The 57,671-nt window shown below is 39.3% G+C and carries 40 protein-coding genes, 2 tRNA genes and 1 pseudogene (2 of these 43 running past the window's edge); 24 read left to right on the top strand and 19 right to left on the bottom strand.

Annotated elements, in window-relative coordinates:
* From H9N25_RS20900 to nagB, 3 genes are all read right to left on the bottom strand, one after another.
* On the bottom strand, positions 1 to 392 hold the 5' portion of the coding sequence (locus H9N25_RS20900) for a LacI family DNA-binding transcriptional regulator (RefSeq protein WP_167296027.1). 628 nt of this gene lie to the left of the window's left edge; only the first 392 of its 1,020 coding nucleotides appear in the window; it begins with the start codon at positions 390 to 392; the stop codon falls past the left edge of the window.
* A gap of 36 nt (positions 393 to 428) precedes the next feature.
* A complete protein-coding gene (locus H9N25_RS20905; RefSeq protein ID WP_190327110.1) occupies positions 429 to 1,589 on the bottom strand; it encodes an acyltransferase family protein in 1,161 nt (386 codons plus the stop codon).
* Between the two features lie 203 nt (positions 1,590 to 1,792).
* On the bottom strand, positions 1,793 to 3,718 hold the full coding sequence (nagB, locus tag H9N25_RS20910) for a glucosamine-6-phosphate deaminase (RefSeq protein ID WP_190327111.1): 1,926 nt from the start codon (positions 3,716 to 3,718) through the stop codon (positions 1,793 to 1,795).
* A 152-nt stretch (positions 3,719 to 3,870) separates the two neighbouring features.
* Here nagB and H9N25_RS20915 point away from each other — a divergent pair, with 152 nt between their 5' ends.
* The 3 genes from H9N25_RS20915 (at position 3,871) to H9N25_RS20925 (ending at position 9,581) form a co-directional block, all read left to right on the top strand.
* Positions 3,871 to 5,067 (top strand): anhydro-N-acetylmuramic acid kinase, encoded by a 1,197-nt coding sequence (locus H9N25_RS20915; RefSeq protein ID WP_190327112.1) that lies wholly within the window; start codon positions 3,871 to 3,873, stop codon positions 5,065 to 5,067.
* Between the two features lie 113 nt (positions 5,068 to 5,180).
* Complete coding sequence (locus tag H9N25_RS20920) at positions 5,181 to 8,270, top strand: SusC/RagA family TonB-linked outer membrane protein (RefSeq protein ID WP_190327113.1); 3,090 nt, start codon at positions 5,181 to 5,183, stop codon at positions 8,268 to 8,270.
* A 15-nt stretch (positions 8,271 to 8,285) separates the two neighbouring features.
* Positions 8,286 to 9,581: a RagB/SusD family nutrient uptake outer membrane protein gene (locus H9N25_RS20925; RefSeq protein ID WP_190327114.1), complete on the top strand. Its 1,296-nt coding sequence runs from the start codon at positions 8,286 to 8,288 to the stop codon at positions 9,579 to 9,581.
* 144 nt (positions 9,582 to 9,725) lie between these two features.
* On the opposite strand, the gene H9N25_RS20930 is transcribed toward H9N25_RS20925, so the two are convergent.
* The gene (locus H9N25_RS20930) at positions 9,726 to 10,472 is read right to left on the bottom strand and encodes a DeoR/GlpR family DNA-binding transcription regulator (protein ID WP_167296033.1); all 747 of its coding nucleotides are present in this window, start codon (positions 10,470 to 10,472) and stop codon (positions 9,726 to 9,728) included.
* A gap of 240 nt (positions 10,473 to 10,712) precedes the next feature.
* On the opposite strand from H9N25_RS20930, the gene H9N25_RS24740 reads away from it, so the two are divergent.
* The 6 genes from H9N25_RS24740 to H9N25_RS20955 all read left to right on the top strand — a co-directional run bounded on the left by H9N25_RS24740 (position 10,713) and on the right by H9N25_RS20955 (position 21,904).
* Positions 10,713 to 12,107, top strand: a complete 1,395-nt coding sequence (locus H9N25_RS24740) for a carboxypeptidase-like regulatory domain-containing protein (RefSeq protein ID WP_223833460.1) — start codon at positions 10,713 to 10,715, stop codon at positions 12,105 to 12,107.
* Positions 12,107 to 13,807, top strand: a complete 1,701-nt coding sequence (locus H9N25_RS24745; protein ID WP_223833461.1) for a SusC/RagA family TonB-linked outer membrane protein — start codon at positions 12,107 to 12,109, stop codon at positions 13,805 to 13,807. Before H9N25_RS24740 ends, H9N25_RS24745 begins: the two co-directional genes overlap by 1 nt.
* A gap of 16 nt (positions 13,808 to 13,823) precedes the next feature.
* Positions 13,824 to 15,467: a SusD/RagB family nutrient-binding outer membrane lipoprotein gene (locus H9N25_RS20940; RefSeq protein WP_190327115.1), complete on the top strand. Its 1,644-nt coding sequence runs from the start codon at positions 13,824 to 13,826 to the stop codon at positions 15,465 to 15,467.
* 5 nt (positions 15,468 to 15,472) lie between these two features.
* Positions 15,473 to 16,267, top strand: coding sequence for a DUF4397 domain-containing protein (locus tag H9N25_RS20945; protein WP_190327116.1), 795 nt, complete (start codon positions 15,473 to 15,475; stop codon positions 16,265 to 16,267).
* Between the two features lie 313 nt (positions 16,268 to 16,580).
* A complete protein-coding gene (locus H9N25_RS20950) occupies positions 16,581 to 20,048 on the top strand; it encodes a SusC/RagA family TonB-linked outer membrane protein (RefSeq protein ID WP_190327117.1) in 3,468 nt (1,155 codons plus the stop codon).
* 11 nt (positions 20,049 to 20,059) lie between these two features.
* Entirely contained in the window at positions 20,060 to 21,904 is a 1,845-nt protein-coding gene (locus tag H9N25_RS20955) for a RagB/SusD family nutrient uptake outer membrane protein (RefSeq protein ID WP_190327118.1), read from the top strand.
* 67 nt (positions 21,905 to 21,971) lie between these two features.
* Here H9N25_RS20955 and H9N25_RS20960 read toward each other — a convergent pair whose 3' ends face one another.
* Entirely contained in the window at positions 21,972 to 23,804 is a 1,833-nt protein-coding gene (locus tag H9N25_RS20960; protein ID WP_190327119.1) for an outer membrane protein assembly factor BamB family protein, read from the bottom strand.
* A 377-nt stretch (positions 23,805 to 24,181) separates the two neighbouring features.
* Between H9N25_RS20960 and H9N25_RS20965 the strand changes: the two genes are divergently transcribed.
* The 4 genes from H9N25_RS20965 to H9N25_RS20980 all read left to right on the top strand — a co-directional run bounded on the left by H9N25_RS20965 (position 24,182) and on the right by H9N25_RS20980 (position 29,556).
* Positions 24,182 to 25,102 (top strand): TonB-dependent receptor plug domain-containing protein, encoded by a 921-nt coding sequence (locus tag H9N25_RS20965; RefSeq protein ID WP_190327120.1) that lies wholly within the window; start codon positions 24,182 to 24,184, stop codon positions 25,100 to 25,102.
* 203 nt (positions 25,103 to 25,305) lie between these two features.
* Positions 25,306 to 27,225 (top strand): SusC/RagA family TonB-linked outer membrane protein, encoded by a 1,920-nt coding sequence (locus H9N25_RS20970; RefSeq protein ID WP_190327121.1) that lies wholly within the window; start codon positions 25,306 to 25,308, stop codon positions 27,223 to 27,225.
* 10 nt (positions 27,226 to 27,235) lie between these two features.
* Complete coding sequence (locus tag H9N25_RS20975; protein WP_167296040.1) at positions 27,236 to 28,831, top strand: SusD/RagB family nutrient-binding outer membrane lipoprotein; 1,596 nt, start codon at positions 27,236 to 27,238, stop codon at positions 28,829 to 28,831.
* Positions 28,832 to 28,887: 56 nt separating this feature from the next.
* Positions 28,888 to 29,556 carry an N-acetylmuramoyl-L-alanine amidase gene (locus tag H9N25_RS20980; RefSeq protein WP_208398978.1) on the top strand — a complete coding sequence of 223 codons (669 nt, stop codon included), beginning with the start codon at positions 28,888 to 28,890 and terminating at the stop codon, positions 29,554 to 29,556.
* 18 nt (positions 29,557 to 29,574) lie between these two features.
* Here H9N25_RS20980 and H9N25_RS20985 read toward each other — a convergent pair whose 3' ends face one another.
* Positions 29,575 to 30,177, bottom strand: coding sequence for a porin family protein (locus H9N25_RS20985; RefSeq protein ID WP_167296041.1), 603 nt, complete (start codon positions 30,175 to 30,177; stop codon positions 29,575 to 29,577).
* A gap of 260 nt (positions 30,178 to 30,437) precedes the next feature.
* On the opposite strand from H9N25_RS20985, the gene H9N25_RS20990 reads away from it, so the two are divergent.
* The 5 genes from H9N25_RS20990 to H9N25_RS21010 all read left to right on the top strand — a co-directional run bounded on the left by H9N25_RS20990 (position 30,438) and on the right by H9N25_RS21010 (position 39,250).
* The gene (locus H9N25_RS20990; RefSeq protein ID WP_010599278.1) at positions 30,438 to 30,653 is read left to right on the top strand and encodes a hypothetical protein; all 216 of its coding nucleotides are present in this window, start codon (positions 30,438 to 30,440) and stop codon (positions 30,651 to 30,653) included.
* A gap of 178 nt (positions 30,654 to 30,831) precedes the next feature.
* Positions 30,832 to 32,523 carry a S41 family peptidase gene (locus tag H9N25_RS20995; protein ID WP_167296042.1) on the top strand — a complete coding sequence of 564 codons (1,692 nt, stop codon included), beginning with the start codon at positions 30,832 to 30,834 and terminating at the stop codon, positions 32,521 to 32,523.
* A 28-nt stretch (positions 32,524 to 32,551) separates the two neighbouring features.
* The gene (locus H9N25_RS21000; RefSeq protein ID WP_190327122.1) at positions 32,552 to 33,877 is read left to right on the top strand and encodes an alpha-L-fucosidase; all 1,326 of its coding nucleotides are present in this window, start codon (positions 32,552 to 32,554) and stop codon (positions 33,875 to 33,877) included.
* Positions 33,878 to 34,195: 318 nt separating this feature from the next.
* Entirely contained in the window at positions 34,196 to 36,463 is a 2,268-nt protein-coding gene (locus H9N25_RS21005; protein ID WP_190327123.1) for a GH92 family glycosyl hydrolase, read from the top strand.
* Between the two features lie 180 nt (positions 36,464 to 36,643).
* Positions 36,644 to 39,250: a glycoside hydrolase family 2 protein gene (locus tag H9N25_RS21010; protein ID WP_190327124.1), complete on the top strand. Its 2,607-nt coding sequence runs from the start codon at positions 36,644 to 36,646 to the stop codon at positions 39,248 to 39,250.
* 672 nt (positions 39,251 to 39,922) lie between these two features.
* Here the strand turns inward: H9N25_RS21010 and H9N25_RS21015 are convergent.
* From H9N25_RS21015 to H9N25_RS21030, 4 genes and pseudogenes are all read right to left on the bottom strand, one after another.
* Complete coding sequence (locus H9N25_RS21015; RefSeq protein WP_025141835.1) at positions 39,923 to 40,249, bottom strand: 2Fe-2S iron-sulfur cluster-binding protein; 327 nt, start codon at positions 40,247 to 40,249, stop codon at positions 39,923 to 39,925.
* A gap of 43 nt (positions 40,250 to 40,292) precedes the next feature.
* Positions 40,293 to 41,302: pseudogene (locus tag H9N25_RS25350) on the bottom strand (NAD(P)/FAD-dependent oxidoreductase).
* Between the two features lie 185 nt (positions 41,303 to 41,487).
* Positions 41,488 to 42,108, bottom strand: a complete 621-nt coding sequence (locus H9N25_RS21025; RefSeq protein WP_190327125.1) for a hypothetical protein — start codon at positions 42,106 to 42,108, stop codon at positions 41,488 to 41,490.
* 12 nt (positions 42,109 to 42,120) lie between these two features.
* Positions 42,121 to 44,247 carry a prolyl oligopeptidase family serine peptidase gene (locus tag H9N25_RS21030; RefSeq protein ID WP_190327126.1) on the bottom strand — a complete coding sequence of 709 codons (2,127 nt, stop codon included), beginning with the start codon at positions 44,245 to 44,247 and terminating at the stop codon, positions 42,121 to 42,123.
* 145 nt (positions 44,248 to 44,392) lie between these two features.
* On the opposite strand from H9N25_RS21030, the gene H9N25_RS21035 reads away from it, so the two are divergent.
* From H9N25_RS21035 to H9N25_RS25545, 4 genes are all read left to right on the top strand, one after another.
* Complete coding sequence (locus tag H9N25_RS21035) at positions 44,393 to 45,142, top strand: UDP-2,3-diacylglucosamine diphosphatase (protein ID WP_190327127.1); 750 nt, start codon at positions 44,393 to 44,395, stop codon at positions 45,140 to 45,142.
* A 1,065-nt stretch (positions 45,143 to 46,207) separates the two neighbouring features.
* A complete protein-coding gene (prfA, locus tag H9N25_RS21040) occupies positions 46,208 to 47,281 on the top strand; it encodes a peptide chain release factor 1 (protein WP_086548609.1) in 1,074 nt (357 codons plus the stop codon).
* A gap of 103 nt (positions 47,282 to 47,384) precedes the next feature.
* Positions 47,385 to 47,458 (top strand) — tRNA-Asp (locus H9N25_RS21045).
* A gap of 173 nt (positions 47,459 to 47,631) precedes the next feature.
* Positions 47,632 to 47,802: a hypothetical protein gene (locus H9N25_RS25545; protein ID WP_190327128.1), complete on the top strand. Its 171-nt coding sequence runs from the start codon at positions 47,632 to 47,634 to the stop codon at positions 47,800 to 47,802.
* A gap of 292 nt (positions 47,803 to 48,094) precedes the next feature.
* On the opposite strand, the gene H9N25_RS21055 is transcribed toward H9N25_RS25545, so the two are convergent.
* Positions 48,095 to 48,580: a GNAT family N-acetyltransferase gene (locus tag H9N25_RS21055; RefSeq protein WP_190327129.1), complete on the bottom strand. Its 486-nt coding sequence runs from the start codon at positions 48,578 to 48,580 to the stop codon at positions 48,095 to 48,097.
* Between the two features lie 1,672 nt (positions 48,581 to 50,252).
* Between H9N25_RS21055 and H9N25_RS21060 the strand changes: the two genes are divergently transcribed.
* Positions 50,253 to 50,326: transfer RNA gene (locus tag H9N25_RS21060), tRNA-Asp, on the top strand.
* Between the two features lie 74 nt (positions 50,327 to 50,400).
* On the opposite strand, the gene H9N25_RS21065 is transcribed toward H9N25_RS21060, so the two are convergent.
* The 6 genes from H9N25_RS21065 to H9N25_RS21090 form a co-directional block, all read right to left on the bottom strand.
* Complete coding sequence (locus tag H9N25_RS21065) at positions 50,401 to 50,949, bottom strand: DinB family protein (RefSeq protein ID WP_190327130.1); 549 nt, start codon at positions 50,947 to 50,949, stop codon at positions 50,401 to 50,403.
* 43 nt (positions 50,950 to 50,992) lie between these two features.
* Positions 50,993 to 51,427: a GNAT family N-acetyltransferase gene (locus H9N25_RS21070; RefSeq protein WP_190327131.1), complete on the bottom strand. Its 435-nt coding sequence runs from the start codon at positions 51,425 to 51,427 to the stop codon at positions 50,993 to 50,995.
* 25 nt (positions 51,428 to 51,452) lie between these two features.
* Positions 51,453 to 52,856 carry a dihydrolipoyl dehydrogenase gene (gene lpdA / locus H9N25_RS21075; protein WP_190327132.1) on the bottom strand — a complete coding sequence of 468 codons (1,404 nt, stop codon included), beginning with the start codon at positions 52,854 to 52,856 and terminating at the stop codon, positions 51,453 to 51,455.
* Between the two features lie 60 nt (positions 52,857 to 52,916).
* Positions 52,917 to 53,513 (bottom strand): TetR/AcrR family transcriptional regulator, encoded by a 597-nt coding sequence (locus H9N25_RS21080; RefSeq protein ID WP_190327133.1) that lies wholly within the window; start codon positions 53,511 to 53,513, stop codon positions 52,917 to 52,919.
* 110 nt (positions 53,514 to 53,623) lie between these two features.
* Positions 53,624 to 54,148 carry an alkaline phosphatase family protein gene (locus H9N25_RS21085; protein ID WP_190327134.1) on the bottom strand — a complete coding sequence of 175 codons (525 nt, stop codon included), beginning with the start codon at positions 54,146 to 54,148 and terminating at the stop codon, positions 53,624 to 53,626.
* Positions 54,149 to 54,271: 123 nt separating this feature from the next.
* Positions 54,272 to 55,039 (bottom strand): glycoside hydrolase family 11 protein, encoded by a 768-nt coding sequence (locus tag H9N25_RS21090; protein WP_190327135.1) that lies wholly within the window; start codon positions 55,037 to 55,039, stop codon positions 54,272 to 54,274.
* A gap of 305 nt (positions 55,040 to 55,344) precedes the next feature.
* Here H9N25_RS21090 and H9N25_RS21095 point away from each other — a divergent pair, with 305 nt between their 5' ends.
* Positions 55,345 to 55,758, top strand: coding sequence for a hypothetical protein (locus H9N25_RS21095; protein WP_190327136.1), 414 nt, complete (start codon positions 55,345 to 55,347; stop codon positions 55,756 to 55,758).
* Positions 55,759 to 55,894: 136 nt separating this feature from the next.
* On the opposite strand, the gene H9N25_RS21100 is transcribed toward H9N25_RS21095, so the two are convergent.
* Together H9N25_RS21100 and H9N25_RS21105 are read right to left on the bottom strand one after the other, a co-directional pair.
* Positions 55,895 to 57,037 carry a hypothetical protein gene (locus H9N25_RS21100; RefSeq protein ID WP_190327137.1) on the bottom strand — a complete coding sequence of 381 codons (1,143 nt, stop codon included), beginning with the start codon at positions 57,035 to 57,037 and terminating at the stop codon, positions 55,895 to 55,897.
* Positions 57,038 to 57,057: 20 nt separating this feature from the next.
* A protein-coding gene (locus tag H9N25_RS21105; RefSeq protein ID WP_190327138.1) for a TssN family type VI secretion system protein crosses the window boundary here: on the bottom strand, positions 57,058 to 57,671 show its 3' portion. The gene runs 280 nt beyond the window's last position; 614 of the gene's 894 nt are visible here — the last part of the coding sequence; the start codon falls outside the window, past its right edge — the gene reads right to left on this strand; it ends in the stop codon at positions 57,058 to 57,060.

Genomic DNA, 57,671 nt, shown 5'->3' on the forward strand with positions numbered 1-57,671 from the left:
TCTGTTTCTAACGACATTGAAGCCATAATGCCATCTACCTGTGCTTCTAGTAAGGTTCTTACGCCATTTATTTCATTTTCAACAGATTCGTTGGATTGGTAGATAATAACACGGTAGCCGCTATCCTTCAGGCCATCTTCTATACAATGGATAATAGATGCAAAGAAATGTGCCTGTACACTTGGTACAATTACACCAATGATATGGGTTTTACCAGATTTTAATGCAGATGCGAGTTTATTTGGGCTATAATTTAATTTTTTAGCCATTTCTACAACGGCCTTTCTGGTGGCATCGCTTATTGCGGGGAAGCCACTAAGTGCCCTCGAAACAGTTGATACTGTAATGTTTAGCGCCTTCGCTATATCGTATATGGTGGTTTTCTTTTTCAATTAGGGATGGAATCGTTCAATTATAGCATAAATTTATTAAACCTTAATAATAATGTTCTTTTTATACATAAAATATAATAACACATAAAAACCGAGCACATAGGTTATTGCCCAAACCAGTGAGGCATTTATAGGGCTAAAAAACGGAGTATAACAAGTTTCGTAAAACCGAACCAATAATCCAGTTTTAGTACCATCAGGTTTAGTAATCTGGATCAGGTTTAATACTCGGGGCATTAAGCCCGCTAAAAAAAAGACTGTAATGGCGTTTACACCATAAACAACAAAAGGAGTGGTAAATTTTTTGTAACGCTGAACATCGATAATCCAGTAACAAAGTGCTAATCCGATTGAAGCTAGGCCGCCAGCATACAATACATAAGAGCTTGTCCATAGTGCTTTGTTAATGGGAAATTGTAAATCCCAAAGTAAACCTAAAATAACTGCCGTAATCCCAGTCGTAAATAGCCAGGCTACCTTGGTTGGATTGTCTACATCTTTCCTGCGCATCCAAACGCCAACCAGAATACCAAATAAACAGGTACCTATTGCAGGTAATGTACTCAAAATGCCCTCTGGGTCCCAGGTTTTTGAGGAAGCCCAGGTATGTGCCTCTGTTAAAATTCCACGATCAATCCAGGCCGCTAAATTGGTTTCTTTTTCCAGGTTGGGATAACCAACGCCCGGAACAGGGATAAAGGTCATTAATGCCCAATAAACGGCAAGTATTACAATTAATGTTTTAAATATAGTTTTGTTGGAAACCTTGATAAAGATGATGCTGCTAATAATGAAAACAATACCTATCCTTTGCAAAACGCCCAACAATCTTACGGTTTGAAAGGCCTCCCATATGGACCTGTTATCCATTATCGCGCTGATAATTTTCCCGAAAATGGCCAAGAAGAAACCAAGTAAATAAAGTATAATGCCACGCTTAACGGCTTTTATAATTGTTTTTTGATGTGTAGACGGATCTGCTTTACTAGTGCTCATGGCAAAGGCAATAGATACACCAACAATCCATAAAAAGAAGGGGAAAATTAAGTCTGTCGGTGTACATCCATTCCATTCTGCATGCTCTAAAGGGGCATATATGTGCCCCCAGCTGCCTGGATTATTCACTAAAATCATCGCAGCTACAGTTAATCCTCTAAAAAAATCAAGAGAAAGTAATCGTTGTTTAGGCTCGGTCATGGTTAGCTTGTTTGGGTTCAGCAAACTAATTTAGAATATTGTTTTTAGAATGAGAAATAAATAAGGCGTTGGGGGGAGCAGGTGTTGTGAGAAGCTTCCCAAGTCTTGCCACGCCCCAGGCTTTTGAGGCTTCGGAGGTTAGTTAAGAGGACAAAAAAAATCCTGCTTTGAGTGAACAAAGCAGGATTGGTTTATTTTAAAAACTAATCTTCAAATTTCCAGCGAACAAAGGCCTCCATCGCTTCGTATTCTGCAAGCCCGAGCTCATCATAAGCTCTTGCAGTATCACGGTTACGGTCTTCAGCACGTTGCCAGAACTCTCTTGAATCGTCGCCAGGGAAAACAGCTTTGTCTTTTTGACTTTGGTGTTTAAAGATCGCATTTCTCTTGCGCTCCAGTTCTTGTGGTGAAATTGGAACTGCCATTTCTATTTCATAAGTTTCAAACTCATGCCATGCACCACGGTACATCCATAACCAGCAGTCTTGTGCCCAAGCTTCAGTTTTACGTAAGCGTTTTAGTGCTTCTAAAATAATTTTGAAACAAACGATATGTGTTCCGTGAGGATCTTCAAAATCGCCGGCAGCATAAACCTGTTGAGGTTTAACTTCTTGCAGTAGCGCCATTGTGAGCTCGATATCAGCATCGGTTACCGGGTTTTTCTGAACCTTACCGCTTTCGTAGAAAGGAAGTGCCTGGAAATGGATATGGTCATCTTCTAGGCCACAATATCTTGCGCCCGCAATAGCTTCGCCTTTTCTGATGAGTCCTTTAACCGTTTGGATTTCTGGTGTATCGATCTGGTTTGGTTTTTTCTGCTCTATAAAGGCTCTCATCTTATTATAAAGATCCTTTAAGTGCGTATTGTCCATGCCCATTTTCTCTGTGAAGTCTACATTAAACTCTACAAAACGAAGTGCGTCGTCATCCCATACCGCAGTATTACCTGAGGTTTGGTAAGCCACATGTACATCATGTCCCTGATCAACCAGGCGTAGAAAAGTACCACCCATCGAGATCACGTCATCATCTGGGTGAGGAGAGAAAATAATAATTCTCTTCTTAGCCGGTTCAGCTCTTTCCGGACGTTGAGAATCATCAGCGTTCGGTTTGCCACCTGGCCAGCCCGTTATGGTGTGTTGTAATTTATTAAAGATATGGATGTTGATGTTGTAAACTGGTCCTTTTTCAGTGGCCAGTTGTGCCATACCGTTATTGTTGTAATCGTCTTCGGTTAATTTTAAGATCGGTTTTTTTAATGTGTTGGCCAACCAGATCACTGCCTTGCGGATCAAAGCATCCGTCCAAACGCAATCTTTAACTAACCACGGCGTATCAAAACGGGTCAGCTCTGAAGCAGCAGGTACGTCAAGGATAAACTCTACGTGGTCGGATAGTTGAAGGTATGTTGCCGGAACCTCGCCTGAAATTTCGCCTTCAACAGCTTTTTTGATGATTGAAGCTTTTTTACGGCTCCAAGCCATCAATATAATTTCTCTTGCTTTGAAAATTGTACCGATACCCATAGTAATGGCCTTTGTTGGTACAAAAGTTTTTCCGCCGAAATCGCGTGCAGCATCACGGCGTGTCAAATCATCTAAGGTAACTAAACGGGTACCAGAATTTGGTGCTGAACCCGGCTCGTTAAACCCGATGTGACCTGTACGGCCGATACCTAAAATCTGGATGTCAAGACCACCAAGATCGCCGATTTTCTTTTCGTAATCCAGGCAGAAAGCCGGAATGTCTTCTAGTGCAAGCGTACCATCAGGGATGTGAACATTTTTTTTATCAATGTCGATATGATTGAAAAGGTTTTCGTTCATAAACGTAACATAACTCTGTGTCGCAGTTGGCGCCATTGGATAATATTCATCCAGGTTAAAAGTAATTACGTTCTTAAAACTCAAGCCCTCTTCTTTGTGCAGTCTAACCAATTCGGCATAAACTGCAATTGGAGTAACACCTGTTGCTAAGCCCAGTACTGCAGGTGCGTTGTTTGCTTGTTTTGATTTAATGAGCTCGGCAATGCGGTGTGCTACATTAATTGAAGCAATTTTTGGATTTTCGAACACGCTTACTGGTAATTTCTCGAAACGTGTCTCCTCCAGTAGATTTAATCTAGCCATTTTTTTTATATGGATTTTAATGTACGGAGCAGTAAATATAGAGAGTTATGCCCAATTTCTAACAAAGGTTATTTACATTTATTGCAAGTATTTATATAAAATTCGATTAGAGGAGCAGACAAACGTTTGATCTTTTTAAGATAAAAACCAATATGAACACACAGATTGAAAAGTTGTATTCGAAAGCAGGGAAATCAGAACGTTTTATTATCGGCTTAATGAGTGGAACTTCTATGGATGGGCTTGACATTGCGTTATGCTCGGTTAAGGGAAGTGGAGCAGGTACCAACATTCGGGTGCTGAAATTTAAAACAGGCGATTATACCGATGATTTTAGGACTAAAATTAAAGCGATTTTTTCGAAAAAAGAAGTCGACTTACAGCTGGTTTGCCTGATGAACGAGCATATTGCAAATATCCATGCGCAGCTCATAAACGAAGCGCTAAAAGAGTGGGGCATCCGAAATGAAGACGTTGACTTTATTGCGAGCCATGGACAAACGATTTTTCACGCACCAAAATCTTTGCATCAACTGGCCGATTATCCTAATGGTACACTACAGATTGGTGATGGTGACCATATTGCCATTAAAACAGGAATTATTACACTTTCTGATTTTAGGCAGAAACATTTGGCTGCAGGGGGCGAAGGCGCACCTTTAGCGGTTTATGGCGATTACCTGATATTTTCGGAAGCCGGAGAAGACCGCGTAATGCTGAACATTGGAGGTATAGCAAATTTCACTTACCTGCCAGGGAGTACGGATGCAAGTGAAATTTTTTCGACGGATGTTGGTCCTGGTAATACCTTGATGGACCAGTATATGCAAAAACATTTTAATCACTTTTATGATAAAAATGCCACTGTTGCTTTGGCTGGTAAATTTAATCCCCGTCTATTATCTGCATTGTTAAATTGCAGTTTTTTCGATTTAGATTTCCCTAAAACCACTGGGCCGGAATTATTTAACCTGGAATATTTAATAGAGGCCCAAGCGAAATCTTCAACAACAGCGCTTTGCAAAGAAGATGTAATGGCCACCTTATGTCATTTTTCTGCAGAAACCATTGCAAATGCGATAAAACGTTGTTTTGGCGATGAGGCTAAAGCGCAAATTTTTATGAGCGGTGGCGGGATGCACAATCCGCTGCTTGTTCAGCTTCTTAAAAGTAAGCTGCCTTTTTGCAAATTCCTAACCACAGCCGATTTAAATATTAATCCCGACGCTAAGGAAGCGGTTTTGTTTGCTGTTTTGGCCAACGAAACGCTCTGTGGTAAACCAATAGACTTTGGCAATAGGCAAGGTGTGCCTTCGGTTTGCATGGGTAAAATTAGTTTACCAACATAATAAAATGCACTTGTTTTACAGATTGTAAACCTGTTTGTATCTGTTAAAAATTTGGTTTGTGTGGTATTTTGTTTAATTTGTTTTAAACTAATCTTCTAACAAAACCAAATTTTATGGAAAAAAGTTACCTAAAATGGTCACCAGGATTCTTCGTAATTTTGTTGATCCCATTTCTGCTGCTCTTATCTACAGGGATGGCACAGGCACAAAACAAACGGTATACCATAAGTGGTAAGGTTACCGATGCCTCAAATAACAGCCCTGTCCCCGGCGCTGTAGTAAAAATTATCAATACAAATCTTGTAACAAGCACGAGTTCGGGCGGAACGTACAGCTTTTCGGTTGATTTAGCGCCTGGTAAATACCAGATCCAGATTTCTTTTATCGGCTTTAAATCAAATATCGAAACTGTAATACTTGGTGAGAATACCACGGTTCAGGCAAATAGTGCTTTGAGTGGCGATGCAGTGGGGCTTGATGAGGTAATTGTTACAGGTACTTCTCAAGGAACTACCCGTAAACAGCTCGGTAGTTATGTGAGTACGGTAAAGGGTGATGATTTAAATAAAGCACCCAGCGGAAATGCACTGGCTTCATTGCAGGGTAAAACGCCTGGCGCGCAGATCAGCCAGAATTCTGGAGATCCGGCGGGCGGAATTTCTGTTCGTTTAAGAGGTGTGAGCTCGGTTAACTCATCATCAGAACCACTTTATATTATTGACGGAGTGATTGTAAATAATGCAACCACACGGGTTACCAATACCTCATCTAATTATGATAATGCGAACAATAGTATTCAGGTGGGAAATATCGGACAAAATAGAATGGTTGACATTAGTCCATCTGATATTGATCATATTGAGGTTTTAAATGGTGCAGCTGCTGCGGCAATTTACGGATCGAGAGCCAATGCAGGGGTAATTCAGATTTTCACCAAGAGGGGTAAAACTGGAGCGCCGCAAGTAAGTTTCAACACCAGTTTAATCATTAGTGAGCTGCGCAAGCAAATTGATGTCAATCAATCGCCAACAAAATTTGGGGGGCCAACTGATGGGCCGAATGCGCAAACCCAAGACGTATTATCCCCTGCGCTAATTACAACAACTCCGGTAACCAGGTATAATTACCAGGATTATATTTTCAGGACAGGTATCGGTACAGATAATTCAGTTTCAGTTTCTGGAGGTAATGACAACACTAAATTCTATACCTCAGCTGGTTATTTCTCAAATCAGGGAATCATAAAAAACACTGATTTCACCAGAATGAACTTCAGGGCGAATCTTGATCAAACCATTAATAAATGGGCAAAAATGACGGCAGGATTTAATTATATACATAGTGATGCGAACGAAAAGCCAGATGGAAACTCTTTTTTCTCGCCAATGAATTCGGTAACCATTATTGGTAATTTTCATGATTTGTTCACTAGAGATGCATTGGGTAATTTAAAAGCCATAGGAGAGCGCGGTCGTGTTAATCCGGTATCGGTAATTGAAGATATCAAGCAGCGCCAGTTTACCAATCGTATCATTGCAAATGCTGGATTAAAACTTACTCCTGTTAAAAATTTAACTATTGATTATACCATGGGGGTTGATAACTCAATCCAAAATGGGACAACATTTATTCCGCCCTTTGCATATAATGTAAGTACAAGTTTTTATGGTGGTGGACCAACTCTGGATCCATCATTAAATGGTTATGCCAGTGCGGCAAATGCTACTACCACATTATTTAATAATGAACTGAATTTTACTTATGAGGCCAAGATCACAGATTTGTTGAGTTCAACAACCCAACTTGGTGGGTCTTATCAATACCAAAAAGACCTGTATAGCTTGCTAAACGGGCGCGGTTTAGCCCCATTTGTTCAGGTCGTAAACGGAGCAAGTACTGCTTTAACTAATGTTGATAGTCGTTCAGAATTCTCGATCAGTGGTGCTTATTTACAACAAAATTTTAAATATAAGGACCATTTGTTTGTAACTGGCGCCATAAGAGTAGATCAATCTACAGTATTTGGGGAAGACAATAGAACACAGTTTTATCCTAAAGCTAATGTAAGTTACGTACTGTCATCTGCCGATTATTGGAAAGATTTTGGTGTATCATCATGGTGGAATGCTTTCAAATTAAGAGCGGCATACGGCCAGTCTGGAAATTTAACAGGGATTGGAGCATATGATCGTTTTAATGTGTACTCGCCAAGTGCGCTAAACAGCAAAACGTCTTTAACATCGTTAACAACATTGGCTAATACAAGTGTAAAACCAGAGCGCCAAAAAGAGCTTGAAATCGGTACAGACATGTCTTTTTTTAATAATCGTTTAGGTTTAACTTTTAGTTACTACGATAAGAATGTAACTGATTTATTATTGCCAGTTGTGACTGCGCCCACAACTGGTTTCTCTAGCCTGTTAGACAATATTAGCGGGACGCTAAAAAATAGGGGTATTGAATTAATGCTTACAGGGGTGCCAGTTAAAACCGAAGATTTTACCTGGACATCGACGCTAATTTACAATAGAAATAGAAATAAAATAGTAGGTTCAGGTGCACGGAGATTAATTCAGACCAATGCTGGCGCACCTGTTGCCATTATTGACGGTTATCCTGTAGGCGTTTTTTATGGAACATATTTTGAGCGGACAGCAGATGGAAATATTGCTACAAACGCTGCGGGTATTCCTTTAACTGCAGGTCAGACGGCCAATAATGTTTTGCGTAAAGTAATTGGCGATCCTAACCCAGATTACACGGGGTCTTTTGTCAACGATTTTACGTACAAAAAATTAAGCTTACACATTCAATTGGATGCTGTTCAAGGAGGTGATGTTTGGAACGCAGATTGGAGAACACGCCAGGGTGTGGGAAATGGTAAAGTTGCCGAAGCAGAGCAGATGGGGCAATTGCCTAGAGGTTACGTGGCCGGGGCATACGGTGTAGAAGAATGGCGTATTGATGATGGATCTTTTGTTAAATTAAGAGAGATTTCTTTGAGTTATAATATTGGTCAGGTTAAATTCATTAAAAGTTTGAGCGTTAATCTTAGTGGAAGAAACCTCATTTCGTGGGATAATTACAAAGGCTATGATCCTGAATTGAATTCTGGTGGTCAATCAACAATCTTGAGAAATATCGATTTCGGTTCAGTACCAATTCCACGCACCTTCTCTTTGGGTTTACAGGCAAGATTCTAATTTAAAACTGTTGTTATGAAAAATTTAAAATCAAGATATATAGGATATGCATTTCTGCTTACCATAGTGGCTTTCTCAAGCGCTTGTAAAAAGGAATACTTAAATCCTAATGCAGCTACGGCTGGCGATGTATTAACCTCTGCAAAAGGTTTGACAGGTGTTACGGTAGGCTTACAAAAAAACTATTCTACAACGCGGGCTGGAATTCTGTACGCGACTATTACTTTAAATGGCCTAACTACAAATGAGTTGATATCCATTAATACAGGTAATACCAGTGAAGAAAGATTAGTTGCTGGAGGTGTACAGGTAGATGGTACCAATTCGATATTGCTAAATGTTTGGGCTGGTGCCAATAAAATTATTTATGATGCTGATAACGTGATCAATAATGCTGTCAATCTTCCAGATAAAAACTATGCAGCGGGTTTAATAGCTTATGCGAGTGTTTTTAAGGCTCTGGCTGTGGGTAGTTTATCGGAATATTGGGAAAAGGTTCCAGCTGGTACAGGGCAAAACGTTACCTTCATTAGTCGTGCTGATGGCTATAACAAAGCAATTACAACCATTGATAATGCCTTGGCGGTAATAGCAGCAAACCCGATCAGCACTTCGTTTTTGAGCAATATTCCTACAGGGGTAGATATTCCTAGTACTTTAAATGCCTTAAAAGCACGTTACGCTTTATTTGTTGGGAACTATAGTCTTGCTTTAAGCAGTGCCAATGCCGTTGATTTAACTAAAAGATCGTCGTTCACTTACGATGCACAAAATTTAAATCCAATTTTTGAAGTCGCTACCTCTACCAACAATGTAATTCAACCTAAGAATATAAATTTAGGGCAAACGGGCGCTAATATTCCGGATGGCGGTGATGGCAGGATTCCATTTTATACGGCAATTAATACAACTGTACGCATTAATGGTTTTGGTGCAGGTACTTTTACCCAGTTTCCCATTTATCTGCCAGGCGAGATGACGTTGATTAAAGCAGAGGCATATGCCCGTCAGGCTACTCCTGATTTAACTTCAGCACTTACTGAGCTGAACAAGGTTGTGACTAAAACCGCTGCAGCTGATCCTTTTGGAGTTGGGGCAGCACTACCTGCATTAACTGGTCCTTATACGCAACAACAGCTTTTAGATCTGATTTACAAACACCGTTGTATTGAGCTCTTCATGTCTGGGCTAAAACTTGAGGATATGAGAAGATTTAATCAGCCTTTAGCTGATCGTAAGCGTAATTTTTTCCCTTATCCTTTCGCAGAAAGAGATAACAATACAAATACCCCTGCAGATCCAACTTTCTAGCAAAATGAAAGAGGTTGTGTCATAAAGACAATTTCAGCTCAGATGCTGTCATGTTGAGCCTGTCGAAACACCTTAAACAGTATTTAAACAGGCCCTTCGACAGGCTCAGGGTGACAAATCTGTATTTATGGTACAGCCTCTTTTTTATAAAATATTTAGTTCTTTCGCGCGGTAACCGGCTAAAGATTCATGTTCTACTTCTAACTCCGTTATCAAATAACTAATGCTTTCTATTGGGCAAACCCTCAATCTTAAAGCAATATCCAATTTCTCGGAGATACAAAGCACGGCCGTTTTTTTGGCACAGGCCAGCATGGCCTTTTTAAGTTGGTTAATTTCCCAATAAGTATCCGTTAAGCCTTCATCTGGGTGGATGGCGCTTGTTCCCATCAGGCATAAATCGGCCTTAATTTCCGATAACTGTGTAATTACTTGCCCGCCATAGGTAACTTGCGAATTTTTTGAAAACAAGCCTCCGATCAAAATCACTTCGATATTGTTGTATTTGGCCAGTTCTACTGCCACCAAGGGACTAATGGTGAAAAATGTAGCAGATAGGCCCTGTGGAAGTCGTTTCACAAATTCTAAAATCGTTGTTCCTCCTCCGGTTAAAACTACCATGCCATCTTTTATCAACTGAACGGCTTTTTTGCCAATCGCGATCTTGCTATCTCTGGCATAAACCGTACTATCGTCAAAAGAACTGTGATAAGATTTCGATAAAGCACCTCCATGAACCTTATAAAGCAAATTTTCATCAACAAGCTCTTGCAAATCCCGTCTGATGGTATCTTCCGAAACATTAAGCAGTTGAACCAGATCAGAAGTTAATACGCGGTTATGTAAATTAATCTGGCGCATGATGAAGTCGTGGCGTTCTTTTTTCAGCATAAATCATTTGATTTTCTACGAATGTATAAAAAGATTTTAAAATTATATTCTTTGCGTTTTTATGCGTGTTTGTGCGATAAAGTTTTGTTTGTTAGCATAATAAATCTTTCCTATTTGTTTTTTTTATCAAAAACATTCATCATATTTACTTAACTAACATCAAATATGCGGCAATTTGCGTGTTTGATAAACCGGAATACAAACAACAACTTCTAATAACCACTTTCTTACTAACAAATTATGAAGAAAAAACTATTCTTTAGTTTTATCGGTATGATTATGCTGTGTGCGCAAGTTTTCGCGCAACAGGTAACGATTACCGGTAAGGTCAGCTCCGCTGACGGCCCCATTCCCGGCGCTTCTATTCGGGTAAAAGGGAGTACCGTGGTGTCACAATCCAATGGTAATGGAAATTACTCGATAAAGGCATTAAAAACCGACGTATTAACATTCTCTTATGTTGGATATAAAAGTGTTGAAAGAACTGTAGATGCAAATTCAGTTATTAATGTTTCATTGATTGCAGATGCGAGTAATTTGGAGGAGGTAACCATTACTACTGCTTATGGCGTGGGTAGAAATCCTAAAAGTATTGGGTATTCTTTGTCTCAGGTTCTTGGTGACGAGGTTACTCAAACCGGGAGAGAAAATTTTGTAAACGGGTTAGCGGGCAGGGTTCCAGGCTTAATGGTCAACCCTACAAGTGGTGATCCTGGAGCTTCATCTCAAATTGTATTGAGAGGTATTGTTTCGATGAGTGGTGATAACCAACCATTAATGGTTTTAGATGGCGTACCTATTGATAATTCTGTTGTAAACCAAATTAACACCACAATAGCTGGGCAAAATCAAAAACAAGATTATACTAATAGAGCGTCAGATATTAACCCTGCTGATATAGAAAGTTATGTGATACTGAAAGGCCCTGAGGCCACGGCATTATATGGAAACTTAGGGGCCAATGGTGCAATTTTAATTACAACAAAAAAAGCAAAAGCTGGCAAAGCTACTGTTTCATATAACGGATCGTTAAGGGTTGAAACCGTAAATAATGCACCAGAAATTCAAACTGTATATAGTCAAGGTGCTACAAACGGCATTTATGACGGTAATTCTATTTCCTATTTCGGGCCTAAATATCCAGAAGGACTCCCGATTTATAATAACATTGATGCTTTCTTCAAAACAGGTATTGCCCAAAAAAACAATTTGGTTTTCGAAGGCGGGAAAGAATCATTTACCTATCGGTGGTCAACAGAGTATACGAATAATAAAGGAACAATACCCACCTCTAAATACGAAAGATTTGTAACTTCATTGGCGAGTACGGCGTCATTGTCAAATGCTATAAAATTAATTACTCGGTTTAGCTATACAAATGCATACAATAAAAAAACGAACAAAGGTATAAATGGTTATTTGATGGGGCTGTTGGGTTATCCATCACGTTACGATGTTACAAACTGGATTGATCCGCTTGGAAATAGGGTACTTACCACGGGTTCAATATTTACTGAAAACGACAACCCTTTTTGGGATGTAAACAAAAATTTAGCCGATGATAAAACCAATACTATATATATAAACTCTCAAATCGAAATTAAGCCCAACAAATGGTTAACCGTTAGGGGATAGTGGGTGCAAATGTATCGAATACAGATGGCAATTTAGTTTACCATGCGCAGTCGTTTTCTGGCTCAGGGTCTTCAACAGCTATTAGAGGAGGGGTAATAAATACATATACTGCCTTAAATAAAACCTTTGATGGATCGTTAACCGCAACTGCACGACATAACTTTGGGAAGTTTAATAATACTTATGTTATTGGCGCTAATATTTCTGATGTAAATCAGGAAACAAATTCTATGCGCGGTCAAAACATGTTCGATCCAGATTTTTATAGCATCAACAATACCTTGCCCTCAACACAATCGGCTAAATTATCAATACTTCGTCGTCGTAATGCAGGTATTTTTGCGCAAGCAATTATGGGATTTCAGCAATTAATCTTTTTAACATTATCTGGTAGGGTTGATGCGGCATCACGTATGTTACCAAATAATCCATATTTTGCTTATCCTTCGGCTAGTTTGGCTTTCAATTTTTCTGAGCTTAATGGAGTAAAAAACTTAAGCTGGTTAAGTAACGGAAAGTTGAGAAGTTCATTCGGTATGACGGGTAAGGAACCGTATAAATATTATGCTCTAGCTACTAGATTAAATACTATTAATAGTTCTGGAGGTGGATTTAGTTACGATAATGCAGCGGGAGGAAATCCAAAACTAGTACCTGAGCGTACGGTAGATTTTGAGATTGGCACAGAGTTGGGCTTTTTAAAAAACAGAATCTCGTTGGATTTTACTTACTACACGAGAGAAAGCCGCAAGCAGATTATTAGCCCTCGCATTAGTTACGGAACGGGCTCGGTAGTTAAAATTATGAATGGCGGAGTTATTTCAAATAAAGGAATTGAAATTCAATTAAAAGGATCTCCAATCAGGCAACAAGATTTTAATTGGGATGTAACTTTTAACTTTACACGAAATAAAGGCATTGTAAATAGCATTGCTGAAGATTTACCTGAGTTTTATGATTCTGATACTTGGATTGCTAACGGTGCACGTGGATCGGTAAATCCAGGAACAAGCACACTAGCACTTGCCGGCTGGGTAAATTCTAGAAACGATAGAGGTGATTTATTAATTGACCCAAATACAGGCTTGCCAATTTTAAAAAGTTCTACCGAATTTGTTTATATAGGAGATAGGGCGCCAAAATTTAACTTGGGTTATGTGAATAATTTGCGGTATAAGAATTTCAATCTTTCTTTCTTGTTTGATTTAAGAGTAGGTGGTGATGTATATAACCAAACCGAATATGAACTTTACAGAAGAGGGCTAAGTGTTAAAACTTTAGATCGTGAACAACCAAGAATTTTAACAGGTGTGTTACGGGATGGATTAGAGAATACAGCCAATCCTACAGTTAATACAATTATGATTACACCTTATACCTATACTGCGTATTATAATAATACAACTGGCGGTATTGCTCCCGAGCAGTTTTTGGAAAGAAATATTACAACTTTGAGATTAAGAGACGTAACGGTTAATTATGATATTCCAGAAAAATTAGCAAAAAGAACAGGTTTCATCTCAGGAGCAGGTTTATATATTACCTTAACTGATGTGTTCTTGTTAACGAATTATACAGGTACCGATCCTGATGTAAATGGAAATAATCCAAGTACAGCTGGTGCTGGTGGTTATGGTATTGATTATGGCAGTATGGGCCGTCCATTGGGAGTAAATGTTGGATTGAGAATTAAACTATAATTTAAGATTTAAAAAAATGAAATACACAAAAATACTTTTCATCATCACACTGTTATTTATAATTAGTGGATGTAAAAAATGGCTCGATGTAAATTCGGATCCGGCAACGCCGCAATCATCTAAGCCAGAATTTTTTCTAGCGCCCATTATTGCAAAAATGGCTTATAATTCAGCGTTAGATTATAGAGATGTGGAATCAAAACTTACGCAAGCCTGGGCCAATCAAACCAATCTTGATATATGGGAGCGTCATTCATCCGTTTCATCAGATGCAGGTGGAGCAATGTGGAGGCATGTTTACATCAATGCGGGCTTAAATTTAGAAGATATGATAAATAAGGCCCAAGCAGTTGAAGCCAATAATTTAGCCGGCATTGGTTTAGCAATTAAAGCTTGGGGGTTTCAAATTTTGACGGATGTGCATGGCCCAATTATTTTAGATGAAGTTTTTAAAGATCAGCTCACATTTAAATACCAAGATCAACCAGATGTTTATGCCAAGGTTAGAGAGTGGTGCCAACAAGCTCTTAATCATTTAAATAAACCTGATGCTGGTGATTATACAATTACCTTAAAAAACAACGATTTTATGTTTGGCGGAGATAGAAATAAATGGAAAAAGTTTGTGTATGCTATTTTAGCAGTTCAATATAGCCATTTAATTAATAAGCCAGATTTTCAATCAAAATATGCTGACAGTGTAATTAAATATGTTGATTTATCTTTCGGAGGCAGTTCAGCTCTACCCTCAGCATCAGAGGATGCAACAATTGGTTTTGTGGGTAACACCGCTTATGTTAATGACAACGCTCCGGGCGATTCAAATCCATTGAGTGCCGCAGCCAACTTAATTGGCGGAGCAACTTATGGAAGAATTGGCCAGCCTATTGTAAACTATTTAACAGGGGGAGTTAGAGGCACGCCAGTAATAAACCCAACAGCTAGTTCTACTGGTATAGTAGATCCTAGGCTAACCAGAATGATCAATCCAATGGCTACAGGTGTATACCGAGGGATTGTTGCCACAAAAGGAGATGTACCTACGACAAAAACACTTCCACACGTTTTAGGTTCGGTTACCCCTACTACAGCTGCACCATTTCCGGGCAAATATATTTTCGGCCAAGGTTCTGCTGCCGTTGATAAACCTAGGTATCCAATTTTTACTTATGCACAACTACAATTTGCAAAAGCCGAAGCGCTATTTATTAAAGGGAATAAAGGTGATGCATATACAGCATACATTAATGGAATTAGAGGCCATATGGATTTTGTGAATTTATATGGTAGAAACGGAGCAATTGTAGCACCTGTAATTACGGCAGCTGAAATAACTGCTTACTTAGCCTCTTCTGAAGTAGCTCAAAACCCAGCTGTATTGACAATTGCTGATATCATGGGGCAAAAATACATAGCGCAATGGGGCTGGGCAGGTTTCGAACAGTTTAGTGATATGCGAAAATATCACTGGGACTCAAATGTATTTAAACAATTTAAGCAATTAGAGTCATCAGAATTTTCGAACCCGGGTAAATACGTTTACCGTTTAAGGCCAAGGTTAAATTCAGAATATGTTTGGAATAAAGAAGCTTTAAATGAGTGGGGCGGTTTGGATGCTGGTTATCCATATAAAGAAACATGGTCTAACTTACCTAATTAATTATTATGAGAAATATTAAGATTTTTTCAATTATAGCTTTTGTATCCTTCGCGTTTTTTGGGTGCAATAAAGGCAAGGAAAATATATTTTCTGAGTATACCATCGTAGATCCAAGCTTATCCTTTTTTAAAGTAAATTATAATGTAGCCTATTATAATAACCCATTTGTGCAGCTTAAAATTAATGGTGTAAGAGTGAGCGGAACTAATATTCAAACTCGTTACCCTTTCCCCGGTGGAGGGTTTAATACCTTAGGAGGTTCAACAGGAGATTATTTACCAATACAATCTGGAAATAATGAAATTTCACTTTCTATACCAAAGAAAGGAACAAGTATAGATTCGGTTGAGGTATTTAAAACGACTATATCTACGGCGGCAGGTAAAAAATATTCTTTACATGTGGCAGATACCCTAATTCGTAAAAGTTTAATCGTGGACGAAGAAGTATCCTTACCTGCTGAAGGAATAGTTCGTTATCGTTTTGTTAACTTAATGCCAAATGTGGCCGCGATAGATTTATATATTGGCTCCATAAAAGTAGTTTCAAATATTCCTTTCATGGGGATTAGCGATCCATTCACTTTGCCAATTACACAAACGAATGTATCTACCATCTGGGCTATTCGTGCTGCAGGTACACCAGCAACTTCAACGGCAATTGCAACTTATAATAGTGCAAGTACACTATTAGGCCAAAGAGTTTATACCGTTTTTGCAACGGGTTATAACGGATATCCTACAACAGGTTCAAATCTTGATCCTCGCAGGCCTTTTGTTTCATTCTATTATGTAAGATAAATTCTATTATTTCTAAAAATTAAGAACTATTTTTCTAACAAGATAATTTTTCTCTCTTTGATTTAAGCCGCCACTCGTTTAGTGGTGGCTTTTTTTATTAAAAATGCATAGTGTTAAAATGAGATTAGAACCCATTTTAATTGCGCTTTTGTGCGGTTTTTTGCAATAATATCAAACTAATTACAATATATACCCCTTAAATATTTGTAAATAAGTGGAAAACAATTATGATATTTACTTAAAATTCAGGAATATGCGGAATTGTGCGTGTTTATGAATCTAAACTAACAACAAACATCATTAACTCGTGTTTATGAAAAAAAAATTACTATCAATCTTTCTTGGCGTGTTTTTGCTGGTGGCCCATGCCATTGCGCAACAAATCACCATCACAGGTAAGGTTACATCAGAAGATGGGCCGATACCGGGGGTTTCTGTTAGGGTTAAGGGCAGCAATACTGTTGCGCAAACCAACGCTGACGGAAGTTACTCCATTAGTGCCGCAAATGGTAGCATACTGGTGTTCTCTTACATTGGTTATGTAACTGCCGAAAAAACAGTTGGTGCTACTAAAACCATCAATGTAAGCCTAAAAACTGATGCACAAGGGCTTGATGATGTAGTTGTGGTGGGTTATGGAACCCAACGCAAAGGCAACCTTACAGGCGCTGTTTCTACCATTGATGTGAAAAAGACATTGGAGGGCAGGCCGATTGCCGATGTAGGCAGGGCACTTCAAGGGGCAGCATCAGGTTTAAGTGTAACCGTTCCAAGTGGCGAAATTGGCTCCGATCCGGTAATTAAAATCAGGGGGCAACTAGCATCATTTGCAGGAGGGAGTTCTCCTTTGATTTTATTGGATAATGTAGAGATCCCGAGCATCCAACTGGTTAACCCCAACGATATCGCATCAATTACCATTTTAAAAGATGCTGCTGCATCCTCTATCTATGGTGCCAAGGCTGCTTTTGGTGTGGTATTGATAACGACTAAGCAAGGATCTGGGTCTGATAAGCCTTCAATTAATTACTCGAATAACTTTTCTTTCCAGAACGTTTGGAAAGACCTAAAAATGGCTGATGTAAACGGTTTGAAATATACCGTTGATGCCGCTGAACGGGTAGGAGTAACCACCCCGGTTGGTGCATTTTATTATGTAGATAGGGCAAGTTATGAAAAAGCGGTAGCGTGGAAGGAAAAGTACGGAAGTACAATCGGGCCAGACGATCCTACTGTGTTTGGGAGAGATTGGTATGTACAGGGAGCCAACCTGAAAATGGGCGTGAGGACTTACGATCCTTACGAATACATGATCAAAGAATGGGCACCTACCCAACAACACAACCTATCAGTTGGTGGTACAACCGGAAAAACAACTTATAATTTAGGCCTTGCATTGCTCGATCAGAGCGGAATGTTAAAACCGGCGAAAGAAGATCGCTTTACACGCTACAATGCATCAATCAAGATATCAAGCGAAATCAACAAGTATCTTACCATCCGTGGAGGGGCGCTATATTCGAGAAGAAATAAGCAATATGCATATACCACCAATTCTACAACAGCCGATCCGTGGTTATATTTGTATAGATGGAGTTCATTGTATCCATTGGGAAAAGATGAAAATGGCGATGCCATCCGCAGTCCCGAAAGTGAGGTTGCTTCGGCAAATACAGCCAACATCTTATTAAATTATGCTAATGTAAATTTGGGTTCTACTGTTAACATCCTAAAAAACTGGAAAGTAGATTTTGATTATACTTTTACCAATCAAACTGAAGACTGGAAAAGACCGGGTACAAGGTTTACTGCAAGAAATTCATGGGTGGCACCGAAGGCACGTTTAGATGCAAGTGGTGCGCCTGTTTATGTAAATGATCAGGGCCAAGTGGTTTCAAGCACCGCGGCTGGTGCAATTGCAGCATACGATTTATCATTGGATATGTACACTGCACCAGGTTCAAGCCCCGATCATTTTGCCAGATCTGCAACAAGTTATTTTAGTCATACCATTAATGCTTTTACTACTTATAATTTAAATTTAAAGGAGAGCCACAATTTTAAATTTATTTTGGGTTTAAACCGGGTTACTTCTACAGCAGAATCGCAGTTCGGTCAGATTACCAATTTGGCTGATATCTATAACCCACAGTTTAGGTTTGGTACCGGTATACAAACCGTAATTCCATCCTCGGCAGTAATGGGAATTATTCCGGGAGGAATAGACATTGCAGGGTCAGATAAAAAATGGGAATCGCAACTAGGTTATTTTGGCCGTATCAATTATGCCTTTAAAAACAAATACCTTATCGAAGCTAACTTACGTTACGATGGTTCTTCAAAATTCCCAACCGATCTGCAGTGGAGATGGTTCCCTTCATTTTCTGCGGGTTGGGTAGCCAGCGAAGAAAATTTTATGGCATGGACCAAACCACTCTTGAATCAGTTAAAATTTAGAGGATCTTGGGGATCAATCGGCGATCAGACTGTGCCGAACAATTTGTACATCCCAATTATGCCAAGCGGACAGTCGAGCTGGATTGGTGCAAATGGTGCAAAAGTAAATTTTGTAGGCACGCCAAACGCAATTAAAGAAGCGATTCAATGGCAGGATATTGTGACTACCAATTTAGGGCTAGATGCAACCTTGTTAAACAATAAGATAAATGTTTCTTTTGATGTTTTCCAAAGAAACACCGATAACATGATTGTGCCTCAAGAGGGTATTCCTTTTACTTTTGGAGCGGGAGCGCCGCAAGGTAACTTTGGTGCATTACAAACCAGGGGCTGGGAATTAACTTTAGATTTCAACCATAGGTTTAAAAATGGTTTGGGTATTAATTTCAAAGGTAATATTTCTGATGCCAAAACAAGATTAACCGCTTATGGCTCCGGCACACAGGTTGTTGGTAACTATAACGGTAAAGATATTGGCGAAATATGGGGCTATCGCACAGATAGATTATATCAAACGAGCGACTTTGAACTGGATGGCTCTGGCAAACCTATTTTAATCACCTTAACTAATGCCGAGAGTAAGTTAAACGCAGGGAAACAAACTTATAAACTAAAAGCCGGACCAAACGGCGAAAAACCAGTTTATCAGCCTTTTTTACAAAATGCATCAACTTTCCGTTTTGGTCCTGGCGATGTTAAATTCATCGATGTAAATGGTGATGGGGAAATCAGCAATGGCGATGGTACTTTGGCTAATCACGGCGATTTAGAGGTAATTGGGAATTCCAATCCAAGTTATGAGTATGGTTTTAGATTAGGAGCCGATTTCAAGGGCATTGATATCAGCGCGTTTTTTCAGGGAGTGGGAAGCCGCAAAATTTGGGGCGCTGGATTTTTAGCCATCCCAGGATTTAACTCAGCCGATGGTGCAATGCCAGAAGCCATTGCAGGCAATTATTGGACACCGCAAACGCCTGATGCCTTTTACCCTGCTGCCTATAACAATGCAGCGAGCGGAACCACCAATAACATGCAGGTTCAAGATAGGTATTTGTTAAACATGGCTTATTTAAGATTGAAAAATTTAACAGTTGGTTATACTTTTCCGCAAATGCTGACCAAAAAAGTTGGTATCAGTTCGCTAAGGGTGTATACCGCGCTCGAGAATTTCTTTACTTGGGATCATTTAGGGGATTTGCCGATCGATCCGGAAAGTATTAACGGATATTCTGTATGGGATCAATCAAATTACAATAGCGGCCGTACAGGAACCGGAATCCCTGCTTTTAAGAGTATTTCTTTTGGTGTTCAGTTGAATTTTTAAAAATTAAGAAGATGAAATATTTTAAATACATATATGGCTTGCCAATTATGGCCGCCCTATTTCTGGTATCTTGTAATAAGGACGTTTTAGATCGCACGCCACTAACATCATATATAGATGGGCAATACTGGCGCGGTGAGGATGATATCCGCATGTATGCCAATAGTTATTATACTAATTACTTTAATGGATACAACTCGGGCTTTGGTGTAGATTATGCGCCAGTAAGGGGTTATACCTTCTCTGATGATTTAACAGGTAAAAATGCGCAAACCAGTTTTGAAAGTAGTGTGCCTACAACAAGGGGCTCTGTTTCTGAAGCTGCCGATTGGTTAGGTACCTATGCAGGTCCAACATGGGATTTCGCTTGGGTTAGAAAATCAAATGTAATGTTGGCCCGTTTAAACGACGTTGCAAAGCCAAAAATTACTACCGAAGCTTATAACCACTGGACAGCGGTAGCCCGTTTTTTCAGGGGTTTTGAATATAGCCGTTTGGTTAGTGTTTTTGGCGATGTACCTTATTTTGATAAAGAGGTTTTTGATACCGATCTGCCAACTTTATATAAAGATAGAGATGCAAGGGGTGTGGTGATGGATAAGGTGTACGATGATTTTAAATATGTAATGGCTAACATGCGAGATAATGATGGAGCGCAGTTCCTGAATAAATATATCGCTGCGGCATTTATTTCGAGGTTTATGTTGTTCGAAGGGACGTATGAACATTACCATGGCTTAGACGCAGCAAGAGCCAAAAAATATTTAGAGTTTGCTGTGGAAGCAGGCGATTATGTGATTAATAGCAACAAATTTAATTTCACACGCGATTTTAAGTCATTGTTTTCAAGTGATAATTTAGCCGGGCATCCAGAAGTGTTGTTGTATAGAACTTATGATGCGGCTCTAGCTGTTACGCACAGTATCGGTTCGTACCAAAATGGAACTGAGGTTGTTGGAGTGGATGCCAATTTGGTTTTAATAAAATCTTTCTTGCTTAACGATGGTAAAGTATGGCAAAACTCTGCTGTTACCGGAGCAAATTCATTTACAATTGCTGATCTGGTAAAAACAAGAGATCCACGTTTCGAAGCATCATTTTATGATAAAGCCCTGGTTCCTTCAGCAACTTTGCTTTATGGTTTTAAATTTGCATCAAGAGAGGCCTTAACTTATATCGGTAAAACTTATCCGGCTGCTTGGGGCAGCAACACCAACACCAGCGATGCGCCAGTAATGAGATTAGCGGAAGTTGTGTTAAACTGGATAGAAGCCAAAGCCGTATTGGCGCAATATTATGCTGGGGCGGCCATCACGCAGTCTGATCTGAATAAATCAATAAATGCTATTAGGAACCGCCCGCTTGATGCTGCCGCCGTTGCAAAAGGGGTGTTAAAAACGGCTCCATTAACATTAGGAGCGCTCCCTCTTGATCCGGCTAAAGATGCAGACATACCAGATCTGATCTGGGAAATCCGCAGAGAGCGCCGCATGGAGTTTGTTTTTGAACATACCCGTTTATTGGATTTGAAACGCTGGAAAAAACTTAATAATATGGATTTTAGTACCAATCCTGATTATTTCCTAGGGCCATGGGTAAATGTACAGGCTGAGGCGCCGAGTTATTTAACCGCTGCAAATGCAACCGCACGTAACGTTAAGGTAAGAAAAGCTGATGGTACCATTGTTACTTATGATGGTACAAATGCAGCAGCCATGGTAGGTTATTGGATGGTTACCAATGCGGCAAATAGAAATGCATTTACGGATCGGGCATATTTAGCACCGGTAGGGCAAGCTCAGATTATTCAATATCAAGAAAAGGGTTATAAGCTTACACAAACCCCAGGTTGGTAATGTTTTAAGTAATTATAAATACGAAAAACCTCCTCGAATTAATTTTTGAGGAGATTTTTTTCTACTTTTAGTTTGTTTTTAACCAAACCACTTTACCATCCATAGTACTCACAAGGATGTTTTTACCTTCGATTACATTCACCGTATTGATCATCGAGTTATCTATTTTGTGCGCCCAAACGGTGCTTTGTTGTTTAGGGTCAATTGCATAAACAACGCCGTTTTTTGTTCCAAAAAACACCTTTCCGTCTTTTTCTATCAGCATTGATGGTGTGTGCTCATATCCAAAGCCTACATTATAGCGCCATAAAATGCCCGGATCTTTTGCCTGTGCTTTATAGGCCACAATCTCATCCTGCATGGTTTTTCCGTAAATGATGGTACTATCTGCAGATTGGCCGATCGATTCGCGAACCGTAGCTTCTTTGTTCCGCCACAGTGTACTGCCATTTTTTACATCAATAGCTGTTAAATAACGATCGGGGGCTGCAATATAAACAATACCCTGGTAGGCAACAGGCGTTACCATAGCCGGCGAAAACATCCGGTTTGCCTGGCCGTTATTCCATTTCCAAAGCAGATTTCCTGTATTGATATCGAGTGCGTAAAGATGTCTGCCCCACGATCCAAAAATAATTTTATTTTGATAAATAAGCGGTTTGCCTACGATAGAACCCTCAACTTCATTGAATGCCCAGATTTCTTTCCCTGTTTTAATATCCAGTGCCCTAAAGGTACTATCGCTGCCACCTATGTATACCTGTTGCCCACTAACTATCGGCGAACCTAATACCGAATTAGTTGTTTCTTTATGCCAGATTTCTTTTCCAGTTTTTGCACTTAATGCGTAAATAAAGCCGTCACCTGAACCGAAGATAACCATATTGCCAACAGCAACCGGTGATGAATAGATCGCACCTTTGGTTTTAAATGTCCATACTTTCCTTCCGGTATTCTTGTTTAATGACTCAATTAAACCCAAACTGTTTCCAAAAATAACATTGTTCGAAGTGTAGGTTGGTGTATTCACTACGTTGGCGTTAGAGTGGTAAGTCCAAACTTCTTTCGTGCCCGGATATTTATTGTTGATTGCAAAATCAGGGCGATTATATTTTTTTGAATCAGCCTGAAAAGTTTTTAGTGCAATTTTTCGCCATACAGGAAGAATTTCCTGTGTTGGTTTTTTGACCTGAAAAAACACAGTGTCTTTGGTCATGGTTACAATGTTGTATCCTCCAATACTATCTTTTGCCCGTAAATTAGAACGGCCCATTGTGGCTTCAATGCCCTCAAAATTATAAGGGTGATTGTTATGCCCGTGCCCGCAAATGGCATATTGGATATTGTACTTCTTTAAACGGTCGGTCGCTTCATACCAATTGTCTAAACTATTATCTAAAGGATAGTGGTTGGCAAAAACAATGGGCATGTTTTTAGGGGAAGCTTTAAGTACACTGTCTAACCAAACTGTGGCATCCCTTGGAATATGTCCGTCACTCATCCGTACATAAGGCCCCGATGCGCAGGCGATAAAACGGTAACCATTATGATCAAAAATAAACTTATCACTACCAAACTCTTTGATGAAACTCACACCTCCTGATTCCGACCAACCCGTGTCGTGATTACCTGGAATAATATGAAAGGGTTTGTTCAATTTGGCGAGGATGTCTTTTGCGAGTTTAAGTTCATTATTGGTACCCATTTCGGTAATATCACCGGTAATAATTACAAAATCGATGTCTTTTAATGCGTTAATGTCTGCAACAGTTCTGTTAAGATCTTCTTCGCCTGTTGACGATCCAACGTGGGTATCGGTTACAAAAGCATATTTAAAATTTTGGGCTTTTACAGAGAGCGAGAACAGGACAGCAAACAGTAAAAGAATGGGATATTTCATTTGTTTTTCGTTAAATTGTTTAACTATAAAAATCGGATTTTTTTAAGGTTAAAACAGAGCTGTAATACCAATATTACATGTTTATAAAGGTGTTGTTGGATTAAGAATTAGATTAAACGGGGGGCTAAATTCAAGCAATTCACCATTGGTAATGACGCCTTTTTATTTCCAGGATTTAGAGGTATTCTGATAAACTGTTTGTCCTAAGTTGATTTTGTTGAACGTGTTTATCTATTTGAGCCATCACCAAGCTTTATGTAAAAAGGCTGAGATGGTTTCTTTTGATAAGAAAATATTCTTGATATTTAAGATAACTGAGTGTTAATCTGTCTTTTTTGTATTAATTCATCATTTTCTAATCCTAATTAATCAATTTTATGAAGAAAAAACTACTATTCTTGTTTCTGGGAGTGTGTTTTTGGGTTGGGCAGGTATTCGCCCAGCAAGTCACCATTTCCGGTAAAGTAACATCAGCAGATGACGGTACGCCGTTGCCTGGTGTTTCTGTAAAGGTTAAAGGATCTACAGCCGGAATCAGCACTGATTCTGACGGGCGTTATACCATTAAAGCCACAAGCGATCAGGTTTTGATTTTTGTATATATCGGTTCGATAACCGAAGAACGTCATATTGGAGATAACAGGGTAATCAATGTTCAGCTAAAGCAAGATGCTAAAACGCTAAATGAGGTAGCCATAACTGCATTTGGGGTTAAGCAGGAGGTAAGAAGCTTAGGTTTCTCTACCCAGAACGTTAAAGCCAAAGAAATTGTCGATTCGCAACAGCCCAATCTGGTTAACGCGATGCAGGGAAAGGTAGCTGGTGTTCAAATTACCAATTCAAGTGGTGCACCTGGCTCTTCTGCAAATATTATGATCAGGGGAGGAAGTTCGCTGAGTGGAAACAACCAGCCACTTTTTGTGGTTGATGGTATTCCTGTTGACAATACTACGCCGGTAAGTCAGGCAGGGCTTGCAGCCAGTACTGCTCCGGCATCAAACCGCGCCATCGATATTAATCCTGAAGATATTGAGTCGTTAACAGTACTAAAAGGTCCCGCTGCTGCTGCACTTTATGGAATCAGGGCTGCCTCGGGTGCCATTGTAATTACCACCAAAAAAGGTTCTGGCGGCGCGGCAAAAATTACTTATCAGAATACTTTTTCGTTAGACAATGTAAATCAGTTACCAGAGTTGCAGGGTAAATATAAACAGGGCGAGGCTGGTAATTTCAGCGCAACTGCACCAAACTCCTGGGGCCCGAATTTGCAGCTAATGAAACGGTTTACGATAATCTGAAAAATTTCTTTAAAACCGCTTTCTCCCAAAGTCATGATCTTTCGGTAAGCGGAAGCTCTGAAAAGAGTACTTTTTATACCTCTGCATCACTTTTAGATCAGGGATCAATTGTAGATAATTCTGATTTTAGAAGAAAATCATTCAGGATTAATGCCGACACCAAAATTGGCGAAAAACTTACCGTAGGTGGTTCGGCCAACTATGTGCGTACCGATCGTACTTCGGTGCCGCAAGGGAGTGCAAATGGCACTATGGGTGCGTTATATTGGCCACGTAATGATGATATGACCAATTATTTGAACCCGAATGGCTCGCAAAGGGTTTTCCCGGGAGGTAATGATAACCCTTACTGGACCATCCAGAACAAGCCGATTACCAGCGGCATTAACCGTTTTATAGGAATAGCAAATATCAACTACAATCCCTTTAGTTTTCTAAATTTAACCTATCGCCTGGGTACTGATTTATACACCGAGAATTTTAAGGCGGTACGCATGCCCGGTACTTTAGAAGCTGATGCACTTAAAGGAGCTATCGGTCAAAACACCAACACTAATCAGATCACCACCTCAACTTTTATTGCTACAGCAAAGAAAACTTTCTGGGATGATTACAATTTCAGCCTGGCTATTGGCAATAATATCGAAAATACAAGGGTGCAAACCTTAACGGCTAATGCCATCAATTTTATAGATCCAACTTTTCCAAGTATTAACAACACTGTCGCTACCGATAGGTCTGTTTCTGAAACCCTAAACCGTAGAAGAATTGTAGGCGTATTTGGTGATTTTAATTTCGACTGGAAAAACATCATTTATGTAAACCTAAGGGCACGAAACGACTGGACATCAACTATTCCGGTTGGCGATAATGCTTTTTTTTATCCGGCTATAAGTACTTCTGTTGTTTTAACGGATTTATTGAAAGAACTTAAACTGAAGTCGGATGATCAGATTTTTTCATATGGAAAAATCAGAGCGGCCTATTCCAATGTTGGTAAAGATGCACCGCCACATGTAACTACCACATCACTTGCTGCGGTTACCAACACTTTCACCATCAATCCTCGTGGTTTTATTACCAATGCCAATAATCCATTTGGTAACCCGATGCTGGTGCCAGAGTTTACCAGAGCATTTGAAGTGGGAGCAGATTTAAGGTTTGTTAAAAACCGCTTCGGGATCGATTTTACTTATTACAGAAGTAAATCAGATAACCAGATTTTAGCAACCAGGGTTCCGCCATCGGCAGGAGCTTTTCTTACCTACTTAAATGGTGGGGCCATCCAGAATAAAGGAATTGAGGTGGTGCTGAATGCACAGGCCATTGTTAAAAAAGATTTCAAGTGGACAATAGATATCAACTTTGCCCATAACAAGTCCATTGTGAAAGAGCTTCCGGGAGCTTTAGATCGGGTAGAGCTATCTGATGCCTGGGTAGCTGCCAATGTAGCTCAGGGAGCAGGATTCTTAAATGGAAGTTTATTTGGTATTAATGGTAATGTTTGGAAGCGGAATGCTCAGGGGCAGTTATTACTCGGTAATAATGGTTATCCACAGGTGCAAGTCGCCTATGCTAATATTGGAGACCGTAATCCTGATTTTACTTCAGGCATCACCAATACCTTTAACTATAAAAATTTTGCTTTATCCTTTATGGTTGATATCCGGGTAGGCGGAGATGTATTCAACGCAACTGAAAATTCATTGGTCCGTTCCGGTCTAAGCACAAAAACTTTAGATCGTGGGTCTAAAGTTTTTGATGGTATTATAGAATCTACCGGATTGCCAAGTACTCTGTCAGTCCCACTAAATCAAAATTATTACCAAACTATTTACGCTAGTCAAGGATATGATTTTGTTGAAGATGGCAGCTGGTATAGATTAAGGTATGCAACTTTAACGTATAACATGCCAAGCAGTTTTTTAGCTAAAACCAAACTTAAAGGTCTGGCATTTACAGTAACAGGTAGAAACCTGATCTTGATTACCAAATATTCGGGAGTAGACCCTGAGGTTTCGGGCAGTGGTGCAGGCGTTGGTGGATCGGGTTCTTTTGGGTTCGATAACCTTGGTATTCCTGCTACACGTGGAATAGATATGGGTTTAAGATTAACTTTTTAATTGCATCGTCATGAAAAATAAAATAATAATAGCATCATTAATCAGTGGTATGTTTTTAAATACCTCTTGTAAGAAGTACCTTGATGTAAATAAAGATCCAAATAATCCTACAAAAATTTCGGCTGCGAGCCGTCTGGTGGGCGCTATCACCACATCAAACGGTGCCGCGCTGTGGAGGGGCACGAGAGAAGTATCAGGGCTTGTGCAGTACGGAACAACTAAATTGCTTACTGGTACTAATCGTAACGCAGAACAATGGCGTTTTACAGCCAGTTATTTTCTTTGGCAAAACGCCTACGTATATACTATGCCCAATTGTGTCGATGTGATCAATCTGGGTGAAGAGGAAGGAAGTCCTTACTTTGTTGGCGCAGGTAAAACGTTGCTGGCTATGAATTTTGGCCTGCTTACCGACCAATACGGTTCGATTGTGGTTGATGATTATTACGATGGCAAAACCCAGTTAAATTTGCTGCCTAAAATGCAACAACAACAAGAAGTTTACCAACGTATTGATAAATTGCTGGATGAAGCAATTGTTGCTTTTAATAGTACAACAAATGCTACTGGACTTAATGCCAGCGGTGGTGACATTATGTTTCAGGGAGATGTAAGCAAATGGAAAAGATTTGCCTGGGCGTTAAAAGCCAGATATCTGAACCATTTATCTAAAAAGGGCGCATTATACAATCCTGCAAAAATTATTGAGGCCTGTAGCAATGCCTTTAATGCCGATGGAATGGATGCGCAGTTTGCTTATTTATCAGGAGGCATCCAAACTGATGAAAACCCATGGTACAGCTGGGGTGGTTTTGTGCTTACCACAACAGATCCAAATAATGCGCTTTACGATCCACGTTATTTTGCCTGGAGCCAATTCTTTGTTAATATGCTATCATCGTTTCCGGTTACCAATACCACTTTTCAAGATCCAAGGATAAGCCGGATTATGCAGCCTGCGGCTTCAGACGGGCAGTACCGTGGGTTAAAAGCCGGTGCTGGCTTGGCGGGCGGTCAAGGGTTGTTGGCCAACGGACAGGCAGGTGATGCCACTAAAACAAATGGGAATGATTATGGCCGTTTTAGTAATAGTGGATTTTATACCAAACAAACCTCGCCTATCCCTTTCATCACTTATTCTGAAATTAAACTGATTGAAGCAGAAGCTAAGCTGCGTTCTAATGATGTTGCTGGTGCACTCGCCGCTTACGAAGAAGGTGTTAAAGCCAATATGCGTAAACTAGGGGTTACCGCAACCGAAATTAATACTTATTGGACTGCACAGTTGGCGGATGGGCTTGTGGCACACTTTACAAACCTTACCCAAGGTTTAAGCCACATTATGCGTCAAAAGTATATTACACTATGCTTAAATCCTGAAACCTGGGTTGATATGCGCAGATCTGATTTTAGTCAGGCAATTTATGGGCCATCTTTAATTCGCCCGTTAAACCTGAATACGGTTGTTTTTGATGCCAATAATGCAAACCAATGGATTAGGGGAATGGTTTATGAAACGAACGAACAAACCCGTAATCCAGGAGCTGTGGGCGACAATTCGGAGAAATACCGCTTGCTAACACCGCTTTGGTGGGACACTAATTAATGACGATACGCTTGAAAATCCTCTTTTCGGGGATTTTCTTTTTTAATTCGATTTCGATGAAAATTAAACAACTACTTTTTTTATCCTTTGCAATGGCTTTAATTGTTGGTTGTGCCAAACCGACCTTCCGGACATTCTATAAACCCATCATATTCGACGATCAGCGTAAACAGCTCAGTATCGAGTACCTGCAAGTTCGGCACGGCATTAAACAGGATAATGCGGTTATTAAACCGGTTATGGTAGTATTGCATTGGACAGCCATACCAAGTTTGGAGAAAACATTTGACGCTTTTAATAACCCAACTTTACCAGAAGCCAGAAAGGCGATATCTACAGCCGGAACGCTAAATGTATCAAGTCAATACCTTATCGATCGTGATGGAACCATATTTCGGTTAATGCCCGATTCTATATTTGCAAGACACGTGATCGGCTTAAACTATTGTGCAATAGGGGTAGAAAATGTGGGGAGCGAAAGTGCACCCTTAACAAAGAAACAGCTGCTGGCTAATGAAAACCTGGTGAGGTACCTGAAAACCAAATACCCTATCGAATATGTAATTGGGCACTACGAGTACAGGCAATTTATTGGAACGGGTTTATGGAAAGAAAGTGATCCGAACTATCTTACCGAGAAAACAGACCCTGGTAAGTCTTTTATGAAACGGATCAGAAATAGATTAAAAGACCTGAATTTAAAAGGAGCGCCAGAGAAAAAATAACCTGGCGCATTTTAATCCTTACAAAATTTTGAATCCTAAACTCAATTGAAATAAATTAGGTTTTTGGCTGTATTTTTCACTTTTACTAATGTTTGATAGGCCAGCTTCGTAGCGCAAATCAACCGAAATGCTGCCTACATCTACGCCTGCACCTGCCTGTAAACCCAATGCCTGGTTTTTATAGTTACTAAAATCGGTTGCCTGTTGGTAAGCCGAACTAAAAGTCGAGTTTTCATCCAGGATAAACGAAATAACCGGACCCGCCATCAACCTGAAGTTTAAATTTTTAGCACCAAATTTTGTTCCCAATAAAACTGGAACATCTAAAGTGGTAAATTTTACTTTTCCTTCAGCCTGAACTTCATTTCCATTATCCTGTGTAAAGCTGATAAACTTGTTGCCTTTACTTCCAATGTATGCTTCGGGCTGTACATAAAAGCTAGCACCGCCAATACGTGCCCAAGCGCCAATCTGATAGCCTAAACGGTTTTCTTCACTTGCGAAATCTGCGTTTAACTTGGCTAAGTTAACACCAGCTTTCACACCGAGATTAAACGTTTGTGCCTGTGATGTTGCCCAACCCAAGGTTAGGAAAACAATAGAGAAGATGATTTTTTTCATGTTGTTTAATTTGCTTTTTTTTAAGGTTAGTGATTCCATAAATTCCTCAAAATGCCATTTTAGCGCACTCTTCAGGTTCTGGTTTCATTTTTTAAAATTTACACAATGTGGGTTTTACACCTGATTAAGTTTTATAACGCAGTTTTAACACAATTATCGTGCAATTAGAATTCGCGAATCTCCACTTTTTTTATCACATCACATAAAAAGGTATCAACCTGAACAAATATTTTTTACTTTTGCATCAAATAAAATATGCCATGGCTAATTTTCAACTTACTTCTGAAACTGCATTTAAAGTAAAAACTAAATTTTTAAGAAAATACCGCGATCTGGCGAACGAGCCTTTAGAATTTACACCTGGCAAAGAAGATCAATTGGTTGAAGATTTAATGCGTTTGGTAAAACGCGACCGTACCTACATCGAATTTACCATTCAAAAAGCGCTTGCCGATACTAAGGGGAACAGACTTTAGTAAATCTTTCTCTTGTTTTTCTTTTTAGCGTAACGCTTAATTTACGCTTAGCTCAAATATGCTGTTTTTAATATTTATCGGTTTTTGTACATTTACGTTTGTACTTAATCAATAATAATCTTCCAAAAAGAGCAGTATTTCATTTAACTTGCCCTTCGGAATTAAAATATATAAGGGAATGAAGAAACTAAAATATGGTCTTTTAGCAGCTGGCTTTGGGGTGGCTGTTTTATCCTTTTCTTTTAAAGAAGATTTGTTCCTGGTATCTAAAAACCTCGATATTTTTGCTTCACTCTATAAAGAAATCAATATCAATTATGTTGATGATACCAACGCCCCTCAATTGATGAAAACGGGGATCGATGCCATGTTGGATAGTTTAGACCCTTATACCGAATATGTTCCCGAATCGGAAATTGAAGATTACAAGTTGAAATATGTAAGCACACAGTACGGAGGTATTGGTGCCAGCACTGTTTTTATCGACGGGAAACTGTTTATTAACGATATCAGTGAAGGTTATCCGGCAAATAAAAGCGAGCTTAAAGCAGGAGATCAGGTGGTAAGCATAAACGGAATCGCAGTAAAAGGTAAAGACCGACAAGAAATTAGCCAGTTGTTGCGTGGCCCTAAAGGAACACCGGTTGATTTGCTGATGGTTAGAGATGGCAAAGAAATTACTAAAAAACTCGTGCGCGATGAAATAAAACAGCCTAACGTTTCTTACTCTGGAATGGTTGGCGATGGAATCGGTTATATTAAGCTTGATAAATTTCTGGAAAATTCTGGACAGGAAGTCAAAGATGCCCTGTTGGCCATTCAAAAAGAAAATCCAAAAGGTGTTGTTTTAGATTTAAGAAACAATGGTGGTGGTATTTTGCAGGAAGCAGTTAAAATTGTAAACCTCTTTGTGAATAAAGATCAACTTATTGTAACCCAAAAAGGTAAAAATGCAGAGAAAACCATTGCCTATAAAACACTTTTAACCCCGGTTTCTACTTCCGTTCCGCTGGTGGTGCTCGTAAATGGAAATTCGGCCTCGGCCTCAGAAATTGTTGCTGGTTCTCTGCAGGATTTAGACCGTGCTATTGTGATTGGGCAGCGTAGCTACGGTAAGGGTTTGGTTCAGCAAACCTTCAACCTGCCTTATAACAGTTTGGTTAAAGTAACCGTGGCTAAATATTACACCCCTTCAGGCAGGTGTATCCAGAAACTGGATTATGCACATAAAAATGCCGAAGGTGTAGCCGAACGTTTTGCCGATTCTACCATGGTTATGTACCAAACCAAAGCAGGCAGAAATGTATACAGCGGCAATGGTGTTTACCCCGATATTGTGGTAGATGCTGCCAAGTTAAGTCCGATTACGATTTCGATGATCAATAAAAACCTTTTCTTTAATTATGCAAATCAATACAGGAAAGAAAAACCAACATTAGCTTCGGCTAAAAACTTCCAGTTATCTGATGCAGATTATGCCTCATTTTCTAGCAGCCTTGCCGATAAAGACCTGTCTTATCAAAGCCGTACAGAAAGATTGCTTTCTGACTTGCGGGCAGAGGCTGAAAAGGAAAATAAATCTGCAGAAGTTAAAACCGATCTGGAGAATCTTAAATATAAACTTACCTCATCTAAAAAAACTGATTTGGTTAGCCATAAAGCAGAAATTAAAAGGGTTTTGGAAACACAGATTGTAAGCCGTTATTTTTACGAGAAAGGAAGAATTGAGCAGAGCTTCCAGTACGATAAAGAATTGGCTGCAGCGAAAAACCTTTTTACCAATCAATCGCAAATCCTGGCCATTTTAAAAGGCGATGGAAATTATAAGGTGATTGGAAAACCCACCAAAGCCACCGCATCAATAGACTAAAACCTAACCAAACGATACCACCATCCTTATGAAGAAATTATCACTAATATGCCTTGTGCTATTAATTGCCTTACAGTTAAAAGCACAGGATTATACCCCTACTGCATCTAACTTAAAACAAAGAGCATGGTTTAATGATGCACGATTTGGCTTATTTATCCACTGGGGGCCGTTTAGTATACCAGGGAGCGGCGAATGGGTAATGAACGAACGAAAGTTGAATGTTCATAATTATACCAACCTAAAAGATTTTTTCAACCCTGTTGAGTTTAATGCCGAACAATGGGTGAGTATGGCGAAGAATGCCGGAATGAAGTACATTACGCTGATTACCCGGCACCACGATGGCTTTAGTATGTGGGATACCAAATATTCTGATTTCAATATCATGAATACGCCCTACAAAAAAGATATTGTAAAACTGATGGCCGATGAGTGCCATAAACAAGGCATTAAACTATATCTGTATTATTCACTGTTAGATTGGCGTAGAGAAGATTATCCGCATGAAACTGGACGGACGGGGCAGAACTCGGGCAGGACCGGCAAAGGCGATTATGCCAGTTATTTGCAGTTTATGAAAAACCAATTAACCGAGCTTTTAACCAATTATGGCGAAATAGGTGGAATCTGGTTCGACGGGCATTGGGATCAAACCGAACCAGAGGGATCAAAAGACAGGACCTCGCGGATTGACTGGAAATACAATGAAATTTATGGTTTAATCCACAAACTTCAGCCACAGTGTATGATTGGGAATAACCATCACCTTAGCCCCTTTGCAGGAGAAGATTTTCAAATGTTCGAACGCGATCTTCCGGGCGAGAATAAATCAGGTTTAAGCTTTCAAAAGGCATCAGATAAATTACCGCTCGAAACCTGCGAAACCATTTCAAATTCGTGGGGATATAATTTGAGCGATACCTATTACAAATCGAATAAAGAACTGGTTCACATGTTGGTTAAAGCCGCCAGTTTGGGTTCCAATCTTTTACTAAACATTGGTCCGATGCCGAGCGGTAAAATTCAGCCAGAGTTTCAAGACCGTTTGGCAGGCCTGGGCAATTGGCTTAAAATTTATGGTGAAAGCATTTATGGTACAAAAGCAGGATTTATTAAACCACAAACCTGGGGTAGCATTACGCAAAATGATAACAAAATTTTTATCCATATTTTAGACGAAAAAACGACATCCCTGGATTTGGAAAACGTTCCCGTTAAGAAAATTAAAAAGGCATATTTACTAAAAGACAAAAGTCCAGTAAACTATACCTTTAAAAAAGCAAAATTATCCATTACTACGACTTTAAACACTACAGAACCTGATCAGGTGATTGTTTTGGAGATTGGGTAAGTGAACGTTTATATAGGCTGTCATCCTAAACGTAGTGAAGAATCTTTCCGAATTTCAATTAAAAGAGTCGTCATTACGAGGTACGAAGCAATCTTAATGCGTTCGCTGTTAGCGATAGTTGTAAGATTGCTTCGCTGGCTGAAAAAGCCTTCTCGCAATGACGATCTCTCTCGTTCAAAAGCCTATATCTTCCTATAATTTACTAAATTCAATGCTTTTATTTAATTTTAGCACAATTCTTCCCTATTTATGAGAAAATAAACGTAAAACGTTTTACTTTTAGGCTTTAAATTCTAATGTAAGAAATTATAAGCACACATGCAGTTCAAGAAAACTTCGTCTATTCTATTTCTAACGGCCTCTCTATTCTCTCTTAATGCAGCTGCACAGCAGAACACCAAACTTACCCAATATGTCGATCCATTAATCGGATCAGCAAAACACGGACATGTTTTTGTAGGTGCAAATGTTCCTTTTGGTGCAGTTCAACTGGGGCCGAACAATATTTTTGAAGGCTGGGACTGGTGCAGTGGGTATAACTATGCAAGTAATACGATTACCGGTTTTGCACATACCCATTTAAGTGGTACTGGTATTGGCGATTTAGGCGATATTTCGATTATGCCTGCAACTGGTAAATTGCTCCTGGAAAAGGGTAAAACAGCCGAAGACCAGAACGGCTACCTATCTAAATTTTCGCATCAAAATGAAATAGCCAAAGCTGGTTATTACAGTGTATTACTTGATAAATACCAAATTAAAGCCGAACTAACCGCAACCGAAAGGGTAGGCTTTCATCAGTACACTTTTAAAAAAGATGCTGAAAATCCACATATCATTATCGATTTAATTGAAGGTATAGGTTGGGATGCGCCTGTATCTGCTTCATTTAAACAGCTTGATGCTACTACTATTGTAGGGCATCGTAATTCGAAAGGTTGGGCCAACGATCAACGTTTATATTTTGTAATTAAACTTTCGCAACCGATTAAAAGCATTGCACTTTATGATAGCACTGTTGTTAAAAGTGGCGCAACGTTATCTGGTAAAAAGCTTAAGGCGGCGGTTAACTTTAATACCATTAATCATGATAAACTGCAGATTAAAGTTGCCTTATCTCCGGTAAGCATTGAAAATGCCATTTTAAACCTAAAAACAGAGCTACCGGGCTGGGATTTCGCAGCAGCTGTTAAAAATAGTGATGCGAAGTGGGAAAAAGAACTGGCCAAGTTGAAAATTGAGGCTTCAAATACGACCAAAAATATATTTTATACCGCTTTGTACCATACCATGGTGGCGCCATCACTTTTTAACGATGTAAACAAAGATTACCTCGGTACAGATAAAAAGGTATACAAAAAGGCAAATTTCAATAACCTCACTACCTTTTCACTGTGGGATACTTACCGTGCGGCTAATCCATTGTACACCATTCTGCACCAGGATAAGGTAAACGATGTGGTAAATACCATGTTAGCCATCTATAAACAACAGGGTAAACTACCCGTTTGGCATTTAATGGGCAGTGAAACCAATACCATGGTGGGCTACCATGCCGTTCCGGTTATTGTTGATGCCTATTTAAAAGGATACCGGGGTTTTGATGTAAATCTGGCATACGAAGCGATAAAACAATCGGCTATGCAGAAAACGGATGGTATCGAATACATTCAGGAGCTTAAGTTCATTCCTGCTGATAAAATAAACGAATCAGTGGGTAAGGCTTTGGAGTACGCTATTGACGATTATTGCATTGCACAAATGGCTAAGGGACTCAACAAAACAGCAGATTACGCTTACTTTAGTAAAAGATCGAAACTGTATCGTTTATATTTTGATCCGAGTATTCAGTTTATGCGTGGTAAACTTGCCAATGGAAATTGGAGAAGTCCTTTCGATCCTTTTTCGTCCAAACACCGTGAAGATGACTACGTAGAAGGGAATGCATGGCAATATACCTGGTTGGTGCCACAAGATGTAGAAGGTTTGATTGATCTTTTTGGAGGAGATAAACCTTTTACCAATAAACTTGATTCGCTATTTACCTTACCTTTAGATTTGGGAACCAACGGTTCGCCTGATATTAGCGGATTGATTGGAAATTATGCGCAGGGAAATGAACCCAACCACCACATCCCTTATTTATATACTTACGCAGGCCAGCCATGGAAAACTGCCGATCTGATCCGTAAAATCGACAAAGATTTTTATTCGTCAAAACCTGATGGATTGTGCGGCAACGAAGACGTAGGTCAAATGAGTGCCTGGTATATTTTCTCCGCAATGGGTTTCTATCCTGTAAATCCGGCAAACGGAGCTTACGTTTTCGGAACGCCATTGGTTAATGATGCGATTATTTCGCTGCCTGGGAATAAGAAATTCAGTATAAGGGTTGTGGATAACAGTGCGGAGAATAAGTACATTCAGAAAATTGTGCTGAATGGCAAACCATATACCAAATCATATATTTTGCATAACACCATAACAGCTGGCGGAAATATACAAATTTATATGGGCAATAAACCATCGGCAAGCTGGGGCGTAAAACAAGAAGACAGACCTGTATCAACTAATAGTTCTAGATAAAAATGAGGTTGTATCATAAAATTAGTTTATCTAGATTTTGTCACGTTGAGCCTGTCGAAACGCCTCACTCCATATTAATGAAGGTCCTTCGACAAGCTCAGGATGACATTCTGGACATATGATATATTCTCATTAAATTAACCACAGCAACAAAATTTTTATCTACAAGATTTCAAAATAATGAAGAAAATATTTCTACTTCTCTTACTCTGTTCGGCTTTGACCGTAAATGCACAACAGCGCTATGAACTAAATTCGGGTTGGGTATGTACCAATATCAAAGATGCCAATGCTTCGGGCTTAGAAATCTCGAAAGCTGGTTTTCCGGTCGGCAACTGGATGCAAGCGACAGTTCCTGGAACAGTATTAACCACTTTGTTGAACAATAAAAAAGTATCCGATCCATTTTATGGAATGAACAATGAGAAAATTCCAGACGTTTATAAAACCGGTAACGATTATTACACTTATTGGTTTGTAAAAGATTTTGAAGAGCACGCTGTGGGTACCGAACAGGTTTGGTTACAGTTTAGAGGAATAAATTATAAGGCCGAAATTTATTTAAACGGAAAAAAAGTTAACCCCAAAACCCAGGTGGGTATGCACCTTAGGGCACAGTATAACATCACTAAATTTTTATCCCCGAATGGGAAAAACAGGCTTGCCGTAATTGTTTATCCACCAGATTTCCCGGGCAACCCGAATGGTGGACAGGGTGGCGACGGTACAATTGCCAAAGGTTTAACTACACAATATACTGCCGGATGGGACTGGATTCAGCCTACACGCGACCGTAACACGGGCATTTGGGATAAAGTGACCATCGAGAAAACCAAGAGTATCAATATCCAGAATCCACAGGTAATTACTTTGGTACCCGGCAAGCGTTTGCCAGAAGGGGAACAAAAACCAGCTACCGTTAAAGTTTCAGTTGAAGTAGAAAACCCAACTAATCAGGCGGTTTCGGGTACATTGCAATACCAAATTGCCGGAAAGTTGATTAAACTGTCAACCTCTATTGCCGCCAATAAGACTATTACGGTTAAACTTCCTGATTTACAGCTTGAAAATCCTAAATTATGGTGGCCAAGCGGATACGGACCACAAAACTTGTATGACGTAAAAATCGAATTTGTAGCGGCCAATCAAGTATTAGATCAGGAGCAGCTTAAAGTGGGTGTCCGCCAGATTGATAATACCTGGAACGAACACACCAGGAGTATGGGCACTTTTGTAAACGGACAAAAGATTTTTATTAAAGGCGGTAACTGGATTATCAGTGATGCAATGCTCCGTTTTAGCGATGCCCGTTACGATGCTGAAGTACGTTACCATAAAGATATGAACCTGAACCTGATCAGGATTTGGGGAGGAGCAATTTTAGAAAGACCTGAGTTTTACAACGCCTGTGATAAATATGGATTGCTGGTTTTTCAGGATTTCTGGTTTAGTGGCGATTGTAACGGCCGTTGGGTAGACCCGATGAAAAAGGAAGACCAATGGACACGCAGAAATTATCCAGATGATCATAACCTCACCTTAACCGCTATTGAAGATCAGATCAAAATGATCAGAAACCATGCTTCACTTGCTTTTTGGTGTGGAGGGAATGAGATTACACCACCCGAAGATATTTTGGAACCTTTAAAAAACAATATTCTGCCACGATTAGATGGCACTAGAAAGCTTTTCGATTTTTCTAACAGCGACGAAATGTCGTATAACTCCATTGGCGGAAACGGCGATGGGCCGTACGGCATACAGGATATTAAAACTTTTTGGGGTACGAGAACATTTCCTTACAACTCCGAAGTAGGCTCGGTAGGTGTTGGCGATTATGTTTCCTTGCTGCGTTTTATCCCAAAAGAAAACCTGATTGCACCCCAATATAAAGCCAAACCCGATTCGGTATGGGATTATCATAAATATATCTCATACGAGCAATATCTTAATCCATACGGCAAGCCGAAAAGTGCAGAAGATTTTGCAATGAAGGCCCAATTGGCCAATTACGATCAATACAGGGCATTAATGGAGGGTTTCTCGAACAAAATGTGGGATTGGTATACTGGTTCCATCATCTGGAAAACCCAAAACCCCTGGACAGCCATGCGCGGACAGATGTACGATTATTATCTTGATCCAAATGCCTGTTTATACGGCTTAAGGAAAGGAAGTGAGCCTTTGCATGTGATGATGAATCCTTTGGATAGCATGGTTACCATCGTAAACAATGGGTTTAGCACTAAAAACAACCTGATGGTGCAGGCGAAAGCTTACGATATGGATGGCAAAGATTATTTCTACTCCCAGGCCTTCAATTCGGTTGGTCCATCTTCTGTGAGAAGACTTTTTCCTATGAACGAGTTCTTAACCAAGCTGGATAAAAAAGAAGGTGTATTTGTTTCTTTAAGGATTTTAGACCAGAAGCAAAATATACTGAGCGAAAATATTTATTGGCTTCCAGGTAAGGATGGTGAATATTCGGGCTTAAAAAGTATCAAACAAGCGCCGTTAAAAGTTTCAGCAATTGATCAGAAAAACGGTAAGGTGGCAGTTACTTTAAGCAATGCAAACGGAAGCCCCGTAGCATTTTTTAATCGTATTGCTTTAATAAATGGCAATACTGGCGAACGTATACTCCCAGCATTTTATGATGATAACTATGTGAGTATTTTACCAGGAGAAAGTAAAACAGTAACTGTAGAATATACAGGGAAACAAAGTAATTTAGCTGTAGAGGTATATGGCTGGAATGTAGAAAAGCAGAAAGTAAATATTCAATAAGTTAATCGGGATTTGTAATCCCGTTTTAAGAACTTAGGATGTTTAATCCTGGGTGGGAGTACTCAAATGCGAGATTACAAACCTCGACTAATAAAAGGATTATTTTAAGCCTGTTGCAAATTGATTAACAGTTAAGAGGTAATATTTATCGATTTCTATATAACATTCTTCTGGCCAAAACCCAAAATGTCCGATGAAGCTCCGATGATGGTCCGATGAAAGTCGGATGATGGTTGGGTTTTAATAGAAGGTTAGTCATGGTTTGTTATCCCGTCTTTAGGGGATTTTTAATTATGAAGTGTAGGCTTATTTTCAACGTTTTTGAAAATGCTGGGTTCTGCTACAATGGCAGAATGTAGCCCTGCTATCGCTTCAAGTCCTCACTCGTGCCTCGCTCCGGGCTTTCCGCTTTATCAGGTTTAGAAACAGCAGCAGCTGCTCTAAAATACCGCTGGATCCGCGTTAGGGATTGTAAGGGTTCAGTACCGATCCTTCATCGGTACCGGAGCGAAGCGCAGCCCTGAAAAGCCCGACCCTTTCCCGTACTTCACGGGATTGGGTAACGCCCAAATCAGTTATCAGCTTTCAATCTTCAGTTTGCAATTCACGGTCTATAAAACAAAAAAGGCGACACTTTAGGTATCGCCTTTTCTCTATAGTATGTTTTACAACCTAGCTTACGCCGTGTAATTTTACTTTTAATCCATCCATATTGTTGTTTAACTGCAGTTGGCAGGCTAAACGCGAGTTTGGTAACAGATCGGGCAAAGTATCTAACATGGCATACTCATCGTCTGTCATTTCGTTAAGTTTTTCTTCGCCTTCCAATACATCAACACAGCAGGTGGCACATAACGCCATTCCGCCACAAGTAGCAAGAATATCGTACTCTGATGCTTTTAAAAACTCCATCAGGCTTAAACCCATGTCGGTTGGTGCAACGTGTTCAGTAACCGAGCCATCCGGCTCCTGCATATATATGTTAATGTTGTTTTCCATTTTATTACTCTTATGATTTGTAGCGACAAATATAGGAGAAAGCTTAAAATTCTGAAACTCCGTTTACAGTTGTATATTTCATGGTATATTTTACACCTGGGTTCATGTAAGAATAAGCACTGTGGCTCATTAATGCGGCTTCGTGGAAACCACAAAGAATTAATTTTAGTTTATTGGTGTAAGTATTGATATCGCCAATGGCATAAATTCCAGGGATATTTGTCGAGTAATCATCAACATTAACCTCAATAGCACTTTTGTTAATGTTTAAGTTCCAGTCTTCAATCGGGCCTAATTTAGGACTCAAACCAAACAACGGAATTAAATGATCAGCCTCCACAACAGTTTTTTCCATGGTGCGGTTCTGCACAATTTCAACTTGCTCTAATTTATCCGTTCCTTGTACCGCTTGAAGATTGCTATTTAAAATTAAATTGATTTTTCCACTTTCTGCCAATGCCATTACTTTAGCAACCGAATCTGGAGCACCACGGAAACTCTCGCTTCTGTGCACTAAGGTTAATTCAGAACAAACTTCCGCTAAGTAAATGGTCCAGTCTAAAGCAGAGTCGCCACCGCCGGCAATCACCATTTTCTGATCGCGATACTTCTCGGGTCCAAGATCATATAATTTACACCCTTACCGTTCTCAAATTTTTCTAAATTTTCTACAGCTGGTTTACGCGGTTCGAAACAACCTAAACCACCTGCAATTACCACAACCTTCGCTTCGATAACGGTACCCATATTGGTAGTTAAAACGAAATCTGCTTCGCCACGCTTTTCTAAACCTTCAATACGCTCACCTAAAGTAAATGTTGGATGGAAAGGTTTTGCCTGCTCCATTAAATTATCGATAAGTTCCTGAGCCAACACAGAAGGATAACCAGGGATATCGTATATCGGTTTTTTAGGATAAATTTCAGACAGCTGACCACCAACCTGCGGCAGGTAGTCAATTAAATGGCAACGCATTTTTAATAAACCGGCTTCAAAAATGGCAAATAAACCAACCGGACCAGCGCCTATTACGGCTATATCAGTAGTGATCATTAAAAAAAATTTGACGCAAAGTTACGAAATAAAGTATTATCAATCCTGCTATTTAGAAATATTCTAGATAATTTTGTAATACTGTTGTATTCAATATTTTATATGCTTTGTGTTGGGTTAAAACAAAAGTTAAGGGTTTTTAGGTGTTTAAAGCAAATTATAATTGGTCTATGGATATTGTAGAATTAATTTTTATATCGTTTTTTTAAAGTCGATTTATTATAAACAATTATCAACTCATTAGGTAGACTGTCATTTTTGGTTTTATAAGAAAATAAACCATCTCTGTTGTTCCATGATAATCTAGACTTACCAATTATAGCAAATTGATATTGATCTTCTGATTTCGAGTCGATATTGTTAACAAAGAATATAGTATCGTTTTTTATATAGTATCGAGAATTCATTGTTTTTATTCCGAAGCAGGCCACTCTTTTATAAAGCTTGCCGTTTTCTTTAAATTTTAATATTGTTGTGCAGCCAGCCGAACCAGTCCAGCCCGCAATTAATATGTCTTTACCCTCAAATTTTTCAAAATCAATGATGCCCGAAGGGAAAAAAGCTGTTGATATCAAAACTATTGCCAACGTAGAACCGATGTAGATTCTATGTTTTTCCTTGAATTTTTTCTTTGTAAGCAAAACTAATTGCTGTATTAAAAGGAAAAATAAAATGAGGTAAAAGATACACAACCCTATGGTTATTGGGAAGGCAAATAGCCCAGTTTTACCTTCCCAAAAATATACTGTTTGAATAATCAGGAAAAAAGCAAGAGTGGCTGACCAGAGTGCTTTATTTTTTACCATGATTATGTTTTATTACCAGCTCATTCCTAAATTCTGAAACACAAAGCTCCATACATCAGCTGCTTCTTCAATTAATTTGGTGGTTGGTTTGCCCGCTCCATGCCCTGCTTTGGTTTCGATCCTGATTAAAACAGGGTTTTCGCCTTTATATTTTTCCTGTAGGGTTGCTGCAAATTTGAAAGAATGAGCAGGTACCACACGGTCATCATGATCGGCAGTAGTAATCAAAGTTGCCGGATAATTAACACCGCTTTTTAGGTTATGGAGCGGTGAATATTTAATCAGGTAATCGAAATCCTCCTTTTTATCGCTGGTTCCGTATTCAACAGCCCAGCCCCATCCAACGGTAAATTTGTGGTAGCGAAGCATGTCTAAAACGCCAACAGCTGGTAAAGCCACTTTAAACAGATCTGGTCTTTGAGTCATACAGGCACCTACCAAGAGGCCCCCATTTGAACCACCAGATATAGCAATTTTAGATGGGTTGGTGTACTTCTCTTTAATCAGGTATTCGGCTGCGGCAATAAAATCGTCGAAAACGTTCTGTTTTTTGGCTAACATACCCCCTTTGTGCCAGGCTTCGCCATACTCACTTCCGCCACGCAAACTCGGCTGAACGTAAATACCGCCACGCTCTAAAAATAGCATTCTTGAAAGGCTAAATCCTGGGGTTAAACTGATCTGGAAACCGCCATATGCATAAAGATAAACTGGGTTGTTGCCGTCCAGTTTGATGCCTTTTTTATGTACGATAAACATAGGTACTTTTGTACCATCTTTTGATGGATAAAATACCTGTTCGGTTTCGTAGTTATCGGTATTAAACTGGAGATCTGATTTTTTATATAATACCGATTCGCTTTTGGCGATGTCGTAGCGGTAAATGGTGCCTGGGGTGGTGAAATTAGAAAAGGTGTAAAAAAATTCTTTATCATCTTTGTAGCCACCAAAGCCTCCAACGGTTCCAATGGCTGGAAGTTTTACATCGCCTATTTTCTTTCCGGTTAAATCAAACTGAATAATGTTGGTGCTTGCATCTTTTAGGTAAGAGGCCCAAAGAAATCCTCCGCCAGTTCCAATACCCTCTAAAGCCAATTTCGATTCTGGGATAATTTTCTGCCAGTTTTTCGGATCTGCATTTTTCGGATCAACCAAAACTACCTGTTTGTTTTCGGCACCGAGATCGGTGTTTACCAATAGTTTGTCGCCAACATTATCAATAACGCTGTGGTTGTTTTCAAAGCCTTTAACCAATAAGGTGATTTTGCTATTTGGCACTTTTAGATCTTGATAATAAAGTGCATTGCCCGAAGTACCAGCACTGGCATAAACCACCAGAAAACGCTCGTCTTCTGTAATATTAGCCCCGAAATATAAATTTGGATTGGTTTTGTCTTCAAAAATTAACTGGTCATTTTGTTGCTGATCGCCCAGTTTGTGGAAATATACTTTTTGGTATTTGTTGGCGGCAGAAAGATCGGTTCCTTTAGTGGGCTCATCAAATTTACTGTAATAAAAACCATCGCCTTTCCAGGCTGCCCCAGAGAATTTGGTCCATTTTAGTTCATCAGCTAATTTGGTTTTACTGGCAATATCCATTACATAAATATTGCTCCAGTCTGATCCTGCTTGCGCAACCGAATAGGCCAGGTATTTTTTATCGTGCGAAAACCCAAGCAGCGAAACGGCCGCTGTTCCATCTTTTGTGAGTTTATTAGGGTCGAGAAAAACTTCTTCTTTGCCATCTAACCCTTTTTTAATAAACCAGATGCTTTGGTTCTGAAGGCCATCGTTTTTAGTGAAGAAATAATATTCGCCAACCTTAAAAGGTGCACTTTCTTTAGGGTAATTCCATAATGCTGTTAAACGCTTTTTAATGTCAGTACGGTAGGGAATTTGCTCGAGATAGTTTTGGGTAACCTTATTTTCGGCTATAACCCAGGCTTTTGTCTCTGCTGAGGTATCATTCTCCAGCCATCTGTAAGGGTCGGCAATGGTTGTTCCGAAATAATTATCTTTTGTGCTGTCTTTTTTTGTTTCAGGGTATTTCATTAATGTTATTTTTTCTGCAGGTTTTTTGCCTTGGTTGCAAGCAAACAGACTTAATGCAAATAAGCTCAATAGAATTTGTTTTTTCATCTTTAGTGAGATTTGTTTACTAATATATGTCTTTTTTCCTTCGGTATGATTTCGCAGGTTTTTTGATTTCACAGATTGCTGCACTTTAGGCTTTGGTCTTTCTGCTTTAGTCTTTAAGCTTTTTCCCTTACCTTTGGATTTGTACATGGCAAAAAATATTTACTTCGCTTCCGATTTTCATTTAGGCACTCCAAATTATGCCGAAAGCCGTGCCCGTGAAGCGCGTATTGTAAATTGGCTAAATTTTATAGAACCAAATTGTGGCGAGTTGTTTTTGATGGGCGATATTTTCGATTTCTGGTTCGAGTATGCTAAAGTGATTCCGAAGGGATTTATACGTTTACAGGGCAAATTGGCTGCCATGGCCGATGCGGGGATAAAAATCTATTTTTTTAAAGGTAACCATGATATGTGGGTGCGCAGTTATTTCACTCAGGAAATCGGCATGGAAATTATCAGCGATGAACTGATCATTGAAAGAGGTGGTAAAAAATTCTACCTGCACCATGGCGACGGCTTAGGCCCGGGAGATAATAAATACAAATTTTTAAGAAAGATTTTTAGAAGTAAGTTTTGCCAATGGCTGTTTGCCCGTTTGCACCCAAATTTAGGAATCGGTATTGCCAATAGCTGGAGCCAGGGGAGTAGGGCTGCACAAACCGAAAAAGAAGTGTTTTTAGGTGAGGATAAAGAATGGTTAGCCATTTATGCCAAAGAACAGCTGCAGAAGACACATTTCGACTATTTTATTTTCGGACATAGACACTTACCACTCGATATTGATTTAGGTAATGGAAGCCGATATGTTAATATTGGCGAATGGCTCAATTATAATTCGTACGGGGTATTTGATGGCCAGGATTTAAAATTGGAGTATTACAATCCAGAGCCTTAATTTTTAAGTTCATTTTTGGAAAGCAGTGTCTGTATCTCGGTTTAATGTTGGTCGGGCTTTTCGTTATAGTCCCGATTTTAAAGGAAAATCGGGAGCTGCCACTTCAATCCCGTTTAGGTACGCGGGTTCGTGCTGCTATTTGAGGCTGCATGGTGCCTAAAATGCACTGTTCTTTGTTCCTAAACCAGATAGAACGGAAAGCCCGGAGCGAGGAACGAGTGAGGACTTGGAGTGATAGCGGGGCTACCGGCTGCCACAGGCACAGAACTGTTCATTTCCAAAAAAAAACTTTGGATAATATTGCAACTTTTCTTTTCATACTTGCGCGGTAGATGAAGATCTTCCTTGTTTGAAAAGCAAAACCTGTAGCATTTTTAATGTTGGTCGGGCTTTTCGTTATAGTCCCGATTTTTAAAGGAAAATCGGGAGCTGCCACTTCAATCCCGTTTAGGTACACGGGTTCGTACTGCTATTTGAGGTCGCATGGTGCCTAAAATGCGCTGTTCTTTGTTCCTAAACCAGATAGAACGGAAAGCCCGGAGCGAGGAACGAGTGAGGACTTGGAGTGATAGCGGGGCTACCGGCTGCCATAGGTACAGAACTGTTCATTTCTAAAAAAAACTTTGGATAATATTGCAACTTTTCTTTTCATACTTGCACGGTAGATGAAGATCTTCCTTGTTTGAAAAGCAAAACCTGAAGCTTTTTTAATGTTGGTCGGGCTTTTCGTTATAGTCCCGATTTTTAAAGGAAAATCGGGAGCTGCCACTTCAATCCCGTTTAGGTACGCGGGTTGGTGCTGCTATTTGAGGCCGCATGGTGCCTAAAATGCACTGTTCTTTGCTCCTAAACCAGATAGAACGGAAAGCCTGGAGCGAGGAACGAGTGAGGACTTGGAGTGATAGCGGGGCTACCGGCTGCCATAGGCACAGAACTGTTCATTTCCAAAATCCTTAATAAAAATCTAGTTTTTGCTTTCCAAACTAATTCAGCTTTTTTCCTTATTTTTGCATTTCCTGAATTTTTGGGCTATACCAACCGTCAGGAAATTTCAACAAGAATAATATGTTAGATAAATTAGAAGCTATAAAGCTGCGTTGGGAAGATGTAGAAGAATCGTTAAGTAATCCGGATGTAATTCAGGATATGAAACGTTTTGCGGCTTTAAATAAAGAATATAAAGACTTAGGCAAGATTGTAGATGAATATAAAATCTACAAAAATGTAATGAGTAATATTGATGCCAACAAAGAAATTTTAGCTACTGAGAAGGATGCCGAAATGCGGGAGATGGCAAAAGAAGAGCTTGATCTTTTGTTAAAGCAACAGGAAGAAATGGAAAGTAATATCCGTTTGATGTTGATTCCTAAAGATCCAGAAGATGCCAAAAATGCGGTTTTTGAGATCCGCGGCGGTACGGGTGGCGATGAAGCAGCTTTGTTTGCAGGCGATTTATACCGCATGTATACCCGTTATTTCGAAACTAAGGGATGGAAAGTAGAAACCGTTGATGTAACTGAAGGTACTGCGGGAGGCTATAAAGAGGTAATTCTGAAAGTGAGCGGTGATGATGTTTATGGTCAGCTAAAATATGAAAGTGGTGTACACCGCGTACAGCGTGTGCCAGATACCGAAACGCAGGGCCGTGTGCATACCTCAGCTGCTTCTGTAGCGGTTTTGCCAGAAGCAGAAGAAATTGACCTGTATATTAACCCTGCCGATATTGAATTGCAAACTTCGCGTTCAGGTGGTGCTGGTGGACAGAACGTAAACAAGGTAGAAACTAAAGTACAGTTAACGCATAAACCATCAGGTATTGTAGTGGTTTGTCAACAAGAACGTTCACAGTTGGGTAACCGTGTTATTGCGATGGAGATGTTGCGCAGTAAACTTTACGATATCGAATTGCAGAAAAAAAATGGAGATATTGCCGCCAAACGTAAAACTATGGTGTCAACCGGCGACCGTTCGGCAAAAATCAGAACCTACAATTATCCTCAGGGACGTGTTACCGAACACCGTATCGGCTTAACCATGTATAACCTGCCAACTATTATGGATGGCGATATTCAGGAAATTATTGATGCACTTCAGTTTGCAGAAAATGCAGAGAAGATGCAGGAAGGTGCTGTAGGTTAAGGAGTTAAATGTTTTTGAAAAAAAAATTTGCAAATTAAGATATAGTCTCTATATTTGCAACCTCGAAAGAGACAAGAGGTTCGAACTTTAAAGAAGAACAAATGGAGTGGTAGTTCAGCTGGTTAGAATGCCTGCCTGTCACGCAGGAGGTCGCGGGTTCGAGTCCCGTCCATTCCGCGAAAATAGTTTTAAATTTAACTAAAAGCCTGTAAATTAAATGTTTACAGGCTTTTTCGTTTTCTGGAATGGAATTCCTATAGAAATATAATGGCCAGGATAAACCTTAAAACAGGGCCGATAATCCAGTTAAGAACAGGTAAGCCCCAAGGATTTTAGTATCATTAAATACCTTGCCCATATTTTCATATTTCACTTTGGCGAACGGTAGATACATCATCAGGATAAGGCCTATAGCCAGCGGAATATTGGTTGTGCCACTGGAGAAGGAATTAATAAATACCGAAGAAGAGAAAAAAGATACAGATGGCGACACCAATGACCATGGCCAGGAAGATCCATAAGGAATGGTACAGGAAAACCTAGTCTTTTCTTTTCGCGGGCGGGTGCGCAGTTGTTGGCAGACATGTCTTTTGTGTTTAGTAACTGAAGTTACCTTTTACAAAGTCAAAGCTGTAGGCTTTGATCAAGTATCGATGCCACTTTCTGTCATAACCTGTATGGCCTTGGAATTAACTCCATGGGTTTCAATTCTTGCGCTGTAACTTCAGTCTGACCATTTGGAAAATGCCTTAAAAAGCCTGCTGCAATCTGGCTGCGGCAACTGTTACCGGTACAGAGTGCAGATATTTTTTATTATTTAATGTTTTGATTTCTTCTTTCCAATAAAATGGTGTCTCTCCAGATACCATTCATCTTACCGATTTTCTCCCGGTAACCCACCTCACGAAATCCTGCTTTCTCATGCATTCTAATGCTGCCGATGTTTTCCCGAAAGATACCCGACTGCAGTGTCCATAGTCCTTGCTTTTCGCTCTCAACGATCAGTGCATTGAGCAGGATAGAGCCATAACCTTTCCCGGATAAGGAGGGATTGACGTAGATACTAACTTCTGCCACTCCCGCATACACACAGCGGGAAGAAACCGGAGAAAGTGCGGCCCAGCCCACTATCTGTTTATCCGATTCGAGTACAAAACGACAGCCCTTAAGATGGGACTTATCCCAATCCGACCAGGAAGGGGCTTCGGTTTGAAAAGTGGCATTGCCGGTAGCAATGCCCTGTTCATATATTTCCTTTACGAATGGCCAATCATTGGCCTCTAAGATTCTGATCTCCATATTGAGCAATTAATCCCATAATTGTATTCCAATATTGCGATTAATATTTTGATACTTCCAAATCCAAAACATAAAATTATTCTAATGTGACGTTTATCGTATTATTGCGATTAACTAAACACGTTAGTTTTAGTTGTTCTAGCCTATCTTACTACTAAAGGATTTATTAAATTCATCATACTCTCAAACGAAAAAAGTCGACAACGGAAAGTGTTAGATAATTCCCTGCTCACTATTTTTCCGAACCAGAAAATTATAATCCAAGGCCTTTTGTCTTTTTATCGGTTTGTTTAAATGACATTTTTGATCTGCTACTTGAGGTCGTTTTGTATTTGCTTATATTTCAGTGTTTTGATTGATATTTGTGTCGTTTATAAATAGTATAAGTTGAGTTAAGGGGGCGTCTACAGTCCCGTCCATTCCGCGAAATAGTTTTAAATTTAACTAAAAGCCTGTAAATTAAATGTTTACAGGCTTTTTCGTTTTCTGGAAGCACCAGATTATTCATTTTTTCGGATCAAACGTGAAAGTTGGGGGGCTGAGTTTAAATTTTTAACTTAGTATTTTTAGCACTTGGCCTTGGAGACCGAAGAGACTAAAACTCTTACTACCAGCAGATCTTTTAGATCAATTTGATCTTATCCGTACTGAAACAATCGGGTATGGTTATCACTTATTTTTAGACCAACGGAACCAGCCTCCGCAAGAATTCCATGCTCATCCGCTTGATCCCTTGTTTTCTTTTTTGCTATGTCGGTTTCTTAAGAATTGATTGGAGACCAGAAGATTCGGACCTAGAATTTATAATGCTGATTATTAATGTTTTATTCTTTACGATGTATCACTTAAGAGTGCGACAGATTTCATCCCAAACTGTACATCCCACTTAACAATCTGTTCTTGATGGTTGCAGAGTCTTTCAGCAAATTTATTGGTAAACGTTACGAATATTTATTGAAAGCCAGCAAATATTAGGTATGCCTTTTATTACTAAATGTTTATGTTCAGCTTTAAAATAAATTATAGTGGTAGTGCTAGCAAATTAAATTTATACCGCAGTAGTTAGCTATTTGTATTAATATTTTTTTAGACCTATAACTGATGTTTTTATAAATAGCAAATTAACCAAAACCTAAACGCCAGGGTAAGTTGGCGCTTATCAATCAAATATTAAACTTTAAAAGAAAATGATAAAGTTAAAAGAGATGCAAAAAAGCTTGTCTTCGTTAGAAAACAAGAAGCTAAACTTGGAAAGTTCCAAAGCTGTATTAGGTGGTTTAGCTGGGGGCCTAAGTATATCGTGTCTAACCTTAGAGACGAAAATGGATGTCAATTGGTAGATTACTATTATGATGGCAAATGGTATGCTAGATTTAGCGATTGTAATAACGAATATTGCTAATAATCAATTCAAGGAATTTTATCAACAGTGAAGATTCAGTAATACAATCTGATATTAGCTGCGGAACATGCTGTTTCGAAAGGCCTTAACTTGCAAAAGTTGAGGCTTTTTTGTTTAATTATCGTTTTCATTAAAATATTTAGAATGAGGTTCAGCGTGTTACGTAATTATTGATTAAAAAGTCGATTACTATAGTGATAAACTGAATATAGTCTCTATATTTGCAGTCCCGAAAGGGAAAAGAGGTTCAGACTTTAAAGAAGAACAAATGGAGTGGTAGTTCAGCTGGTTAGAATGCCTGCCTGTCACGCAGGAGGTCGCGGGTTCGAGTCCCGTCCATTCCGCTAAAGGAAACAACAAATATCAGTTGTTTCCTTTTTTTATGGCTGTAAAATACTGATTAACAAGTTATTGCTTTTCAAAAATCTGCGATTGGAAGGTGTTCAAGATTTTCGATAATAGATCGCATTGCGGCCATATGATGCTCATCATGCCCGGCTACAAAATACATAAAGTCAACGATATTCATTGGCTGATTTAACCTAGGATGGGTACTCTTCTTCAAAAGGTCTTCTTTGCTTATTCCCTTTAGCAATACAATTGTTTTTGCTCTTTCATCACTTAGACTTTTAGTAAGCTCATTCAGCACCTGCTCATTGAAAGAAGCCTGATCGGTTGCTGTATTGTTTAAATCAGCAGGAGACATATCCGGCTTTCCATCCTTTATGTCCTGAAACCGTCTGCGCCAGAGATCTTCTAGGAGGATCAAGTGCCCAACGTTTTCATTCACAGACCATTTGGCACCGGTCTTTATGGTGGTTATTTTTTTAGGGTAAGTTTCGAGTAATTGATTTAAAACAGCAGGAAAATGTTCCATGCGGCTTAGCACATCCTCAAACTGTACTATATCAATGTTTGTATCGAATTTTCGATCAAACCATTTTACAAAAGGCTTTGGTTCTATCATTTTTCAAAATTTTATTGATGGATAATATTATATTTTCATCATCTTAAAGCGCCATGTGCAGAATGGGATAATTTTTACCCGATCCGTCTTTTTCTGATCTTCCTGTTTTTTTAAAACCCAATTTATCGTAGAAGCCCACGGCCTGACGGTTTTGCTCATTAACATCGACTCTTGTGATGCCTTGCAATTCTTTCATAAAATGGAATAATCTTTTTCCGTAACCTTTTCCACGGTATTCGTTATGGATGAAAAGCATTTCCAGGTTTCCTTCTGATGCAGATGCAAATCCAATTTGTTCGCCCTGTTCAATAAGCAGGAATACATTAAGATGTGGTAGGTAGTTCTTTGGGATAATCTGCTTAAAATAAATAAAATCTTCCTCAAGAAGAAAGTCATGGGTGGCTGTAACTGCTGATTCCCAAATCTCCATGATCCGGATATAATCTCCGGGGGTTGCGCGCCTGATCTGTTGCGACATAATTAATGAATTGATCAATATAATATTAAATATTCACAGATGGTCTTCCTGATGCCATGGTATATGCTTCTTTCAGCACTTCCGAATAGGTAGGATGCGCATAACATATTGAAGCCATATCTTTCGCTGTAACTTCGTATTCAAGGCCAACAACTGCTTGTGCTATTAAATCTGCTGCCCTGGCACCTATTATATGCACGCCTAAAAGTTCTCCGTATTTAGGATCAGACAGTACTTTTACGAATCCGTCCGTTTCCATTCCTGCCCTGGCTCTTGCATTTACTGCAAATGGGAATTTACCGAGATTATACCGCACTTCCCGTTTTTTTAATTCTTCTTCTGTAGCTCCTACTGACGCAACTTCTGGCCAGGTGTAAACTACCGACGGAATCCGGTCATAGTTAATATGCGGTTTTTGACCATCAATTCTTTCGACCACAAATATGGCTTCTTCTTCTGCTTTGTGGGCAAGCATAGCACCACCGATCACGTCGCCAATAGCAAAAATGTTTGAAACCGTTGTCTGTATCTGGTCATTCACCCTTACCGTGCCATTAGCATTCAATTCTACATTGGTATTTTCTAAGCCCAAACCATTCACATATGGCTTTCTGCCGACAGCGACTAAGATATAGTCCGCAATCAGATCTTGTTCGGTACCCTGTTTATTTTTAAAATATACTTTAGCTTTGTCGCCGAGGTTTTCAGCTTTGTACACTGCTTGCTGAAGCTTGATTTCTATACCTTCCTTTATCAAAATTTTTGTTAATGTAGTTCCCAATTCCTGATCCATTGCAGCAATCAGATTATCGGCATATTCTAATATGGTCACTTTTGTACCAATTCTGTTAAAAATGGAAGCCATTTCTACACCGATCACACCACCGCCAATGATGATGATGCTTTTCGGTTTTTCTTGCATTGCCAAAGCTTCTGTAGAGGTAATGATCCTTTTTTTATCGATGGTAACTCCTGGAATAGTTGCCGGCTTTGATCCGGTAGCAATAATGAACTTACCTGATCTGATAATAGTTTCTTGCTGCTCAGCACTTATGATTCTCATAGATTCATTGTTGAGAAAAGTACCTGTGCCCTGGAAAACTTTGATCTTATTCTTTCTCATCAGGAAATCCAGTCCCTGTGTATTTTTAGTTACCACATCGGCTTTGCGTTTAAAAACCTGTTCGAAGTTAAGGTGGAGATCAGAAAATTCAATACCATGATTTTCAAAATGCTTAAGTGCATCTGCATAATGATGTGTGGTATCCAGTAAGGCTTTGGTGGGGATGCATCCCACATTGGTACAAGTGCCGCCTAGAGCGCTGTATTTTTCAATTAAAGCTGTTTTATAACCCAGTTGGGCACTTCTTATCGCTGCTACATATCCGCCGGGACCTGACCCGATAACGGTAATATCAAATTCTTCCATTTTTCTTTTCTAACATTATTAATAAAAATAAACCGATCGGTCTTTTTATGGGTAAAAAAATTATACTTTGAGATTCTTAATTAATTTTTCGAGGAAAGACATTGCTATTTTAAGCTCTGTTATATGGTTATTGACCTTTGCCTGCATAAATGCGCCTTCAATCATGGAAATCATGATCACCGAAATTTCGGTTGCGTCTGCATCTTCTTTTATTTCTTTTCTTTCGATACCTCGTTTTATTTGGTTTACAATAGATGCCTTCCAGAATCCCAATGCCTTTTGTGCACGTTCTTTTAGCTTTGGATGCGTATCATCTGCTTCTGTAGCAGTATTTAAAATCGGGCAACCAGCTTGTAAATAAGGGTACCTGAAATAATTCTTATACGTTTGCGGGTAAACCAGCAACCTTTCTATCGAATTCTCGGTAGCTAAGATGCGTTCTTTCATATGCTGTGTTACCATATCGAAGTTGTGATCAAAAACGCTTAATGCAATTTCGTCTTTGTTTTGGAAATTACCATAAATGCAGCCTTTTGAAAGTCCGGTGGCATCCATTAAATCGTTGATCGATGTTCCCGCATAACCCTTTGTATTAAAAACCGATGCGGTTTTCTCGATAATCAGCCGCTTGGTATTTTCAGACTTCGTCGTTTTCATCGCAGAGAAATTTTTAATTTCTTCCAAAATTATATAAAAAATAAAACAATCGGTCTTTTTTTTGAAATTTTACCGGCCAATGGTAAGTTATCCTACCTGTTGAAACACTTTTATCTGTTTGCTGATTTCTTTTTTAACAGCTCTTCGTATGCGGGGGCCTCACGTTTTTCCATACCATCAGAAATCTTTATTCCGGCTTTCTCAAACTCGCTGATTAATCTTTTATCAAAATTAGCGATGTATGATGCAAATGATACAGAATCTTTTTCTTCTGGAATGGTTTCAAAAGGGATATGCGGTTCTTTAAACTTATGCAAAACGGCCTGAGTACTATCATTTCCTTCCAAAAGAACAGAGTCTCCGTAGTCTGTAATCTTAGCTACATAATCTTTGGTAAGGTATTTTAAGGAATCATTTTCTATTTTATAAGGAAGCTTAAAGCGGCCAACTTTCTGATTATAGAAAACGACATATTGCGAATCAATATCAAATTCGCTATATCCATTTGCCGTGGAAAACCGATGCCATTTTCCGATCAGTGATTTTTTATTTCCACCTATATTTTTAGGATTTGGCGAATCGCAGGCGGAAAGAATAAAAATAAAAAAAGCAAAAAAATAAAGGATGGATCTCATGATAACAAATGGTTTAAAATTAAAGGCTTTTTAACTCAGGTAGGTGATCAGAATTACCTGCAATACATACTGCCCGGCTTATTGCCAGGCAGTAATGTGTTTGTAATTGATTTAAACAAATGTTTACTGTGCCCAAATGGTACAGTTAATATTGCCATTCGTATTAGTGCCCCATGTTTCCGAAACCATAATTGCAGGAATATTTAACTGACCAAGCGTATATCCATAACTTTGCCACTTGTTGTAGTGGTTGGCAAAAGTAATGGTGTGATTTTGTCCGGTAGACGTTTTTGTAACTCTCGAGCTGTAAATCTGCCTGAAACCGTCGCCTCCATCTATATTTTTGCCTGTCATCCATCTGGTCCATACATTATAACCCGCGCCATCGGTTTCAAATGTCCCCAGGTAGGTACCGGTATGAGGCGAAACCGCCCCCCAGGTTTCATTCACATAATACTCATAATAAGGGCTTCTGCTCCATCCGTACCAGCCAAAAGTACCACCTCCTGAGTTTGAGTAAGTGCCCAGATTATACCCTATCGTGTAATTATTTGATCCTACTGAATAACCTTTGCCGCAGGTGAAATTACCGTTAAAGCCGTTCCAGTTAACACTGTAATTTCCGCCGTTACCATTGGCATAATTAACTGTGCCGGTTGCGCCATCGCTCTTCCAAAGCGACCAAAAGAAGCCGTTATGTGTACCCGATTGGTATGATTCTACCGTGGCGACAGCTTTGTTAGATGGAGGCGGAGCAGTAACGGCCTCGGGTGCCATCTTTTCGTCTTTTTTACAGCCTGTTAAACATGAGGTGCTTGCAAACACTAAGGTTGCAGCCACAACAAAGGTAACCTTCCTGGTTACACTTGTAAGTGAATTGTGTTTTTTCATATAATATATATTGGTTAGGGAAGCAAAATAACCGTATTTAGATTTGGGATATGGCTAATAATCAGCAAATTTGTTATACAAATGTTCATACGATGACTGTATATTTTATTTTATATCAATGTAGCTGTTTGTCTTATTAAAGCCAGATTGGTGTTCATTGCACTAGATGCAGGAAGAAGCGCATATGGTGGTGTGAAAGGATAGGTGATCAACTTCTTATTGATTTTTTCAATTTTGGACCATTCATAATTTTCCTTGTAGCGTTTCAATCGGTTTTGTCGTTTCTCATTCAAAACCGGGAAACAATGAAAAAAACAATACTGCTATTCATGGCGATTGCCCTGCTTTCGTGCGAAAAAAATAAAACTTCTGATTGTGGGGACAAGATCTGTACTGAAGAATTTGCCTCGATAATGTTAAAATTTGTAGACAATAAAGGCGCTGGCGCTGAAGTAAAAGATTTTAATGTAATCAACCAAAGGACAGGCGGGCGGGTAACAGCTAATTCGAGTATTTATACAAATACGATAAAAGGTGCATTTATTATCGTTGATGATAATAATAAACTTGGTCTGTCAGAACAGGGAGATGATCTGAAAATAACTGGCACTTCTGTAGAAACTAGTCAAACTAAATCTGCTGTTATTAAAGTAAGTGGGGGCAAGTGTGCTTGTCACATCAATAAAATTTCAGGTCCGCAACAGATTGCTTTCGATTAAATCTGTTAGTATGTTCAAAATTTAGAGCCTTAACCTTAGTTGAGGCTTTTTTGTTCAATAAAATTATATTAACAAAAAAGCTGTACCGCCAATTAAGTGGTACAGCTTCATTATAAAATTTACTCCGAGAAATAATTTAATCCAGCAATGTCCAGGTTTTTCTGGCCTGTACCTTCTGTACAACTTGCTGTTCGGCAACTACGATATTTTCTTTGCGCTGGCCGATGTATTCTAGTCCACTTAATTTATTCCAGAGTGCTACTAATACATTCATAAAGTCACTGGCCATTAGCATACTATTATTAATTTGTTTATGATCGTAAACCAGTTCGATGGTTTTGGCTAAAAGCTCTTCAAAGTTTCCTGGTGTTACATCTTTCCATTCGTAAAAATACTTTAACAGTTCTTCTCTTTCGCGCGGATCGATCAGTTTAATGGCCGTAAAAAAGATGTGCGCCAAACTGGAGAAATAACCGACTAAAACCGCTGGCGATTCGCGATGTGCAATGTTTCTATACTCGTAAAATAAACCTGCAATATAATCTACAATTTTCTCCGAGATTAAACGGATGTTTTTGCCCAATGGCGTAATGTTGTCTCTACCTCCGGTTTTATCAATAATTTTAAAAGCCGCCAATTGTAAATCATTTAATAAAACACTGAACGATTCGTAATATCTAATCAGTGCAGGGTGGCTCGTTATGGTAGCGCTTGGCGGAATGTAATTGTTATTGATCGTTAATCTTCCGTTCTCGTAGTAAACCTGTCCAATGGTAAGGAAATAGCTATCGGCTGTTTGTGTGCTTACTTCACTTTCAGGCAAAACGGCAATAGAATAGCTTTTTGTTAGCTCAGGGTAACGGATTGGGCTTTCTTCGGGATTTGGGGTGCCTGTTGGAATGCGGTTAAATGGACTTACCACCAATAAAATAACGTAGTTACGGGGTTCTGATTGGCCAAAATAATGGTTATGAACCAGTGTATCCATCATATGATCTGACTGCACAATATCGATGTGACAGCCTTCTGGAGTTACAGCGTTACAGTACCTTACCCTAATTTCGATGTGATTTGTGGCTTTTTCGATAATCTCAATATCGTGTGAACTTTTGTAACCTGTAAATGGCGGTAAGAATCCGTAATTGCTATTGTTTAAATGTATTGATACGGCATCTCGAACAAAATCCTGTAAATACAGGTCACTTACTGTAAAATGATCACTAGAAAGTTTCATGCCATTAATCCAGTTGATGGATTTATATTTTAGTGGCTTTATCATGGTAAATGTTTTTATATAGGTTAGATAAAGATAGCACTTTCTCCAACTTCATTAGGCTTATTTACATTTTCTGAAACGCGTTTAGCGTAAATCGTCATTTTTTCGGTAATGCCGTTTTCAATGATATCCAAATCCGGATCAATGAAGATATTCCGTTTAAAAAAGGAGGTTTTAATAAAGAAAATCCATTTATAGTTCTCCATATCATCACCTCTAAACTCTACCGGGCTTTTGGCGAACTTTAAATTGTAGTCATCAATAAACTTATGGAACCAGATACCGAAGTTCATATTTTCTACCGCCTTTACCTTTACTTTTAAAGGTTCAGGATCACTGCTTTTTTTGTACAGTTCAAGCTCCAATACCAGTAAACGGTTAAAATCTACATGGTCCATATTAATGTCCAGTGGAGTATCAGGATACCTCCAGATTTTGTAGATTTCTGAAGGAATGCCGAGCAGCGAAACGTAAGCCCACCAAAAAATAAGCGGAATAAAAAAGCAAGTGATACTACCTGCGCCAAACCAGCTGAAATTTACCGAGCTTAACCAGTTAAAGGCCAACTGAAATAAATAGGTAGCTAAAATAGCCGAAATTAAAGTGGCGAAAAAGATAAAAACCTTGCGCTCCAGTA

It is taken from the genome of Pedobacter riviphilus (genome assembly GCF_014692875.1).
GTDB lineage: Bacteria > Bacteroidota > Bacteroidia > Sphingobacteriales > Sphingobacteriaceae > Pedobacter > Pedobacter riviphilus.

What these genes read in the sequence shown, in the direction of transcription:
- H9N25_RS21085 (WP_190327134.1), bottom strand. Translation starts at nt 54,148, where the DNA reads ATGAGATCCATCCTTTATTTTTTTGCTTTTTTTATTTTTATTCTTTCC.
- H9N25_RS20960 (WP_190327119.1), bottom strand. Translation starts at nt 23,804, where the DNA reads ATGAAATATCCCATTCTTTTACTGTTTGCTGTCCTGTTCTCGCTCTCT.
- H9N25_RS21035 (WP_190327127.1), top strand. Translation starts at nt 44,393, where the DNA reads ATGGCAAAAAATATTTACTTCGCTTCCGATTTTCATTTAGGCACTCCA.
- H9N25_RS20955 (WP_190327118.1), top strand. Translation starts at nt 20,060, where the DNA reads ATGAAATATTTTAAATACATATATGGCTTGCCAATTATGGCCGCCCTA.
- H9N25_RS21070 (WP_190327131.1), bottom strand. Translation starts at nt 51,427, where the DNA reads ATGTCGCAACAGATCAGGCGCGCAACCCCCGGAGATTATATCCGGATC.
- H9N25_RS20945 (WP_190327116.1), top strand. Translation starts at nt 15,473, where the DNA reads ATGAGAAATATTAAGATTTTTTCAATTATAGCTTTTGTATCCTTCGCG.
- H9N25_RS21030 (WP_190327126.1), bottom strand. Translation starts at nt 44,247, where the DNA reads ATGAAAAAACAAATTCTATTGAGCTTATTTGCATTAAGTCTGTTTGCT.
- H9N25_RS21000 (WP_190327122.1), top strand. Translation starts at nt 32,552, where the DNA reads ATGAAGAAATTATCACTAATATGCCTTGTGCTATTAATTGCCTTACAG.
- H9N25_RS20940 (WP_190327115.1), top strand. Translation starts at nt 13,824, where the DNA reads ATGAAATACACAAAAATACTTTTCATCATCACACTGTTATTTATAATT.
- nagB (WP_190327111.1), bottom strand. Translation starts at nt 3,718, where the DNA reads ATGGCTAGATTAAATCTACTGGAGGAGACACGTTTCGAGAAATTACCA.
- H9N25_RS20920 (WP_190327113.1), top strand. Translation starts at nt 5,181, where the DNA reads ATGGAAAAAAGTTACCTAAAATGGTCACCAGGATTCTTCGTAATTTTG.
- H9N25_RS21055 (WP_190327129.1), bottom strand. Translation starts at nt 48,580, where the DNA reads ATGGAGATCAGAATCTTAGAGGCCAATGATTGGCCATTCGTAAAGGAA.
- H9N25_RS20915 (WP_190327112.1), top strand. Translation starts at nt 3,871, where the DNA reads ATGAACACACAGATTGAAAAGTTGTATTCGAAAGCAGGGAAATCAGAA.
- lpdA (WP_190327132.1), bottom strand. Translation starts at nt 52,856, where the DNA reads ATGGAAGAATTTGATATTACCGTTATCGGGTCAGGTCCCGGCGGATAT.
- H9N25_RS20975 (WP_167296040.1), top strand. Translation starts at nt 27,236, where the DNA reads ATGAAAAATAAAATAATAATAGCATCATTAATCAGTGGTATGTTTTTA.
- H9N25_RS21010 (WP_190327124.1), top strand. Translation starts at nt 36,644, where the DNA reads ATGAAGAAAATATTTCTACTTCTCTTACTCTGTTCGGCTTTGACCGTA.
- H9N25_RS20995 (WP_167296042.1), top strand. Translation starts at nt 30,832, where the DNA reads ATGAAGAAACTAAAATATGGTCTTTTAGCAGCTGGCTTTGGGGTGGCT.
- H9N25_RS21080 (WP_190327133.1), bottom strand. Translation starts at nt 53,513, where the DNA reads ATGAAAACGACGAAGTCTGAAAATACCAAGCGGCTGATTATCGAGAAA.
- H9N25_RS20985 (WP_167296041.1), bottom strand. Translation starts at nt 30,177, where the DNA reads ATGAAAAAAATCATCTTCTCTATTGTTTTCCTAACCTTGGGTTGGGCA.
- H9N25_RS20925 (WP_190327114.1), top strand. Translation starts at nt 8,286, where the DNA reads ATGAAAAATTTAAAATCAAGATATATAGGATATGCATTTCTGCTTACC.
- H9N25_RS20980 (WP_208398978.1), top strand. Translation starts at nt 28,888, where the DNA reads ATGAAAATTAAACAACTACTTTTTTTATCCTTTGCAATGGCTTTAATT.
- H9N25_RS21065 (WP_190327130.1), bottom strand. Translation starts at nt 50,949, where the DNA reads ATGATAGAACCAAAGCCTTTTGTAAAATGGTTTGATCGAAAATTCGAT.
- H9N25_RS20930 (WP_167296033.1), bottom strand. Translation starts at nt 10,472, where the DNA reads ATGCTGAAAAAAGAACGCCACGACTTCATCATGCGCCAGATTAATTTA.
- H9N25_RS21025 (WP_190327125.1), bottom strand. Translation starts at nt 42,108, where the DNA reads ATGGTAAAAAATAAAGCACTCTGGTCAGCCACTCTTGCTTTTTTCCTG.
- H9N25_RS21015 (WP_025141835.1), bottom strand. Translation starts at nt 40,249, where the DNA reads ATGGAAAACAACATTAACATATATATGCAGGAGCCGGATGGCTCGGTT.
- H9N25_RS21005 (WP_190327123.1), top strand. Translation starts at nt 34,196, where the DNA reads ATGCAGTTCAAGAAAACTTCGTCTATTCTATTTCTAACGGCCTCTCTA.
- H9N25_RS24740 (WP_223833460.1), top strand. Translation starts at nt 10,713, where the DNA reads ATGAAGAAAAAACTATTCTTTAGTTTTATCGGTATGATTATGCTGTGT.
- H9N25_RS21100 (WP_190327137.1), bottom strand. Translation starts at nt 57,037, where the DNA reads ATGATAAAGCCACTAAAATATAAATCCATCAACTGGATTAATGGCATG.
- H9N25_RS21095 (WP_190327136.1), top strand. Translation starts at nt 55,345, where the DNA reads ATGAAAAAAACAATACTGCTATTCATGGCGATTGCCCTGCTTTCGTGC.
- H9N25_RS21090 (WP_190327135.1), bottom strand. Translation starts at nt 55,039, where the DNA reads ATGAAAAAACACAATTCACTTACAAGTGTAACCAGGAAGGTTACCTTT.
- H9N25_RS20950 (WP_190327117.1), top strand. Translation starts at nt 16,581, where the DNA reads ATGAAAAAAAAATTACTATCAATCTTTCTTGGCGTGTTTTTGCTGGTG.
- prfA (WP_086548609.1), top strand. Translation starts at nt 46,208, where the DNA reads ATGTTAGATAAATTAGAAGCTATAAAGCTGCGTTGGGAAGATGTAGAA.
- H9N25_RS20905 (WP_190327110.1), bottom strand. Translation starts at nt 1,589, where the DNA reads ATGACCGAGCCTAAACAACGATTACTTTCTCTTGATTTTTTTAGAGGA.
- H9N25_RS20965 (WP_190327120.1), top strand. Translation starts at nt 24,182, where the DNA reads ATGAAGAAAAAACTACTATTCTTGTTTCTGGGAGTGTGTTTTTGGGTT.
- H9N25_RS20990 (WP_010599278.1), top strand. Translation starts at nt 30,438, where the DNA reads ATGGCTAATTTTCAACTTACTTCTGAAACTGCATTTAAAGTAAAAACT.